Raw genomic sequence first — 55,695 nt, forward strand, 5'->3', positions numbered from 1 at the left:
GCTGTGCGAGTCGCTCTGGCCGCTGTACCACGGTCGCAAGCTCTACCAGGACTGGATCGCCACCCACCGGCTCGGTGTCGAGTCGGCGCACTGGGACAACCAGCCGGACGCCGTGGTCCGGATGCGCAACCAGCTGGCCCGCGCCCACTACGAGCGCAAGGAGTACCCGCTCGCCGCCGAGCAGCTGGCGCTGGCGGCGGAGCAGCTGCCGCTGGTGACCAGGCGTCAGGTGGCGGGGGTGCTGCACGAGACGGACGGCCTGCTCTGTCTGGCCGACGGCCGTCCGGGCCGGGCGGTGGAGCGGTTCGCGCTGGCCCTGGAGGAGAACCGGGGCGACCCGCACGGCGAGATCGTGCAGAGCTACAACGTGGCGCAGGCGCTGATCGCCGACGGCCGCCCGGACGAGGCGCTGACCGTGCTGGCCGGCGCCGCCGCGCAGGCCGGGGCCACCGGGGACGACGACATGCTGATGAAGCTGCCGCTGGTGACCGCCCGGGCCCACCGGGCGCTGGGGCAGCTCTCTCCCGCCGTCGCCCACGCCGAGGACTGCGTCCGGAGGGCGAAGGAGCGGAGCCAGCACGCCAAGGAGGCCCAGGCGCACACCCTGCTGGTCTCCCTCGCCACGGAACTGGACGACCCGGAGCTGGCCGAGCGCAGCCGGGCCCGGCTGCGGGAGCTGGCGGGCTAGGTATCGATGGTGGCTAGGGACCGGTGGTGAAGGAGACCCGGGTGCGGTGTTCGCCGGTGCGGACGGTGAGGCCGTGTTCGGGCAGGCCGGCCGGGTCGCCGCCGTCGGCGAGCCAGCAGGCGAGTGCCGAGCCGAGCAGCAGCGGGTCGAGGCTGGGTTCGGGGCAGCCGAAGCCCCGTTCGGCGCGGGCCTCCAGCAGCAGGCCGCCGTGCAGCCGGAGCAGGTGGCGGGCCGGGCCGAGGGCGGCCACCGTGACGGCGAGGCCGGGCAGTTCGAGGGCGGTGTCGGCGAGCCAGTCGACGGCGGGGCGTTCGGCGTGCGGCTCGGTGCGGGCGAGGACTTCGGCGGTGTAGCGCAGGGCGTCGCCCGGGTGCTCGTCGGTGAGGGCGTGGAAGCCGCGCGGGGTGTGGTCGCCCGGGTCGAAGGGGTAGCGCCGCAGGCTGACCTCGATGCCCTCGGTCGTGCCCTCGACGTCGTACGCGGTGGGCCCGTCGGTGGTGCCGGTGCGGGGGACGGGCTTGGGGTAGGGCAGCAGGAGCGGTTCGCCCTCGGGTTCGTCCAGTTGTTCCAGGAAGGAGTAGAGCAGCGGGCGCAGCAGCTCGGCCGAGCGGCCGCGTCCGCTGAGCGAGCGGTCGGTGAGCGGGCGCAGGGCGGCCGGGTCCTGGTCGCGCAGGGCCAGTTCGAGCTGGGCGGCGAGGTCGCCGTCGGGGTCGAGCACGGGTGCGGCCTGGCCGAAGGCGTAGGTGGGGGAGTGCGGGTCGAGCTCGGCGGCGCCGGTGGCGACGAGCACGGTGGGTCGTTCCAGGGCGGCGCCGTAGACCGAGACCGAGCCGTGGTCGCCGATCAGGCAGTCGGCGGCGACCAGGGCGGCCTGCCAGCCCTGGTGGGGCGGGATCAGGCGCAGGCCCATCCGGCGGGCGCTGTCGAGCAGGGCCTCGGGGTCGTGCCGGCTCCAGATGTTGGGGTGGAGGACGACGGCCACGGTGTACTCGTCGGCGGGCAGTCGGCGGACCAGGCGCCGGGGCAGGTCGGGGCGGCGGCCGAATAACGAGTGCTCGCTCCAGGTGGAGTTGACGACGACGAGCCGCCGCCCGTCGACGGCGCCGAGCGCGGCGCGGTAGGCGTCGCGGGAGCGCAGGCTGCGCAGCATCCGGTCGAAGCACGGGTCGCCGACCACGCGGGCGACGTCCAGGGCTTCGGGGCAGGAGGCCCGGAGCCGGTCCAGCTGCTCGGGGTGGGAGAGGCCGAGGACGTCCACGAACACCCGGCCGCGGTGGGTGAGTTCGTTGCGGGACAGGCCGGCGGAGCTGACCGCGTCGCCGGTGGACTCGGTGACCAGGCGGTTGTAGCCGGCGCCGTGCGGGAGGACGACGAGGCGGGCGTCCAGCCGGTGCATGGAGGCGTGGACGGCGCAGGCGACGGCCAGGTCGAAGCGGTGCCGGACGGCGTCCTCCCAGTCCAGCACGGTGTAGCCGGGCAGGCCGTGGAGGTATTCGTCCAGGGCGCGGTCGGCGAAGGCGGAGCCGGGGTTGACGGTGAAGTAGCGGGCGATGCCGTCGGGGCTCAGCAGGCTGAGGACGTCCAGCACCCGGGTGGCCGAGGTGAGGGTGCGGGCGACCGCCAGCACGCGGGCTCTGACCGGTCGGGTGTTCCAGCGGTCGGCGGGCCAGGCGTGGGGGTGGGACGGCACACCATGATCGTACTCATCCGGGGTGCCGGCCAGGCGGCTGTCGCCCGAGTGTCGGTCAGCCCGCGGCTGTGGTCAGCCCGCCGCGGCGGTGGGCTCGTGGTGCTCGGCGGCGGCGCACTCGTCGAGGAGGGGGCGCATGGCCTCGTCCACGAGCCGGTAGCGCACCACACGTCCGTCCCGGTCGCCGGTGACCACGCCGGCCGTGCGGAGCAGCCGCAGGGCCTGGGAGACGGCGGGGTCGCGCATGCCGGTGGCGACCGCGAGGTCGGTGACGGCGAGCGGGCCGGCCCGGTGGAGGGCGAGCAGCAGGGCGAGCCGTCCGGGGTCGGAGAGCAGCGAGAACCGCTCGGACCAGGACCGGACGTGCGCGGTGTCGCCGATCGCGGCGATGGCCTCGCACACCCGGTGTCCGTCGATGGTGCGGTGGCCCGCGCGGTCGGCCGGTACGAGATGCATGACCGCATTCTTGCAGGCGGGAGGCTGTGATCCTGGACACCTGCGCAGGTGCGCAGCCTTGCACGGGTCGGGGGCGGACCCCTACGGTGTAGCCCGCCGTGGTGCTCGGGAAGACCGGTGACGGACCTTCAGTGGTCCCAGCCCGGAGCGGCCCTCGCCACTGTGATCGGGTGAATTCCTTCGTCCTCGACGGATTTCAGTCCGTGTCCACGAAGCCACTGGGCGCCTCGCGCACCCGGGAAGGCGGACCCGGATGTCCCGTAAGCCAGGAGACCGGCCGCGGCACTTCACGAAGTGATTCCACGAGGTGTTGGAGCGTGATCCGGACATGACCCTGCCCGAAACCGTCGCCGCGGAAGCCAAGGCGGCGCCGTCCGTGCTGCCCAGCTTCAGATGGAAGCGCGAGGACACCGTCCGCACGGCCGGGCTGATGGGGGTGATCCTGGCCATGCACGTGGTGGCCTTCGGGACGCTCATCTTCCTGGTGGCGCCCGAACGGTACGCGGTCGGTACCCAGGTCTTCGGGGTGGGCCTGGGTATCACCGCGTACACCCTCGGCATGCGGCACGCCTTCGACGCCGACCACATCGCGGTGATCGACAACACCACCCGCAAGCTGATGGCGGACGGTAAGCGGCCGGTCTCGGTGGGCTTCTGGTTCGCCCTCGGGCACTCCTCGATGGTGGTCATCATGGCCGCCCTGGTGGCGGGCGGCGCGCAGCTGGCCAACACCCTGATGGACGACGAGTCGACCACCCACAAGTGGCTCGGCGTGGTCGGGACGACCACCTCCGGCGTGTTCCTCTACCTGATCGGCGCGCTCAACCTGGCGGCGCTGCTCGGCATCGTCAAGGTGTTCCGGGCGATGCGGGCCGGGCAGTACGACGAGGCGGAGCTGGAGGCGCACCTGGACTCGCGCGGCTTCATGGCCCGGGTGCTGAACCGGGCGACCCGCTCGATCACCCGGCCCGGGCAGATGTTCCCGGTCGGCATGGTGCTGGGGCTGGGCTTCGACACCGCGACCGAGGTCACCCTGATGGTGATGGCGGGCTCCGGCGCGGCCTCCGGGCTGCCCTGGTACGCGATCGTCTGCCTGCCGCTGCTGTTCGCGGCCGGGATGAGCCTGTTCGACACCCTGGACGGGACCTTCATGAACTTCGCGTACCAGTGGGCGTTCTCGAACCCGGTGCGCAAGGTGTACTACAACCTGACCATCACGGGGCTGTCGATCGCGGTGGCCTTCGTCATCGGCACCATCGAGCTGGTCGGGGTGCTGCACGAGAAGTTCGACCTCACCGACCCGGTGAGCGGCTGGATCGCGGACATCTCGCTGGACAACGTCGGCTACGCGATCGCCGGGCTGTTCGTGGTGGTCTGGGCGCTGGCGATCGGGTACTGGAAGGTCGCCAAGGTCGAGAAGCGCTGGGCGCCGCAGGAGCAGTGAGCCGCGCCGGCCCCCGTCGTCACACGCCGAACGGCGCCTCCCCGGGTGGGGAGGCGCCGTTCGGCGTTCCTCGGGCTCAGTTCCTCGGGCTCAGTGCTGGTCGCCGTAGCGCCGGCGGAAGCGCTCGACCCGGCCCGCGGTGTCCATCACGCGGGACTGGCCGGTGTAGAAGGGGTGGCTCGCCGAGGAGGTCTCGACGTCGATCACCGGGTAGGTGCGGCCGTCCTCCCACTCGACGGTGCGGTCGCTGCCGACCGTCGACCGGGTCAGGAAGGCGAGGCCGCCGACCTTGTCGCGGAAGACGACCGGGCGGTAGGAGGGGTGGATTCCGGGCTTCATGGACGGGCTCCTCTCGGGGGCCTGCGGGGTGCTGGGGTTCTTGTCGGGTGTCGGGTGTCGGGTGTCGGGTGTCGGGTGCGGGCGCCGCCGGTCAGCGCTCCTCGCGGAAGTCGACGTGCCGGCCCGCGACCGGGTCGTACTTGCGCAGGACCATCCGGTCCGGGTCGTTGCGGCGGTTCTTGCGGGTCACGTACGTGAAGCCGGTGCCGGCGGTGGAGCGGAGCTTGATGACGGGGCGCAGTTCGCTGCGGGCCATGGGGCGTCCTCCTGGCGTCTGGGTCCTGGGTCCTGGGTTCCGGGTCGCGGGTCTCGGGGTGCTGGGTCGAAACCGTACACCGAAATGGAAGTCATTTTCATCTGGTGTAACGTGAGCCCGGTCCTGCCCATTCCCGGACGCCAGGGAGCATTCATGTCCGCCCGCTGCCAACTCACCGGCCGCCGGCCCGGCTTCGGCAACGCGATCTCGCACTCGCACCGCCGCACGAGCCGCCGCTTCGACCCCAACATCCAGCGCAAGCGCTACTGGCTGCCCAGTGAGGGCCGGTACGTGCGGCTCGTCCTCAGCGCCAAGGGCATCCGCACCGTCGACACGATCGGCATCGAGGCCGCCGTCGCCCGTATCCGCGCCCGGGGGGAGAAGGTCTGATGGCCAAGCAGAGCAAGATCGCCAAGAACGAGCAGCGGCGCGCCACCGTCGCCCGCTACGCCGAGCGCCGCGCCGAGCTGAAGCGGATCATCGCCCACCCGGGCACCGGCCCCGTCGAACGCGCCGCCGCGCAGGCCGAACTCGCCCGCCAGCCGCGCGACGCCAGCGCCACCCGGATCCGCAACCGCGACGCCGTGGACGGCCGCCCCCGCGGCTACCTGCGCGCCTTCGGCCTCTCCCGGGTCAACCTGCGCGTCCACGCCCACGCCGGCCACCTGCCGGGCGTCCGCAAGGCGAGCTGGTGAGCGCGATGGAGGCCATCCCGGGGCGGATCAAGCTGCCCGTGGTCGTCGTCGCCGGACTGCACGAGGGCGAACGCCGGACCGCCGTCGAGGAACTGGCCGCCGCCGCGGTCGACGCCGTCGTCCTGCGGCACGACCTGCGGGACGCCTCGCTCGGCCTCGTCCACCGGGAACTGTGCGACGCCCGGGGGACGTTCGACGCCGACGACGTGCCGCTGACGAACGACTGCCCGTGCTGCGCCCTGCGCGAGGACCTGCTGCCCCGGCTGCTGGAGATCGCCGACGAAGGCCGGTACGGGCTCGCCGTCGTCGAGCTGTGGGGTGGCAGCGACCCGCACCCGGCCGTCGAGGTGATCGCCGGCGGGGAGTCCGAGGGGCGGCCCCTCGCGGACGCCGTCGAACTCGCGGGTGTCGTCACCGCCGTCGACCCGGACCGGCTGATCGGCGAACTCTCCGTCCCCGACGACCTGGTGGAACACGGCCTGCACACCGCCGAACGGGACGAGCGGACCCGTGCGGAGGCGCTGGCCCACCAGATCGAGTACGCCACCACGATCGCCGTCCCGCGCGCCACGGCGCACGCGCCGGGGCTCGCGCTGCTGCGTCAGCTCCATCCGACCGCCCGGGTCGTCCGGCTCGGCACCGGCACCCTCACCCGGGCCGCGCTCGGCGGCTTCGACGTCGCCGCCGCCCGCGACCGGGTCAACCCGGCCCTCGCGCTGCTGCCCCAGGAACGCGACGAGGCGGGCGTCACCACCCTGGTCTGGGAACGCCGCCGGCCCCTGCACCCGGAGCGGTTCCACGAGGCGCTGCACCAGCTCGTCCCCGCCGCACAGCGCAGCCGCGGGCGGTTCTGGCTGGCCAACCGGCCCGACCTGATCCTCGCCTGGGACGCGGCCGGGGCCAACCTCGCGGTCGAGGAGTGCGGGCCCTGGCTCGCCACCCTGCCCGACGCGGCCTGGGAGCTCTACCCGCCGGCCCGGCGGGCCGCCGCCGCCCTCGACTGGCATCCGCTGCACGGCGACCGGGTCCAGCAGCTCAGCTTCACCGCCGAAGGGCTGGACGCCGAGGGCATCACCGCCCTGCTCGACTCCTGCCTGCTCACCGACGCCGAACTCGCCGCCGGCGAACCCGGCTGGAAGGCACTGCCCGACGCCTTCCGGGACCTGCTCGCCCCCCTCCACTGAAGGAGCCCCGACACCATGCGCAAACGAACCGCCCCGCCGAAGGACCGGCCCAACCCCCTGATCGCGGCGGGCATCGAGTACATCGACTACAAGGACACCGAGCTGCTGCGGCGCTTCGTCTCCGACCGCGGCAAGATCCGCAGCCGCCGGGTCACCCGCCTCACCGTGCAGCAGCAGCGGGCGATGGCCCGGGCGATCAGGAACGCCCGCGAGATGGCCCTCCTCCCGTACACCTCCGGTCCCACCCGATAGGAGCCTCCGATGGCCGTACCCAAGCGCAAGACCTCCCGCAGCAACACCCGGCACCGCCGCGCCCAGTGGAAGGCGACGCCCCCGAAGCTGGTCCCGGTCACGATCGACGGCCGCGAGCTGCTCGTCCCGCAGCGGCTGGTCCCGGCCTACCGGCGGGGGCTGCTCGACCCGGGGGAGGCGTAGCGGCGAGGCGCAGGGCCCGTCTTCGAACCCCAGCGGCGGCCGATGGCGGTCGGGCCCGGGCGGGGTGGCGGGAAACGGCCGGTGGTGCGGGGGCGCGTCGGGGGCTCCGGGGGTGCTCGGCGGGCGGTTCGGGCCGGGGGTTCGTAGGCTCGACGCATGGCGGATGCGTACGCGGGGCGGCGGGAGCGGGTGAGGGAGCACTGCAGCGCGGCCGGGGCCGATGCGGCACTGATCACCCGGGCGGCGAACGTGCGGTATCTGACGGGCTGCGCGCCCTGCGGGGCGACGCTGCTGCTGACCAGGGAGCGGGCGCTGCTGACGCTGCCGGACGACCTGCCGCCGGACGACTCCGGGGAGCACCTGATCGCCCCGGACGTCACCCAGGTGCCGGTGGCGGCCGGGGCGGACACCGCGCTGGCCGCCGCGGCCGCCGCGGCGAGCTTCGGGGTGTCCGGCCTGGCGGTGGAGGAGCACGACCTGACCGTCACCCGGCACCGGTCGGTGGCGGGCCTGGCCGAGGGGGCCCGGCTGATCGACCTGGGCCAGGTGGTCGAGGGGCTGCGGGTGGTCAAGGACGAGCACGAGATAGCCGACCTGCGGATCGCCGCCGAGATCGCCGACCAGGCGCTCGGCGAGCTGCTGGAGTCGATCCTGGTCGGCCGCACCGAGCGGCACCTGGCGATGGAGCTGGAACGCCGGATGATCGACCACGGCGCCGACCGGGCCGCCTTCCCGGTGTCCGTCGGCACCGGCAGCCACTCCGGCCAGGCCGCCCACCAGCCGACCGACCGCCGGGTGGAGGAGGGCGACTTCCTGACCGTGGTGATGGGCGCCCAGTACCGCGGCTACGGCGTCTCGACCGCCCGCACCTTCGTGATCGGCGCCGCTCCGGCGCCCTGGCAGGTGGAGCTGCACCGGCTGGTCTTCCGGGCCCAGCGGGCCGGCCGGGAGGCCCTCGGACCAGGGGTGGAACAGTGCGTGCCCGACCGGGCCGCCCGGCAGGTCCTGGAGGCGGCGGGCCACTCCGAGGCCTCGCCGCACCCGGTGGGCCACGGCATCGGGCTGGAGATGAGGGAGGCGCCGCGCCTCGGTCCGTCGGACATGGGTAAACTGGACAGCCGCGTGCCGGTCACCGTCGGTCCGGGAGTCCACCTCCCGGGCAAGGGCGGCGTCCGGATCGAGGACACGCTCGTCGTGCGCCCCCTCGAGGAGGGCGGGCCCGAGCTGCTCACCATCACCACCAAGGAGCTCCTCGCCCTGTGACCGCGGCCCCGGGCCGTGGCGGCAGGACGCACCCCTTGGTTCCTTGACAGCTATATCCAGGAGTTAGTGCGCCCGTGGCTTCCACGAACGATCTCAAGAACGGCATGGTCCTCAAGCTGGAGGGCGGCAAGCTCTGGTCCGTCGTCGAGTTCCAGCACGTCAAGCCCGGCAAGGGCCCGGCCTTCGTTCGGACCAAGCTGAAGGAGGTCCTGACGGGCAAGGTCGTCGACAAGACCTTCAACGCGGGCACCAAGGTCGAGACCGCCAACGTCGACAAGCGCGGCATGCAGTTCTCGTACAAGGACGGCGAGAACTTCGTGTTCATGGACATGGACACCTACGACCAGCTCACCATCGAGCCGGCCGTCGTGGGCGACGCCGCCAAGTACCTGCTGGAGGGCTTCGAGGCCCTGGTCGCGCAGAACGAGGGCGCGGTGCTGTACATCGAGCTCCCGGCCGCCGTCGAGCTGACCATCGCCGAGACCGAGCCGGGCGTCCAGGGTGACCGCTCGACCGGTGGCACCAAGCCGGCGACCCTGGAGACCGGCGCCGAGATCCAGGTGCCGCTCTTCATCACCAGCGGTGAGAAGGTCAAGGTCGACACCCGCGACGGCAGCTACCTCGGCCGGGTGAAGTAAGTCCGTGTCGGCCGCACGTAGCAAGGCCCGTACCCGGGCCTTCCAGATCCTCTTCGAGGCCGACCACCGCGGGGTCGACCCGCAGCGGGTCCTCGCGGACTGGGTGGCCCGCGCCCGCGAGCCGAAGCCCGACGAGGGCACTCCGCAGGTGGGCGAGTACACCATGGAGCTCATCGAGGGGTACGTCCAGCACGCCCGTCGGATCGACGACCTGATCTCGCAGTACGCGGTCGGCTGGACGCTCGACCGGATGCCGATCGTGGACCGCAACGTCCTGCGGCTCGGCGCGTACGAGCTGATCTGGGAGGACGGCGTCCCGGACGCGGTCGTCCTGGACGAGGCGGTCGAGATCGCCAAGGAGTTCTCCACGGACGACTCCCCGGCCTTCGTCAACGGCATGCTGGCCCGCTTCCTGGAGCTGAAGCCGAGCATCCGCCGGTAGCGGTCACGCCCGTCGGGACGGCCGCCGGACCCGGATTTCCGGGTCCGGCGGCCGTTTCGCGTTTCACCCGGCAGGCGTAATGTGGAGTCCTACTCGCCAGTAACTTGAAGGGCAGGTCTCCCCGCATGACCACCACGATCAGCAGCGAGTTCGACCGGGGCATCGCCCTGACCAGACACGCCGAGGAGTCCGGCCGCTACGAGGCCGAACTCGGCGCCGGCTGGCAGATCGGCGGCGGCGTCAACGGCGGGATGCTGCTCGCCGTGGCCGGACACGCGCTGTCGCTGGAACACGGGACGCACCCGGACCCGGTGTCGATCAGCGGTTACTACCTGTCCGCCTCCACCCCCGGGCCCGCCACCGTCCGCACCGAGGTGCTGCGCTCCGGCCGCGGGCTCTCCACCGGCACCGCCTCGCTCAGCCAGGACGGCGTCGAACGGCTGCGCGTGGTCGCCAGCCACGGTGACCTCGCCACCGCCGACGGCGAGGTGCGCACCAGCGCCCGGCCGCCGCAGCTGCCGCCGCCGGACCAGTGCATCGGCGTGGAGCACGCACCCAAGGAGCTGATCGAGCAGGCCGCCCTGCTGGAGCGCTTCGACCTGCGGCTGGACCCGGCCACCGTCGGCTGGGCGCTCGGACAGCCCTCCGGCAACGGCCGGATCCAGGGCTGGTTCCGGCTGGCCGACGGCCGCGAGCCCGACCCGCTGCTGCTCCTGCTGGTCGCCGACGCGCTGCCGCCGGTCACCTTCGACCTCGGCATGCCGGGCTGGGCGCCGACCGTCGAGCTGACCGTCCACCTGCGCGCCAAGCCCGCCCCCGGCTGGCTGCGGGTCACCCACGCGACCCGCAACCTGGCCGGCGGGTACTTCGAGGAGGACGCCGAGATCTGGGACGAGTCCGGCCGCCTGGTCGCGCAGTCCCGCCAGCTGGCCCGGGTCCCGAGGTAGCGGAGGGTCCTGAGGCGGCTGAGGGTCCCGAGGTGGCCGAGGGCCCCGCGGGTCCTTCGGGGGCCTCGGGGCCGGTGCTATTACCGGTGGTTACATTCCTGTGACACGCCGTACGTGTGCGGCGTGCGAGGGGTGGGGAGGAAGGCGGTCAGCGGCGAGCCCGCCGCCGACCGTCACCGCCGAAGCCAGGAGCCAACGATGAGCCGTAAGGGGCGAGCCCGCCGCAACTCCGACTGCACCTCCGGCGGTCCGCGGCCCGTGGTGCGGGCACCGCACCGGCCGCAGCCGGCCGAGGGCGCCGACCAGGCCTTCGTCATCGGGGTGCTCACCAACGCGGCGGACTTCGCCCGGGCCCGGGCCTGGGGGATCTCGGACGCCCCCGACTTCGAGCGCTACCTGACCGACGCCGCCGAGCTGCTGGCCGACGCGCTGGAGCGGTTCGAGACCGTCCGGGCGCGGATGTTCCACCCCCAGGACTTCGAGGAGTTCTGCCTGCTCAACGGGCTGGACCCGGCCGAGCCCGGCGCCCGGGACCGCTACCTGGTCAACCCGGCGCTGCAGACCCAGCTGCTCGCCTACCAGGGCGAGGAGCTGGCCGGGGACTTCGTGCCGCGCCTGGTCCGGGCCCGGGAGAACGGGCTGACGCTCTGCCACGTCGACCTGCTGCTCGACGGGGGCCTGTACGGGGGCGCGGGCGAACGGGACGAGGATCACACCCGCTGGGTGCGCGCCGCCTACCAGCGCGGGGGCGAGGTCTTCCGCCGGATGCTGGTCGGCGCGGGCGCCGGCGTGTACGAGCTGCGCCTGCGGGTGGACGCGCCGGGCGGCCGGCTGACCGCCGCCGCGCGGGTCCTGCAGTGGGAGGACGGCGTGGTGCGGATCAACGACGAGGACCTGGAGCTGGTCTGCGCGGTGCTGTGCGCCGGGCTGGCCCTGGAGCTGCCGGGGGTCGCGGTGCTGCACGGTTCGCAGGGGTCGGCCGCCTCCTGCGGGGAGTACCTGCCGGCCTCCTGGGCCTGGTCGAGCGGCGGGGCGGACTGGGCGCCGGCGGACCGCCCGGTCAGCCTGGACGGGGTCGCGGCGAAGCCCGGCTACAGCCTGGGCACCGTCTGCTGACACCACTGACAGCTGCTGCCGCCCTTGCTGCCGAGCCGACCGTCGGCACCGGGTACGAGCGCCCGGAGGCGAGGCGGCGACATCAGAGGTGGCAGGTCACGGACGCGCCGCGGCGCGGCGCCCCACTGGGGTGCCGCGCCGTGACGTTTCTGCTTGTCGGCACTGGAGAACCGAGTGCCGGGAACTGCAAGATCCGCTGGCGGGAGCCGGTGCGGTGAGCCTCAGCTCGCGTCCTCCTCGCGCACCGCGCGGCGCGCGTCGGGGTTGAGCACGCCCCAGGAGATCAGCTGCTCGGTGAGGATCGACGGCGACTGGTCGTAGATGACCGCCAGGGTGCGCAGGTCGTCCTGGCGGATCGACAGCACCTTGCCGTTGTAGTCGCCGCGCTGGCTCTGGATGGTGGCCGCGTAGCGCTGCAGCGGGCCGGCCTTCTCGGAGGGGACCTGGGTCAGTCTCTCCAGGTCCAGGACCAGGCGCGGCGGCGGCTCGGCCGCGCCGCCCGGGGTGCCGCCGGGCAGCAGCTCCTGCACCGGGACGCCGTAGAACTCGGCCAGCTCGGCCAGCCGCTGCACGGTGACCGCACGGTCGCCGCGCTCGTACGAGCCGACGACGACTGCCTTCCAGCGCCCCTGGGACTTCTCCTCGACACCGTGCAGGGAGAGACCCTGCTGAGTGCGGATCGCTCGGAGCTTGCCTCCGAGTTGCTTCGCGTAGTCGCTGGACATTGATCTCCCCGGACGAGATTGCTTCGCGTTCAGTGGTGGGTCACGGGCGATTGCCGACGCCGTTACCGGTGGGTTCGACGTCCGTCTCGTAACTCACTGTGAGGTTACGTAGAGTAAGGTAGTTGCGTCAAGCCGAATGGGGCAGTCGTGCGAATGGCCCGCATCGTCGGCGCGTCCGGGGTGTTAACCGGCGGAAGCGGAATGGTGGACTCCTGTTTGCCGTCCGGGGCACTGCTAGGATGACCCGAAGCCCGCGCCGAGTCGGCGGGGGCCGTCCCAGACATCCTTTAAGGCCCGTCCAGTGAGGCGGGGAAGGAGGTCCGCTTCGGCATGACCGCACACCGAGATTCGACGCCGCAGGACCAGGCTCCGAGGCCGCCGCACCAAGTGCTGGACGGTACGGACATCGCCCGGGTCATCACCCGGATAGCGCACGAGATCGTCGAGCGCGCCAAGGGCGCGGAGGACGTCGTGCTGCTCGGCATCCACACCAGGGGCGTCCACCTCGCCCGCCGCCTGCACGGCCGGCTGGCCCAGATCACCGGGCGCGAGATCCCGCTGGGCACCCTGGACATCACCATGTACCGGGACGACCTGCGGCTGAAGCCCGCCCGCGCCCTGGAGCACACCGAGATCCCGCCCGGCGGCATCGACGGCAAGCTCGTCGTCCTCGTCGACGACGTGCTCTTCTCCGGCCGCACCATCCGCGCCGCGCTCGACGCGCTGAACGACATCGGCCGGCCGCGGGCGGTCCAGCTCGCCGTCCTGGTCGACCGGGGCCACCGCGAGCTGCCGATCCGCGCGGACTACGTGGGCAAGAACCTCCCCACCTCGCTGCGCGAGGCCGTGCAGGTGCGCCTCTCCGACTCCGACGGCGTGGACGCCGTCCTGGTCGGGGACCGCGACTTCACCGCGGCGTCGCGCTCCGCGCTCACCGAACAGGGCGCGCAGGCCGCCAAGCCCACCGAACCGCACCTCCCGGAGTAGCCCGCGTGAAGCGCCACCTCGTCTCCGCCGCCGATCTCAGCCGCGACGACGCGCTGCTGATCCTGGACACCGCCGAGGAGCTGGCCCAGCTCTCCGGCCGGGCCGTCAAGAAGCTGCCCACGCTGCGCGGCCGCACCGTCGTCAACCTCTTCTTCGAGGACTCCACCCGGACGAAGACCTCCTTCGAGGTCGCCGAGAAGCGCCTGTCGGCCGACGTCATCAACTTCTCTGCCAAGGGCTCCTCGGTCTCCAAGGGCGAGAGCCTCAAGGACACCGCGCTGACCCTGCAGGCCATGGGCGCCGACGCGGTCGTCATCCGCCACCACGCCTCGGGCGCGCCGGCCCGGCTGGCCCAGTCCGACTGGCTGCACGGCAGTGTGATCAACGCCGGTGACGGCACCCACGAGCACCCCACCCAGGCGCTGCTCGACGCCTTCACCATGCGTCGCCACCTCAACCCGGGCGCCGGCCACGATCTCGCGGGCCGCCGGGTGACGATCGTCGGCGACGTCCTGCACAGCCGGGTCGCCCGCTCCAACGTCCACCTGCTGAACACCCTCGGTGCCCAGGTCACCTTCGTCGCGCCGCCGACGCTGCTGCCGATCGGCATCGAGAACTGGCCCTGCGAGATCAGCTACGACCTGGACCGGGTGCTGCCCAAGACGGACGCGCTGATGATGCTGCGGGTGCAGCGCGAGCGGATGAACGCTGCGTTCTTCCCGACCGAGCGCGAGTACAGCCGCCGCTACGGCATGAACGGCCTCCGGCTGGCCCAGCTGCCCGGGCACGCGATCGTGATGCACCCCGGCCCGATGGTCCGCGGCATGGAGATCACCGCCGAGGTCGCCGACTCGCCGCGCTGCACCGCGGTCGAGCAGGTCGCCAACGGCGTCTCCGTCCGGATGGCCGTGCTCTACCTGCTCCTCGGCGGAGCCACCCTCGCCGACGCCCCCGCCGACGCCCCCCGCACCGAGACCGTGGAGATCGCTCAGTGACCACCTACCTGATCCGCAACGCCCAGATCCTCGGCGGCGCTCCGCAGGACCTCCTCCTCGCCGACGGCGTGATCAAGGAGATCGGCACCGGCCTGACGGCCGTGGCGGACATCGAGATCGACGCCACCGGGCTGGTCGCGCTCCCCGGCCTGGTCGACCTGCACACCCACCTGCGCGAGCCCGGCCGCGAGGACGCCGAGACCGTGCTCACCGGCACCCGGGCCGCCGCGATGGGCGGCTTCACCGCCGTGCACGCGATGGCCAACACCACCCCGGTGGCCGACACCGCCGGCGTGGTCGAGCAGGTCTGGCGGCTCGGCCAGGAGGCCGGCTACTGCGACGTGCAGCCGGTCGGCGCCGTCACCGTCGGCCTGGAGGGCAAGCAGCTCGCCGAGCTCGGCGCGATGCACGAGTCCGCCGCCGGCGTCCGGGTCTTCTCCGACGACGGCAAGTGCGTGGACGACGCGGTGCTGATGCGCCGCGCCCTGGAGTACGTCAAGGCCTTCGACGGCGTCGTCGCCCAGCACGCCCAGGAGCCGCGGCTGACCGAGGGCGCCCAGATGAACGAGGGCCAGGTCTCCGGCGAGCTCGGGCTCGGCGGCTGGCCGGCCGTCGCCGAGGAGTCGATCATCGCCCGCGACGTGCTGCTCGCCGCGCACGTCGGCTCCCGGCTGCACGTCTGCCACGTCTCCACCGCCGGTTCGGTCGAGATCATCCGCTGGGCCAAGGGCAAGGGCTGGGACGTCACCGCCGAGGTGACCCCGCACCACCTGCTGCTCACCGACGAGCTGGTCCGCTCCTACGACCCGGTGTACAAGGTGAACCCGCCGCTGCGCACCGCCGAGGACGTCCAGGCGCTGCGCAAGGCGCTCGCCGACGGCACCATCGACGCCGTCGCCACCGACCACGCCCCGCACCCGGCCGAGGACAAGGACTGCGAGTGGGCCGTGGCCGCGATGGGCATGGTCGGCCTGGAGACCGCGCTGTCGGTCGTCCAGCAGACGATGGTCGAGACCGGCCTGCTGAACTGGGAGGGCGTCGCCGACCGGATGTCGCACCGACCGGCCCGGATCGGGCGTCTCGCCGGGCACGGCCGCCCGATCTCGGTGGGTGAGCCGGCGAACCTGGTGCTGTTCGATCCCGCGTACCGTGGTGCCGTGAACCCGGACAGCTTCGCCACCCGTAGCCGCAACACCCCCTACAAGGGCCTGGACCTGCCCGGACGGGTGCACGCCACCTTCCTGCGCGGCCGCGCCACCGTGCTGGCGGGCGAGCTGTCCGAGCAGGGCGGCGAGCTGTGAGCGCCTACGCCACGCTCGCCAAGGAGCAGGCGAAGGTCACCAACTGGCCCGGGTACATCGGCTGGTCCGTCGGCCTGCTGGTCCTCATCGCCCTCGTCTACTGGCTGATGCGCCAGGGCTGGAACTGGCGGCGCACCCTGCAGTCCGGCATCCCGCCGCTGCCCGCCGTGCCGGACCGGGCCGGACGCACCATCCTGGAGACCAGCGGCCGGTACCACGGCACGACCACCGCCGGGAACTGGCTCGACCGGGTCGTCGCCCACGGCCTGGGCACCCGCAGCCGGGCCGACCTCACCCTCGGCGAGGACGGCCTGCTGGTCCAGCGTCCCGGTGACGTCGACTTCTGGATCCCGGCCGCCCACCTCACCGGTGCCCGGACCGACTCCGGGATCGCCGGCAAGGTCGTCCCGTCCGGGCTGCTCGTCGTCAGCTGGACGCACGAGGGCACCGAGCTGGACTCCGGCTTCCGGGCCGACCACCCCGACGAGCACGCCGCCTGGGTCGAGGCGGTCGCTCACCTTGCCACACGCACGCAGACGAAGATGACGGAAGAGGCCGCGCAATGACCGCACCTGCCCCCACCACGCAGCGCCAACGGCGGGAGCGTCCGGTTTCGAACCGTGCGGCCGCCGTGCTCGTCCTGGAGGACGGCCGGATCTTCCGTGGCCAGGCCTACGGCGCGACCGGCGAGACCTTCGGCGAGGCGGTCTTCAACACCGGCATGTCCGGCTACCAGGAGACCCTGACCGACCCGTCGTACCACCGGCAGGTGGTCGTGATGACCGCCCCGCAGATCGGCAACACCGGCTGGAACGACGAGGACGACGAGTCCAAGCAGATCTGGGTCGCCGGCTACGTCGTGCGCGACCCCTCCCGGGTCGCCTCCAACTGGCGCTCCCGCCGCTCGCTCGACGAGGAACTGGTCAACCAGGGCGTCGTCGGCATCAGCGGCATCGACACCCGCGCGCTCACCCGCCACCTGCGCGAGCGCGGCGCGATGCGCTGCGGCATCTTCTCCGGCGAGACGCTGGCCGACCCGGCCACCCTGCTGGCCCGGGTGCAGCAGTCGCCCGAGATGAAGGGCGCCGACCTGTGCGCCGAGGTCGCCACCACCGAGCCGTACGTCGTCCCGGCCGTCGGTGAGAAGCGCTTCACCGTCGCCGCGCTGGACCTCGGCATCAAGGCGATGACCCCGCAGCGGATGGCCGAGCGCGGCATCGAGGTGCACGTGCTGCCGGCTCACTCCACCCTGGAGGACGTCTACGCGGTCCAGCCGGACGGCGTCTTCTTCTCCAACGGCCCGGGCGACCCGGCCACCGCCGACCACCAGGTCGCCGTCGCGCAGGGCGTGCTGGAGCGCGGGACCCCGTTCTTCGGGATCTGCTTCGGCAACCAGATCCTCGGCCGCGCCCTGGGCTTCGGCACCTACAAGCTCAAGTACGGCCACCGCGGCATCAACCAGCCGGTGCAGGACCGCACCACCGGCAAGGTCGAGGTGACCGCCCACAACCACGGCTTCGCCGTGAACGCCCCGCTGGACAAGGTGAGCGACACCCCCTACGGACGGGTCGAGGTCTCCCACGTCTGCCTGAACGACGACGTGGTCGAGGGCCTGCAGGCGCTCGACGTCCCCGCCTTCAGCGTGCAGTACCACCCCGAAGCTGCTGCCGGCCCGCACGACGCGGCCTACCTCTTCGACCGTTTCGTGAAGCTCATGGAGGGCCAGCGTGCCTAAGCGCACTGACATCAAGTCCGTCCTGGTGATCGGCTCCGGCCCGATCGTGATCGGGCAGGCCGCCGAGTTCGACTACTCGGGCACGCAGGCCTGCCGGGTCCTCAAGGCCGAGGGCCTGCGGGTCGTGCTGGTCAACTCCAACCCGGCCACGATCATGACCGACCCGGAGATCGCCGACGCCACCTACGTCGAGCCGATCACCCCGGAGTTCGTCGAGAAGATCATCGCCAAGGAGCGCCCCGACGCCCTGCTGCCGACCCTCGGCGGCCAGACCGCGCTCAACACCGCGATCTCGCTGGACGCCAACGGCGTGCTCGCCAAGTACAACGTCGAGCTCATCGGCGCCAAGGTCGAGTCGATCCACAAGGGCGAGGACCGCGAGCTCTTCAAGGGCGTCGTCGAGGCCGTCAACGCCAAGATCGGCCACGGCGAGTCCGCCCGCTCGGTCATCTGCCACACCATGGACGAGGTGCTGGCCGGCGTCGACACGCTCGGCGGCTACCCGGTCGTCGTCCGCCCCTCCTTCACCATGGGCGGCGCTGGCTCCGGCTTCGCCCACGACGAGGAGGACCTGCGCCGCATCGCCGGCCAGGGCCTGACCCTCTCGCCGACCACCGAGGTGCTCCTGGAGGAGTCCATCCTCGGCTGGAAGGAGTACGAGCTGGAGCTGATGCGCGACAAGAACGACAACGTCGTGGTCGTCTGCTCCATCGAGAACTTCGACCCGATGGGCGTGCACACCGGTGACTCGATCACCGTCGCCCCGGCGATGACCCTCACCGACCGCGAGTACCAGATCCTGCGCGACGTCGGCATCGCCGTCATCCGCGAGGTCGGCGTCGACACCGGCGGCTGCAACATCCAGTTCGCCGTCAACCCCGACGACGGCCGGGTCATCGTCATCGAGATGAACCCGCGCGTCTCGCGCTCCTCGGCGCTCGCCTCCAAGGCCACCGGCTTCCCGATCGCCAAGATCGCCGCCAAGCTGGCCGTCGGCTACACGCTCGACGAGATCCCCAACGACATCACCGAGCAGACCCCGGCCTCCTTCGAGCCGACCCTCGACTACGTCGTGGTGAAGGTGCCGCGGTTCGCGTTCGAGAAGTTCCCGAGCGCCGACGCCACGCTGACCACCACCATGAAGTCGGTCGGCGAGGCCATGGCCATGGGCCGCAACTTCCCCGAGGCGCTGCAGAAGGCGCTGCGCTCGCTGGAGAAGAAGGGCTCCCAGTTCTCCTGGACCGGCCCGGTGGGCGACAAGGCCGAGCTGCTGACCAAGGCCGCCGTGCCGACCGACGGCCGGATCAACACCGTCATGGAGGCGATCCGGGCCGGCGCCACCCCGGAGGAGGTGTTCGAGTCCACCAAGATCGACCCGTGGTTCGTCGACCAGCTCTTCCTGCTCGACGAGATCGCCGGCGAGCTGGCCGACGCCGCCGAGCTCACCCCCGAGCTGCTGCGCCACGCCAAGCGGCACGGCTTCTCCGACCAGCAGATCGGCGAGATCCGCGGCCTGAAGCCGGACGTGGTCCGTGAGGTGCGCCACGCGCTCGGCATCCGCCCGGTCTTCAAGACCGTCGACACCTGCGCCGCCGAGTTCGCCGCCAAGACCCCGTACTTCTACTCGTCCTACGACGAGGAGAGCGAGGTCGCCCCGCGCACCAAGCCCGCCGTGATCATCCTGGGCTCCGGCCCGAACCGCATCGGCCAGGGCATCGAGTTCGACTACTCCTGCGTGCACGCCTCCTTCGCGCTCTCCGAGGCCGGGTACGAGACCGTCATGGTCAACTGCAACCCGGAGACCGTCTCCACCGACTACGACACCTCCGACCGGCTCTACTTCGAGCCGCTCACCCTGGAGGACGTGCTGGAGATCGTCCACGCCGAGCAGCAGGCCGGCCCGCTCGCCGGTGTGATCGTCCAGCTCGGCGGCCAGACCCCGCTGGGCCTGGCGCAGGCGCTCAAGGACAACGGCGTGCCGATCGTCGGCACCCAGCCCGAGGCGATCGACCTCGCCGAGGAGCGCGGCGCCTTCGGCCGCGTCCTGCGCGACGCCGGCCTGCCCGCGCCCAAGCACGGCACCGCCTTCTCCTTCGAGGAGGCCAAGGCGATCGCGGACGAGATCGGCTACCCGGTCCTCGCCCGTCCGTCCTACGTGCTCGGCGGCCGCGGCATGGAGATCGTCTACGACGAGGCCTCGCTCGCCTCCTACCTGGAGCGGCACGCCGGTCTGATCTCCGAGCACCCGGTGCTCATCGACCGCTTCCTGGACGACGCGGTGGAGATCGACGTCGACGCGCTCTACGACGGCACCGAGCTCTACCTCGGCGGTGTCATGGAGCACATCGAGGAGGCCGGCATCCACTCCGGCGACTCCGCCTGCGCGCTGCCCCCGATCACCCTCGGCGGCCACGACATCAAGCGCCTGCGCGCCTCCACCGAGGCCATCGCGCGCGGCGTCGGGGTGCGCGGTCTGATCAACATCCAGTTCGCCCTCTCCGGCGACATCCTGTACGTCCTGGAGGCCAACCCGCGCGCCTCCCGGACCGTCCCGTTCACCTCCAAGGCGACCGCCGTGCCGCTGGCCAAGGCCGCCGCCCGGGTCTCGCTCGGCGCCACCATCGCCGAGCTGCGCGCCGAGGGCATGCTCCCGGCCGAGGGCGACGGCGGCACGCTGCCCGCCGACGCGCCGATCGCGGTCAAGGAGGCCGTGATGCCGTGGAGCCGCTTCCGCGACGTCCACGGCCGCGGCGTGGACACCGTGCTCGGCCCGGAGATGCGCTCGACCGGTGAGGTCATGGGCATCGACAAGGTCTTCGGCACGGCCTACGCCAAGGCCCAGGCCGGCGCCTACGGCGCGCTGCCGACCAAGGGCAAGGTCTTCGTCTCGGTCGCCAACCGCGACAAGCGCAACCTGGTCTTCCCGGCCCGCGCGCTGGTCAGCCTCGGCTTCGAGGTGCTCGCCACGGCCGGCACCGCCGAGGTGCTGCAGCGCGGCGGCATCCCGTCCACGCTGGTGCGCAAGCACAGCGAGGGCGAGGGCCCGAACGGCGAGAAGACCATCGTCCAGCTGATCCACGACGGTGAGGTCGACCTCATCATCAACACGCCGTACGGCACCGGTGGCCGCCTCGACGGCTACGAGATCCGCACCGCGGCCGTGGCCCGCGCGGTGCCCTGCCTGACCACCGTCCAGGCGATGGGCGCGGCCGTGCAGGGCATCGACCGGCTGCTGCGCGACGAGGTCGGGGTGATGTCGCTCCAGGAGCACGCCGAGCTGATCAACGCCGGCCGCAAGTAGCACCACCGCAGTGGGGGGCACCGGAGCCGGATTGGTGCCCCCCACTTCCATGCCCACGTCCCGTCACCGCTCCGGGAGTTGAACCACCCTTGTACAAGCTTCTGTTCGACCTGGTCTTCAAGAAGATGGACCCCGAGAAGGCCCACCACCTGGCCTTCTTCTGGATCCGGCTGGCCTCCTCGGTGCCCGGCCTGCGCTCGCTGGTGCGGCTGGTGCTCGCCCCGCGCGACCGCGCCCTGCGCACCGGCGCCCTCGGCCTGGACCTGCCCGGCCCGTTCGGCCTCGCGGCCGGCTTCGACAAGAACGGCGTCGGCATCGACGGCCTGTCGATGCTCGGCTTCGACTACGTCGAGATCGGCACCATCACCGGCGAGCCCCAGCCCGGCAACCCGGCGCCGCGGCTGTTCCGCCTGGTCGAGGACCGCGCGCTGATCAACCGGATGGGCTTCAACAACCAGGGCTCCGCCCGGGTCGCCGCCCGGCTGGCCGCCCGTCCGCACACCAGCTCCACCCCGGTGATCGGCGTCAACATCGGCAAGACCAAGGTCGTCGAGGAGGCCGACGCGGTCGCCGACTACGTCAAGTCCACCGAGCGCCTGGCGAAGTACGCCGACTACCTGGTGGTCAACGTCAGCTCGCCGAACACCCCCGGGCTGCGCAACCTGCAGGCCGTGGACCACCTGCGCCCGCTGCTGGCCGCCGTCCGCGAGGCCGCCGACCGCACCACCGCGCACCACGTGCCGCTGCTGGTCAAGATCGCCCCCGACCTGGCCGACGAGGACGTCGACGCGGTCGCCGACCTCGCCCTGGAGCTGGGCCTGGACGGCATCATCGCCACCAACACCACGATCGGCCGCGAGGGCCTGCGCACCGACGCCGGGCGGGTCGAGGAGATCGGCATGGGCGGTCTGTCCGGCGCCCCGCTCAAGGCCCGCGCCCTGGAGGTCCTGCAGCGGCTGCGCGCCCGCACCGGCGGCCGGCTGACCCTGGTCTCGGTCGGCGGCATCGAGACCGCCGAGGACGCCTGGCAGCGGATCGTGCACGGCGCCGACCTGGTCCAGGGCTACAGCGCCTTCATCTACGAGGGCCCGTTCTGGTGCCGCAAGATCCACAAGGGCCTGTCCGCCCGGCTCCGGGCCGCGGGCTTCCGCGACCTGGCCTCGGCCGTCGGCAGCGCCGTCAGCGGCTCCTGAGCGGCCCGACCGCCCCCGGCACGACCTCTACCACCCCCGGACCATCCCCGGACCATTCGGAAAGGACGACATGACCCTCGCCCCGTTCGGCGCCCGGCTGCGCCAGGCCCTCGACACCCGCGGCCAGCTCTGCGTCGGCATCGACCCGCACGCTTCCCTGCTCGCCGCCTGGGGGCTCGGCGACGACCTCGCCGGGCTGGAGACCTTCAGCCGCACCGTGGTCGAGGCGCTGGCCGACCGGGTGGCCGTGCTCAAGCCGCAGGCCGCCTTCTTCGAGCGCTTCGGCAGCAAGGGCGTCGCCGTGCTGGAGAAGACCGTCGAGGAGGCCCGGGCGGCCGGTGCGCTGGTCCTGATGGACGCCAAGCGCGGCGACATCGGCTCCACCATGGCCGCGTACGCCGAGGCCTTCCTGTCGCCCGCGAGCCCGCTGTTCTCGGACGCCGTGACGGTCAGCCCGTACCTGGGCTTCGGCTCGCTGCGCCCGGCCCTGGACCTGGCCCGGGAGCAGGGCTGCGGCGTGTTCGCGCTGGCCCTCACCTCCAACCCGGAGGGCGGCGAGGTGCAGCGCGCGGTGGGCGCGGACGGCGAGTCGGTCGCCGCCTCGGTGCTGCGGCAGCTGGCGGCCGAGAACGAGGGCGCCGCGCCGCTGGGCTCCTTCGGCGCGGTGGTCGGCGCGACGCTCGCCGACGCGGGCGTGGAGCTGGCCATCAACGGCCCGCTGCTGGCCCCGGGGATCGGCGCCCAGGGCGCGACCATGGCGGACCTGCCGCGGGTCTTCGGCGGCTCGGTGATCAACGTGGTGCCGAGCGTCAGCCGGGACGTGCTCAAGCACGGCCCGTCGGTGCCGGCGCTGCGGGAGGCGGCGGAGCGCTTCGCCGGCGAGTTCGCGGACGCCGTCAAGTAGGCGCGGCGGGGGCCGTCGAGGAGCGGAAGGCCTCCTACTGGTAGCCGGTCGGTGACCCTGTGGAGTGTCCGCAGGACGGCGACACCGTCGCGGAGCGGACGTGAGCGCCGTCACATCGAGCCCGTCAAAGTTTCGCAATCGCGGTCATTTTGCCCGGGAAAGTCCTGGTCGGCCTTGGCTGACCAGGACTTTTCGTGTTCTTTTCCTGACGTGGCGCCGCAATCCGGGTAGTGTCCGGCGATAGGTCATCGGCGAGCCGCGAATTGTGCGGGTCCCGCAGGTCAGGGCCCTTGTGGTTCCCCTTGCGGACGGTGTCCTGGGTACCAAACCAGTCATAGCTCAATCCCTTCCATCCACACCTGAGGTGAACGGCGTGGCTCTTCCGCCCCTTACCCCTGAACAGCGCACCGCCGCGCTCGCCAAGGCCGCCGAGGCTCGCCGGGAGCGCGCCGAGGTCAAGAACCGGCTCAAGCACTCCGGCGCCTCCCTGCACGAGGTCATCAAGGCCGGCAAGGCCGACAACGACGTCATCGGCAAGATGAAGGTCTCGGCCCTGCTGGAGTCGCTTCCGGGCGTCGGCAAGGTTCGCGCGAAGCAGATCATGGAGCGCCTCGGCATCAGCGAGAGCCGGCGTGTCCGAGGTCTCGGTACCAACCAGATCGCCTCCCTGGAGCGGGAGTTCGGCGGGGGTGCCGCCTGACCGTGCCCCGGTGGTCCCGTCATCGTCCGCGATCCGGGATAATCGGTGCATGAGTGAGCGTCCGCGGCTGACCGTGCTCTCCGGCCCCTCGGGGGTCGGCAAGAGCACGGTCGTCGCTCATATGAGGAAGATGCACCCCGAGGTCTGGCTCTCGGTGTCGGCCACCACCCGCCACCCGAGGCCCGGCGAGAAGAACGGGGTCCAGTACCACTTCGTCGACAACGACGAGTTCGACAAGCTGATCGCCAACGGTGAGCTGCTGGAGTGGGCCGAGTTCGCCGGGAACCGTTACGGGACCCCGCGCGCGGCCGTGCTGGAGAAGCTGGAGCGCGGCGAGCCCGTGCTGCTGGAGATCGACCTGCAGGGTGCCCGGCAGGTGCGCGAGTCGATGCCCGAGGCACAGCTGGTCTTCCTGGCTCCGCCGAGCTGGGACGAACTGGTCCGCCGACTGACCGGTCGGGGCACCGAGCCGCAGGACGTGATCGAGAAGCGGCTCGACGCCGCCAAGATCGAACTCGCGGCCGAGACCGAGTTCGACACGACCCTTGTCAACACCTCCGTCGAGCAGGTAGCGGCCGAACTGCTAGCCTTGCTCGGTGTAGCCTGACCTGTCTGTCTTTTCCACCCTTTCGGAAGGTTTTCGCGTGTCCTCTTCCATGACCGCGCCCGAGGGCATCATCAACCCGCCGATCGATGAGCTGCTCGAGGCCACCGACTCGAAGTACAGCCTCGTGATCTACGCCGCCAAGCGCGCGCGCCAGATCAACGCGTACTACTCGCAGCTCGGTGAGGGCCTCCTGGAGTACGTCGGCCCGCTGGTCGACACCCACGTGCACGAGAAGCCGCTGTCGATCGCGCTGCGCGAGATCAACGCGGGCATGCTGACCGCCGAGGCGATCGAGGCCGCCTGAGGCGGTCGGTGAAGTTTCCGGGAGGGCCCGGCGGAATGGTTTCCGCCGGGCCCTCCCGCGTACCCGGCCGTCGTTCCCGCTCCGGCGCGGGGTGGGGCGCCGCGCGGGGCGCCGCCGAGGGGCCGTAGGGTGGGCGGGTTCCCGATGCGTAGAGAGGTCGGCCCATGACGACTGCGGACGCCCCCCGCGTGGTCCTCGGTGTGAGCGGCGGGATCGCCGCGTACAAGGCGTGCGAACTGCTGCGCCGGTTCACGGAGTCCGGCCACCAGGTCACCGTGGTGCCCACCGCGGCCGCGCTGCACTTCGTCGGCGAGGCGACCTGGGCCGCGCTGTCCGGCCGCCCGGCCGCCACCGAGACCTGGGAGCGCGTGCACGAGGTGCCGCACGTGCGGATCGGGCAGCAGGCCGACCTCGTCGTCGTCGCCCCGGCCACCGCCGACCTGATCGCCAAGGCCGCCCACGGCCTCGCCGACGACCTGCTCACCAACACCCTGCTCACCGCGCGCTGCCCGGTCGTGGTGGCGCCCGCGATGCACACCGAGATGTGGGAGCACCCGGCCACCCGGGACAACGTCGCCACGCTGCGCCGCCGGGGCGTGATCGTGCTGGAGCCGGCCGTCGGGCGGCTCACCGGCAAGGACACCGGCAAGGGGCGGCTGCCCGAGCCGTCCGCGGTGTTCGAGGCCTGCCGGGCCGTGCTGCGCCGCGGCGGCGCGGTGCCGACCGACCTCGCGGGCCGGCACGTGGTGGTCTCGGCCGGCGGCACCCGGGAGCCGCTGGACCCGGTGCGCTACCTGGGCAACCGCTCCTCCGGCAAGCAGGGCTACGCGCTCGCCGTGACGGCCGCGGCGCGCGGGGCCCGGGTGACGTTGCTCTCGGCCAACGCCGAGCTGCCGGACCCGGCCGGGGTGGACGTGGTGCACGTCTCGACCGCGCTGGAGCTGCGCGAGGCGGCGCTGAAGGCCGTCGCCGACGCGGACGCCGTGGTCATGGCCGCCGCGGTGGCCGACTTCCGGCCCGCCGAGTACGCGACCGGCAAGATCAAGAAGGTCGAGGGCATCGAGCCGGCCCCGGTCGCGCTCGTCCGCAATCCCGACATTCTGGCCGAGCTGTCCGCCCAGCGGCCCCGTTCGGGTCAACTGGTGGTCGGATTCGCGGCGGAGACCGACGACGTGCTCGCCAACGGCCGCGCCAAGCTCGTCCGCAAGGGCTGCGACCTGCTCGTGGTCAACGAGGTGGGCAACGGGAAGGCCTTCGGCACGGACGTCAACGAGGCCGTCGTCCTGGGCTCGGACGGCAGTGAGACGCCCGTTCCGGTGGGCCCGAAGGAAGCGCTCGCGGACGTCATCTGGGACCTGGTCGCAAAGCGGCTGGAATCGGGCGGCAACTGATCGGAATGGGCTGCAGAACGCTCGAGAATTCCTGGAGCGGGTGACGTTCGACGGAACCGGCCCGTTAGACTCCTGGAATCAAGTCTTTCCGGAGTTCCCCGGGCCCACCGGGGACCTTCAGTCAGCAGCCGCTGCAACCCCAGGGAGCGCTGTGTCTCGCCGCCTGTTCACCTCGGAGTCCGTCACCGAGGGACACCCCGACAAGATCGCTGACCAGATCAGCGACACCATCCTTGACGCTCTCCTGCGTGAGGACCCGACGTCCCGGGTCGCCGTGGAGACGCTCATCACCACCGGCCAGGTGCACGTGGCCGGCGAGGTGACGACCAAGGCGTACGCGCCGATCGCCCAGCTCGTCCGGGACAAGATCCTGGAGATCGGCTACGACAGCTCCAAGAAGGGCTTCGACGGCGCCTCCTGCGGCGTGTCGGTGTCCATCGGTGCCCAGTCGCCCGACATCGCGCAGGGCGTCGACACCGCGTACGAGGCCCGGGTCGAGGGCGACGAGGACGACCTGGACAAGCAGGGTGCCGGCGACCAGGGCCTGATGTTCGGCTACGCGTCCGACGAGACGCCCGAGCTCATGCCGCTGCCGATCACCCTGGCCCACCGCCTCTCGCGTCGGCTGACCGAGGTCCGCAAGAACGGGACCATCCCGTACCTGCGCCCCGACGGCAAGACCCAGGTCACCATCGAGTACGACGGTGACAAGGCCGTCCGCCTCGACACCGTGGTCGTCTCCACCCAGCACGCCAGCGACATCGACCTGGAGTCGCTGCTCACTCCGGACATCCGCGAGTTCGTGGTCGAGCCGGAGCTGAAGGCGCTGGCCGAGCAGGGCATCAAGCTGACCACCGAGGGCTACCGCCTGCTGGTCAACCCGACCGGCCGCTTCGAGATCGGCGGCCCGATGGGCGACGCCGGCCTCACCGGCCGCAAGATCATCATCGACACCTACGGCGGCATGGCCCGCCACGGTGGCGGCGCCTTCTCCGGCAAGGACCCGTCCAAGGTGGACCGCTCGGCCGCGTACGCGATGCGCTGGGTGGCCAAGAACATCGTCGCCGCCGGCCTCGCCCGCCGCGCCGAGGTCCAGGTCGCGTACGCGATCGGCAAGGCCGAGCCGGTCGGCCTGTTCGTGGAGACCTTCGGCACCGAGACCGTGCCGGTCCTCGCGATCCAGAAGGCCGTCTCCGAGGTCTTCGACCTGCGTCCGGCCGCGATCATCCGCGACCTGGACCTGCTGCGCCCGATCTACTCCCAGACCGCCGCGTACGGCCACTTCGGCCGTGAGCTGCCGGACTTCACCTGGGAGCGCACCGACCGGGTGGAGCAGCTGAAGGCCGCCGTCCAGGACTGACGCCCGCAGCGCTCGAAGCGGCGCCCGCCCCTTTCCGGGGGCGGGCGCCGCTTTTTTCGTCGGGGGGGGGGAGCCCTCGCGGCGGCCGCCGGTCCGTGCGCGTTGTCGGTGTGACCTGGTAGTACTTGGTCGCGATGAGCAACACAGGGGAGAACGGGGCCGCCGAGCCGGAGCAGCTGGCGTTCATCCGGGAGACGGTCAAGCGCGCCAAGCCGCGCAGCTGGCGCGGGGCCAAGCGGGCCGAGCACCTGCCGGTGGCCCGGGTCGTGGTGGACAAGGGCGTGCTCACCATCGACAAGTTCTTCGACTACGAAGTGCCGGCCGCCATGGCCGAGGAGGCCCAGCCGGGCGTCCGGGTGCGGGTGCGCTTCGGGGCCCGGGTGGTGAAGGGGCAGCGCGAGGGCGGGGAGCTGCACGACGGGTTCATCGTGGCCCGGCTGGAGAAGAGCGACTTCCCCGGGCCGCTCGCCCCGCTGGCGCAGGTGCTCTCGCCCGAGCCCGTGCTCACCCCGCAGCTGCTGCGGCTGTGCCGGACCGTCGCCGACCGGTACGCCGGCACGCTCGCCGACGTGCTGCAGCTGGCCGTCCCGCCCCGGCACGCCAAGGCCGAGGCCGAGCCCTCGCCGGAGCCGCTGCCGCGCCCGGACGCCCCCGCCCCCGGCGGCTGGCAGCGCTACCCGGCCGGGCCCGACTTCCTCACCGCGCTGGCCTCCGGCGGCGCGCCGCGCGCGGTCTGGGCGGCCCTGCCCGGGCCCGGCTGGCCGTACGAGATCGCGCGGGCGGTGGCGGCGACGCTCGCGGGCGGGCGCGGAGCGCTGGTCGTCCTGCCGGACGGGCGCTCGGTGTCCCGGGTCGACCAGGCGCTGACCGAGTTGCTCGGCCCCGGGATGCACGTGGCCCTGGAGGCCGACCTGGGCCCGCGCGAACGGTACAAACGCTGGCTCGCGGTGAGCCGGGGCTCGGTGCACGCCGTCATCGGCACCCGCGCGACCATGTTCGCGCCGGTGCGCGACCTCGGCCTGGTCGTCGTCTGGTCGGACGGCGACAGCAGCCACAGCGACCCGCGCGCCCCGCACCCGCACGTCCGCGAGGTGGCCCTGCTGCGGGCCGCCGAGGAGGGCGCGGCGGTGCTGCTCGGCGGGCACGCGGTGACCGTGGAGGGCGCGCAACTGGTCAGCACCGGCTGGGCGCGTCCACTGGTCGCCGACCGGGAGACGGTGCGGCAGGTCGCGCCCCGGGTACGCACCGTCACCGACCAGGACCAGCACCGCGACGCGGCCGCCCAGGCCGCCCGGCTGCCCTCGGTCGGCTGGGAGGCAGCCCGGGAGGCGCTGGCCGCCGGTCACCCGGTGCTCATCCAGGTGCCCCGGCGCGGCTACGTGCCCCGGCTGGCCTGCGGACGCTGCCGCACCCCCGCGCGGTGCCGGAAGTGCGAGGGGCCGCTGGAGGCACCCTCGGCGGACGCCGCGCTGCACTGCGCATGGTGCGGGGAGCCGGAGAACGACTGGCACTGCCCCGAGTGCGGCTCGTTCCGGCTGCGGGCCCAGGTGATCGGCGCCCGGCGGACGGCGGAGGAACTGGGCAAGGCCTTCCCGCGGATCCCGGTACGGACCTCGGGGCGGGACGCCGTGCTGGCCACCGTGCCGGACGAGCCCTCGCTGGTGATCTCCACCCCCGGCGCGGAGCCGGTGGTCGAGGGCGGCACCGGGTACGGGGCGGCGCTGCTGCTGGACGGCTGGGCGCTGCTCAGCCGACCCGACCTGCGGGCCGGCGAGGAGACGCTGCGGCTCTGGCTGGCGGCCGCGGCGCTGGTGCGGCCGTCCACGGAGGGCGGCGCCGTCGTCGTGGTCGCGGAGCCCTCGGCCCGGCCGGTGCAGGCGCTGGTGCGCTGGGACCCGCTCGGGCACGCCGGGCTGGAACGGGACGAGCGGGCGCAGCTGCACTTCCCGCCGGTGTCCCGGATGGCCTCGGTCAGCGGCACCCCGGCGGCGGTCGCCGACCTGCTCGGGCTGATCCGGCTGCCGGAGGGCGCGGACGTGCTCGGGCCGGTGCCGGTGCCCGCGCTGCGGGGGGAGGAACAGGAGCGCGCGCTGCTGCGGGTGCCGCCCGGGCAGGGGGCGGCGCTGGCGGCGGCGCTCAAGGCAGCGCAGATCGCGCGGATCGCGCTGCGGACGCCGGAGCCGGTGCGGGTGCGGGTGGATCCGCTGGACATCGGCTGAGGCCGGGAGCCGCGGGGCCGGGGTCGGGGGTGCGGGCTCGGGGGCTTGCTCGGCGGTGGGGCGGGGTGAGTGGGCCACCCCGCCCCGGAGTGGCCGGTCGTCGGTGCGGCGGTGCGGTGCTGCCGTGCTGCTTGTGGTGCGGTGCTGCTGTGGTGCTCGCGGTGCGGTCAGCCGCGCAGGGGGATACCGGTGCGGTCGACGGGGGTGCCGCGGTCGATCGCGGTGCGCTCGATGGGGGTGCGGTCGATGGGCGCGCGCTCGGGCTGGGGGCGGTCGACGGGGGTGCGGTCGATCGGGGCGCGGTCCAGGCTGCTGCGGTCCAGGCCGCCCTGGCGGGCCGCCGGGACGGTCGCGGCCAGGCCGCCGGTGGGGGCGGCGGGCAGCTCCTCGGAGCGGTCCGGGCGGCTCGGGCCCGGGACGGCCCCGCTGGCGGCGAGGAGTTCGCTGGTCGGGCGGCGCATGCCGTAGCGGCGGTGCACGGCCTGCTTGGTGACCCCGAGGGCGGAGCCCACCGAGTCCCAGGAGAAGCCCAGCGCGCGGTCGAACTCGACCGCGGCCGCCACCAGGGTCTCCACGCTCTCCCGCAGCTCCTGCGCCAGGCGCACGGTCGGCGCCGGCGCCCTCCCGTACACCACGAAGCCGGCCGAGGTGCTGGGGCGGCGCGGACGGTAGACGTTGCCCAGTTGGGCGGTGAGCGTCCGCAGCGCGTCGACCTGGCGCCTCACCCGCTCGATGTCCCGCACCAGCAGGTGCAGGCTCGCCCGCGCCCGGGCGTCGTGGTTGATCTGCTCGGCCATGGCCTACGTGCCACCTTCCGTACGGTTCAGCTCGGCCGGGGCGCGGTGTCCCGTGCGCCCGGCCCCGGTCAATCTCTCTTGACCAACGCCGAAGCGGGGGCCGGGGTAACGCCGCTCGGCAGAGTCGGGATATGCCAGTGCCCTCCGGGCGGGCCCCGAGGGCATGGGGGCCGGCGTCCGGGGGTTGCATAGACTTGGCGGGCACAGCCGTTGCCCGCAGTCCCTCCCCGACGCCCGACACCTCGACGGACAGGAGCCCGCACCCCGTGGCGATCCAGCCGATCCGTCTCTTCGGAGACCCCGTCCTGCGCGCCACCGCCAAGCCGGTGACCGTGTTCGACAAGGAACTGCGCACCCTGGTCCGGGACCTCACCGAGACCATGCTGGACGCTCCCGGCGCCGGTCTGGCCGCACCCCAACTCGGCGTCTCCCTGCGGGTGTTCACGTACCACGTGGACGGCGTCACCGGGCACCTGATCAACCCGGACCTGTCGCTGAGCGAGGACGAGCAGGAGGGTCCCGAGGGCTGCCTGTCGCTGCCCGGCCTGCGCTACGACACCAAGCGCGCGTACGGCGTGGTGGCCAAGGGCTTCAACATGTACGGCGATCCGGTCACCCTGGAGGGCACCCAGCTGCTCGCCCGGTGCATCCAGCACGAGACCGACCACCTGGACGGCATCATCTTCATCGACCGGCTCGACCGCGAGCAGCGCAAGGCCGCGCTCAAGGCGATCCGGGACACCGACTGGGGCGGCGGGCCGGCGCCGGTCGTCAAGGCCTCGCCGCACAGCACCTTCGGCGCGGCGCGCTGAGCCGCTCGGCTCGCTGGGCCGCTCGCCACGCTCCCCGGTCGGCTTCCTGAACTCCCCACTGCAGAAAGGCACTTGATGCGTCTCGTCTTCGCCGGCACCCCCGAGGTCGCCGTTCCCGCCCTGGACGCCCTGCTCGCCTCCGACCGGCACGAGGTCGTCGCGGTGGTCACCCGCCCCGACGCCCCCGCCGGCCGCGGCCGCAAGCTGGTCGCCAGCCCCGTCGCCCAGCGCGCCGAGGAGGCCGGGATCGAGGTCCTCAAGCCGGCGAAGCCCAGCGACCCGGAGTTCGTCGCCCGGCTCACCGAACTCGCCCCCGACTGCTGCCCGGTGGTCGCCTACGGCGCGCTGCTGCGCCCCGGCACCCTGGAGATCCCCAAGCACGGCTGGGTCAACCTGCACTTCTCGCTGCTGCCCGCCTGGCGCGGCGCGGCCCCGGTCCAGCACGCGGTGCTGGCCGGCGACGAGGTCACCGGCGCGTCCACCTTCCTGATCGAACAGGGCCTGGACTCCGGCCCGGTCTACGGCGTGATCACCGAGGAGATCCGCCCGAGCGACACCAGCGGCGAACTGCTCACCCGGCTGTCCGTCTCCGGCGCGCGGCTGCTCGCCGCCACCATGGACGGCATCGAGGACGGCTCCCTGCACGCCGTGCCGCAGCCGGCCGAGGGCGTCACGCTCGCGCCGAAGATCAGCGTCGAGGACGCCCGGATCGACTGGAACCACCCCGCGCTGCGGGTCGACCGGGTCGTGCGCGGCTGCGCGCCGGCGCCCGGGGCGTGGACCGAGTTCCGCGGCGAGCGGCTGAAGGTCACCGGGCCGGTGAAGCTGCTGCCCGGGTCGGCCGAGCTGACGCCCGGTGAGGTGGCGATGGTCGGCAAGAACAGCGTCCGGGTCGGAACCGGCAGCCACGACATCGAGCTGGGCGAGGTCCGCCCGCAGGGCAAGAAGGAGATGCGGGCCGCCGACTGGGCGCGCGGGGCGCGGCTGGAAGCGGGCGAGCGGTTCGGCGCGGGCGCCGAGGGCTGAGCGTTCGGGGGCGGTCCGGCTCGCCGCGCGGGCCGTTGCGGGTGGGCCTACCTTGGTCCGAGTGGGGGATTCCTCACCAGGAAGGCTGATCCCAATGGCCCGACTCACCTGGACGAGCCCGCGCACCTGGACCGCCGTGGCCGGCGCGCTGCTGGTGACCGCGACCTTCGGGCTGGCGACGGCTCCACCGGCCGGCGCCGTGACCACCACGGTGGTCCGCGGCACACCGGCCGCCTCGGGCACGGTCTCCTCCGCCACCTGCACGGGGGACAGCGTCCTGATCGCGGGAGGCTTCGACCTGGGGACCGTCGCGGTGGATCCGTCCACCGGTGCGGCGCCCGCCGTGCTGGTGACGCTGAACGGCCCCTCGACCGACCGGAGCAACACCTGGGAGGCCGCCGCGGTCGGCGTGAACGGGGCCCAGGCGCTCGCCCTCTGCCAGACGGGCTGACCGGCCGTCACGGAGCCCCCTCGCGCGAGGGGGCTCCACCCCCGGGGCCGCGGGGCGGCGCAGGCTTCGGGCGGCACCTCCCGCAGGGGATATCGTTGAGGCCGATAACCACCGCAGCACTTTGAGGCACACAGGCATGAGCACCCCCGGCAGCACCTCCGGCGCCCCGCGCGCACCCCGCCCGCACCGCCGTCCGAAGAAGGACCCGGCCCGGATCGTCGCGTTCCGCGCGCTGCGCGCCGTCGACGAGCGGGACGCGTACGCCAATCTGATCCTGCCCTCGCTGCTCCGCGAGGCGGAGCAGAAGGGCATGGACCGGCGCGACGCCGCCCTGGCCACCGAGCTGGTCTACGGCACCCTGCGCCTGCAGGGCACCTACGACGCGATCATCGCGGCCTGCATCGACCGGCCGCTGAGCAAGGTGGACCCGCCGGTCCTGGACGTGCTCTCGCTCGGCGCCCACCAGCTGCTCACCACCCGCATCCCCAGCCACGCGGCCGTCTCGGCGACCGTCGAACTCGCCCGGGTGGTGCTCGGCGACGGCAAGGCGAAGTTCGTCAACGCCGTGCTGCGCCGGATCAGCGCCCGTGACCTGGACGCCTGGATCGAGCAGGTCGCCCCGCCGTACGAGAAGGACGCCGAGGACCACCTGGCGGTCGTGCACTCGCACCCGCGCTGGGTGGTCTCCGCGCTCTGGGACTCGCTCGGCCGCTGGCAGCCGGACGCCTCCGGGCGCGGCGCCATGGAGGAACTGCTGCGGGCCGACAACGAGCGGCCCGAGGTGACCCTGGTCGCCCGCCCCGGCCGGGCCACCGTCGGCGAACTGGCCGACGCGCTGCCCGAGGCCGTGCCGGGCCGCTGGTCGCCGTTCGCCCTGCGGCTCGCCGAGGGCGGCGACCCGGGCTCGGTCGAGGCGGTCAAGGACAACCGGGCGGGCGTGCAGGACGAGGGCAGCCAGTTGGTCGCGCTGGCGCTGGCCGCCGCCCCGCTGGACGGCCCGGACCGGCTCTGGCTGGACGGCTGCGCCGGCCCCGGCGGCAAGGCGGCGCTGCTCGGCGCGCTGGCCGCCGAACGCGGCGCGGCGCTGGTCGCGAGCGAGAAGCAGCCGCACCGGGCCCGGCTGGTGGCACGGGCGCTGGAGGGCAACCCCGGCCCGTACACGGTGATCGCGGCGGACGGGACGCGCCCGGCCTGGCGGTCCGGCGGCTTCGACCGGGTGCTGGTCGACGTGCCCTGCTCCGGCCTGGGTGCGCTGCGCCGCCGCCCGGAGGCCCGCTGGCGGCGCCGGCCCGCCGACGTGGCGGCCTTCGGCCCGCTCCAGCGGGACCTGCTGCGCTCGGCGGTCGAGGCCACCCGGATCGGCGGCGTGGTCGGCTACGCGACCTGCTCGCCGCACCTGGCGGAGACCAGGGCGGTCGTGGACGACGTGCTGCGGTCCGAGGGCGGCCGGGTCGAGTGGATCGACGCGCGCCCGCTGCTGCCCGGCGTCCCGGCGCTCGGCGACGGGCCGGACGTCCAGCTGTGGCCGCACCTGCACGGGACGGACGCGATGTACCTGGCGCTGCTGCGGCGCACCGCCTGAGGAAGCCCGTGGGCTAGCCGGCGCCTGCCGCCTGCCGCCGCGCGTCCGGATCGCGTCCGTACGTCGAGGGAGCCCGGGGTCGAACACCCGGGGCGGTCCGGCGTGCCCGGACGCGAATTCCGGTGCCGTATCGCGGACCCGCCCGGGGCGATGGGCGGAACGCGTGGAGACCGGGCCGTGCGGCTCATGGAAATGCCACCGGTCACCCTGTCGTGGGGTGTGCGGGAAAAGCGCCGGCGTCTCGCCTGAGCGCGAGCCCGGCGTGGCCGTCGACAACCCGTGCGGCCCGGCCGACGCCCGTGCCGCGCCTGGACCGAGGGCACGGCGGACCCCTCGGACGAGGAGCGGATCGCGGTACCCGTCGAGAAACCGCTGAAATCCCCCGGGCCCTCCGAACGTACCCGCCGCGACGCCCTCCGGATCGTCCCGGGGCCGGCCCGGTACACGGAACGGGCCGACGGGGCACCGGAATTCGACGACGTATTCCGAAAACCTTCTCCGGCACCCCCGGGAAGACCGTGGATCCACCGGATCCGCCGTCTCCCGCGAGGCGGCGCCGGCCGTGCCGGGAGTACCGCCCGCCGATGAGCCGGCCGGCCGCCGCACGAGGGCGCCGCGGGTCGCCGGGGTCCGTCGGGGTCCGTCGGGGTCCGTCGGGTTTCGTCGGCCGGGCCGGGCGTCGGCGGGGCGGGGTGACCGGTGTCGTCCGGAACATCCGGAACGTGTCCGGACGGTGCTTTAACTGCGGTTCATGCGGATGGTGCGGTGGAAACGTGTACGCCGCGGTGGTGGGGGAATTGCGCTCGATCGGCTCGATGAGTAGGGTTTCGCCGAATTCCCGGCCTGCGCACCCTCCATCCGTTCTGCGCCTCCTGGGCCGGGCCCGAGTGCGCTTCATTCGTCGGGGTCGAGTCCTGGGCCGAACCCTGCGGCGACAAGGAATGCAGATGTATCTGGTGCACGTCTCGCTGGCTGCTCCGGCTGTTCCGTACGACCCGGTCGATCCGGTGGGGATACGCGGCGCGGTGCTGCGGACGGTGCCGGCGGCCGCGCATGTGACGGCCCGGCTGGACCGGGAGCCGCCGAGCCTGGTGGTGTTCCTGGTGGGGACCGACGCGGGGCAGGCCGAGGCGGCCACCGCCCGTGGCTGTCTCCGGTTGACGATGCCGGGGGAAGTGCTTGACGGATGGTCAATTCTCAACAGTGAGGCGCTGGTCGTGCGGCAGTACTTCGATCGGCTGCTGGACTGATCCGGTTCCTGGCCGATTGCTGCCGTTGCACGGTCCTGCAGGCCGGAACGGGTGACTGGGGGCGGTCCGGCGCGGAAACATGGCCGGGAGAGAACCGCGGAGCACCGTCCGCGGGTTGCCCGAGACACCTGGGAATCCATGGACCGCAGTCGCAGCACAGGCCCGTATGACCTGCTCGTGGTGGGGGGAGGCCCGAAAGCCGCAAGTCTGGCGGCGAAAGCGCACTGTCTGAATCGGCTGGGAATCGCCGAGGTGCGCATTGTGGTGGTCGAATCGGCGGAGATCGCCGCTTCCTGGAGCGGCCGCCACGGAAATACCACCGGTAGTGAATTCCTCGGCACCCGGCCGGAGAAAGACGTCGGATTTCCGTACCGCAGTTCCCGGCTTTTCGAGGCCGGTGGTGCGGAACTGGACGCCATGATGGCCGGTACCTTCTCCTGGCAGCGCTTCCTGGTGTCCAGGGGGGAGTTCAGCCGCTGGGTCGACTCCGGCGGGCCGGCCCCCACCCACCGGGTGTTCGCCGAGTACCTGGCGTGGGTGTTCGACCAGGCCACCGAGGGTGTCGAGGTGGTCCGCGGCCGGGTGACCGGTCTGCACCGGGGGCCGGAGCGGTGGACCGTCGACCACCTGGACGCGGAGGGCCGGCCGCGGTCGGTCGAGGCGTACGGCGTGGTGCTCACCGGGCCGGGCGAGTCGCGTCCGCTGCCCTGCGACGAGGGCGCCGCGGACCGGGTCGTCCCCGCCTCGGTGGACCGTTCCACCGTCCGTCCGCTGCTCGGCGGCAGCCGTGAGGTGCTGCTGGTCGGCGCGGGGGAGAGCGCGGCGAGCTTCGCGACCTACCTGCTCGGCACGCTGGGTGACGCCGTGTCGACGGTCACCATCGCCTCGCCGACCCCGCCGTACAGTCGGGCCGAGTCCTACCTGGAGAACGGGGTCTACTCGGAGCCCGAGGCCGCCGGCTGGCAGGAGCTGCCGGAGCCGCTGCGCGAGGAGTTCATCCGGCGCACCGACCGGGGAGTGCTCTCGCCCGGCGTCCTGGCCGGCCTGGCCGGCGACCCGCGGCTGCGCTTCGAGACCGGCCGGGTGGAGTACATCGGCTCCGGGGCGAACGGCCGGCTCGGAGCCGAGCTGGACGGACCGTCCGGCCGCCGCAGGATCGACTGCGACCTGGTGGTGAACTGCATCGGCAGCTCGCCGCTGGCCCAGCTGCGCCTGCTGCTCTCCCCGTCCACCGCGCGGGAGTTGGCGGCCGACGCCGGGGTCGACCTCGGCGACCAGCGCTCCGTGATGCGCGCCGTGGCCGCCGACCTGGCCGTGGAGGCCCCCGGGCCCCGGCTGCACGTCCCCGCCCTGGCCGGGCTCGCCCAGGGCCCCGGCTTCGCCAACCTCAGCTGCCTCGGCGCGCTCTCCGACCGCATCCTGCACAGCTACGCACCCGGCGGCCGCCGGGCGGACGGCGAGCAGCGGACGGCGACCGGCGCGGACGGCGCGAACGCCGCGAGCGACCGGTCCCCCGCGGAGCTCGGCGTCCCCGCCTGAGCCGACCGGTGGTTTCGATCCCGGCTCCCACGCGCCCGGTGCCCGGCGGCTCCGCGCCCCGGGCCCGCTGACTCACGTACGACCATTCGAGGAGAACCATGCCCACCGCCGACCCGTCGGCCACCGTCCTGTTCGCACCGAGCAACCCCACCCCTAACGGAGACCTGCACGTCGGTCACCTGGCCGGCCCGTTCGTGGCGGCCGACGTGGCCCGCCGCTCCCTCGAGTTCCACGGCGGGCAGGGCCGGCTGCTGCTCGGCACCGCCTGGATGAACACCCATGTGATGTTCGCCGCCGAGCAGGCCGGCGTGCCGTACCTGGAGTACGCGGACCTGCTCGGCGAGCGGATCTGGGAGACCTTCAGGTCGGCCGCCGTCGAGCCGGACGTGGCGCTGCGGACCGCCCAGGCGGACCGGATCGGCACGGTGGTGCTGGAGATGCTGCGGCGGGCCACGGAGTCCGGCGCGGTACGGCCGCGCACCCGGCCCGCGCACTACTGCACGGCCTGCGCGGACTGGCGCTTCCAGGGCTATGTGAGCGGGAGCTGCCCGCACTGCGGCACCGCGGGCGCGGCCGGGATCGACTGCGAGGCCTGCGCGCTGCACCACGACGACTCCGAACTGATCGGCGGCACCTGCACGGTGTGCGGCGGCGAGACCGAACTGCGGCCGCTGCGGCGGCTCTACCTGCTGCTGGAGCCCCTGCGCGAGGAGCTGACCGGCTGGCTCGCCGGGGCGCACCTGTCGCCGGCCGCCCGCCGGTACGCCGACCTGGTGCTGGCCCGGGAGCTGCCCGAGGTGCCGGTCAGCTATGTGTCGGCGCTGGGCATCCCGCTCCCGGAGCTGCCGGTCGATCTGACGGACGGTCAGAGCGTCTACCCCTGCTTCGAGTTGGCCGGGCGCTACCAGGTGATGGTGGAGCTGGCCCGGGAGTCCGGGGTCGCCCCGGAGGGCTCGCCCTCGGCGATGTTCTTCGGCTTCGACAACGCCTTCGAGCGGCTGTTCATCCTGCCGGCCGTGCTGCTGGCCGCCGGTACGGGCGTCGCGCCGCTGCCGAGCTACCTGGACATGTCGTACTTCTACCGGCTGGACGGCGCCAAGTTCTCCACCTCCCGCAACCACCTGGTGTGGGCCCGGGACCTGGTGGCCCGCAGCTGCGCCGACGAGGCCCGGCTGTACACCTCGCTGACCCGCCCGGAGACCGGCGAGACCGACTTCACCATGGCGGAGTTCCTCGCCTCGCCCGCCCACGGGCTGGCCGGACGGCTGCTGGCCTGGGCCGAGGAGCTCGGCGCCACGGCACCGGAAACCGACGCCGTGGCAGGGCAGTTCAGCCAGGGGCCGGCCGCGCTGGCGGCGAGCTGCGCCACCTGGGCGCAGGACCTGTGGCGGGCCTACCGGCTGGAGTCCTTCTCCTGCCGCTCGGCGGCCCACGCGCTGCTGCGGCTGGTCCAGGACGGGCGGTCGGCGCTGACCCTGGCCGCCGCCGCGCCGGAGCGGGAGGCCGGCGAGTACCGGGTCCTGGCGCTCCAGGTGCTGCGGACGGTCGCGGTGGCCGGCCTGCCCTTCCTGCCGGAGACCTGCGCGGCGCTCCGGCAGCGGCTCGGCCTGGCGGCGGAGGGCGTGCGCTGGGACGGCACGCTGCTGACCGGCGTCCGGACCGGAGCCACCGTGCCCGGCGACAGCCGGACGGACGGCCCCGGCACGGCCCGGACGGCGGTCGCCGTATGAGGTACGCGGTGGTCGGCTGCGGGCCGATGGGGGCCGCGGCCGCCCTGCGGCTCGCCGCGACCGACCCGGACGCCGAACTGGTCCTGGCCGACCGCGACCCGGAGCGGGTCGAGGAGGTGGCGGCCCGGCTGCGGGCCGGCGCCGGGGTCTCGGTCCGGACGCTGGTCGGTGACACCGGCGACGCGGAGTTCCAGCGGACGGTGGGCGGCGCGGACGCCGTGGCGGTCGCCCTGCCCTGGGTCGCCGCCCGTCCGCTGCTGGACCGGCTGGTGGCCTCCGGGACCGCCGCCACCGGTATCGGCCGTCCGCCGGACGACGGGCTCACCGGGCTCGACGAGGCGGCCCGCCGGGGCCGGACCCGGCTGATCCTGCCGGTCGGCCTGGAGCCCGGCCTGACCGAGATCCTGGCCCGCCGCGCCGCGGCCAGGCTCCGCGCCTGCGAGCAGCTGCGGATCTGGTGCGGCGGCATCCCGCTCAACCCCCGTCCGCCCCTCAACCACCTGGCCCTGTACGGGGACCGGCTGACCATCACGCCCCGGGCGACCTGGAGCGTGCGCGGCGGCGCGCTGGTGCGGGTGCCGCGGTTCGGCGGCCTGGAGTCGGTGCGGGTGGCCGGCCTCGGCACCCTGGAGGCCTACGACGACGGGATGCTGCCGAGCCTGGTCGACGACCCGGTGCTGGGACGCGTCCCCGAGGTGAGCCAGAAGACGCTGCGCTGGCCCGGCTACGCGCAGAAGGTCCGGGCCTTCGCCGAGTGCGGACTGCTCGACGAGCAGCCGCGCACCGTGGACGACTCGCGGGTGGCGCCGCGCGCGGTCCTCGACGACGTGCTCGCCGAGCACGTCCGCCGCCGGGACGGCGACGTGGACGTGACGCTGCTGCACATCCGCGCCACCGGCGGCGGCGACGAGGACTTCGAGACGGCCACCACCACCGTGGTGGACCGGCTGGACACCGACGGCCTCACCTCGATGGCCCGGCTCACCGGCTTCACCCTGGCCGCCTGCGTCCGGCTGCTCGCCGCCGGACTGCCCACCGAGTACGGCCTGCACACCCCGCAGGAGGTGTTCGCCGGCCGGCACGGCGACGAGCTGCTGGCGGAGCTGCGGGCCGCCGGCGTGCGGGTCACCGAGCGGGTCACCGCCGGCCGCCGGCCGGCCGAGGAGTCCCTGCACCACTTCGCCCTGAACCACCCCGATCCGAACCACCCCGACCCGAACCACCCCGATCCGAACCACCCCGACCCGAACCACCCCGACCCGAACCACCCCGAACTGATGGAGACCAACGCATGAGCGTGACCGAGGAGTTCACCGCCCTGCTGCCCGAGGCGGAGTTCAAGCTGCGCCCCTCGGGCGCCCACCTCGCGGTGCTGGACCTGCCCGACAGCCCGGAGCCGGTGGCACCGTTCACCTTCGCGCACATCCACGTCCCGCCGGGCGTGACCACGGCCGCGGACTGCCACCCGGAGCGGGAGGTCTGGTTCGTGCGCAGCGGCTCCGGCGTGCTGTCGGTGGACGGCGTTCCCCGCCGGGTGTCGGCCGGTGAGCACTTCTTCTACGACAGCGGTCACACCCACCAGCTGCACAACGACGGCGAGGAGCCGATCGAGGTCGTCTCGGTGTGGTGGCTGCCCTGATCAGGCTGCCCTGATCCGGGTGGTCTGCGCCGCGGGGTGACGCGGCCGGCGGGCGGCATGGTGTTGCCAGGGCAGCACTATGCCGCCCGTTCGTGCAGACAGCGGGGTGCCCGAGCGGCCAGGCTGGTGAACACAGCCCGGGGCGCGGTGAACGGCCGGCCCGGGCGCACACTCTCCGGTTCCGTCACTCGCAGGAGTCCACCATGCAGAAGACCGCCCGCCCGGCCCTCGTCGTCCTCCTCGCCGTCGTGTGCTCGCTGCTGGGCGCCTCCGTCGTGACCGCCGCCGACGCCGCCGGGCCGGCGCGGGCGGCGGCCGCCGTGACGAACACCGTCACCCCGCAGCCCGGCGACAGCATGGGCTGGGAGTGACCTCCGGCAGTACGGATCACGAAGAAGCGGTGGGACGGCCCCGATCGGGACCGTCCCACCGCTTCTCCGTCGTACGGAGCCGGCGTCAGGAGGCGTCGAGGCCCAGTGCGGCGACCCGGGCCCGGGCGCTGCGGTCCTGGATGGCCAGCAGCTCGGCACAGGGGTCGGCGGCCTCCTCCGGCAGGGTGAAGTAGGCGCGGCGCGGCACCAGTTCGCAGCCCCGGACGTGCTTGGCCTCGGTGGTGCCCAGCCCGTAGTGGATGCGGCGGATGCCGTTGCGGGCGGCCCACTCCAGGGTGTCGTAGTAGACCAGGTTGAAGTAGCAGTACGTGCCGTCCACGGCCGCGTAGTCGAAGCCGGCCGAGCGGGTGTAGAGCACGTCGCCGGCCCGGAAGGCGAGCAGGTAGCCCACCACCCGGCCGTCCCGGACGCTGCTGAGGACGGTGAGGCGCTCCCCGAGGGTGTCGCGCAGCGCGGCGAACTCGCGGCGGGCCCAGCTCTCCCCGGCGGCGTGGCCGTACTTGGCCCGCAGGGCGACGCGCAGCGCGAGGTGCTGCTCGCCGAGCGCGTCGGGGCCCTCGGCGGCCGTGGTGTGCAGGCCGGCCGCCCGGTACGCCTGCATCTCCTTGCGGAGCTTGCTGCGGCGGGCGCTGGGGAAGCGCGCCAGGTAGCCGTCGAGTCCGTTCTCGGGCACGTCGAGGACCGCCTCCGCGCCGAACAGCGCCCGGACGGCACCGGTCGCGGCGGCGTGGTCGCGGCCGGCGGCGTCCTCGGCCGGGTCCAGGTAGAGCAGGGAGTGTCCGGCGCAGCCGAGTTCGGCGGCGGTGGCGCGGGCCAGCCGGTCCAGGGCGGGCACCAGGGGCGCGGTGTCCGCCGGGCTCGCGGCGTCGAAGGGCCGCAGGCCCAGCGAGGAGCCGAAGACGCCGACGGTCAGCCAGGGGTACAGCGTGCCGCGGACCTCGGCGACCCGCGGTGCGAGGTGTCCGGCGCGGGCGGTGTCCTGCTCGGTGGCGGCCGGCGGGTGGCCGATCGCGGAGAAGTCGCCGATGATCCGGGGCCCGTTGTAGAAGAGCAGCTGTTCGGGGCCCCGGATGAGCAGGGAGGGGGCGACGGCGAGCGGCCGGCCGGTGTCGGCCCGGTTGATCAGGAGGTAGAGGATCTCGTGGTCGTCGTCGGCCTCGACGAACCGCCACCAGTCGGCGCTGGCCCAGACCGGTTCGCCGGGCAGGTCGGTCAGCCCGGCCCGGCGCAGATCGGCGACCGAGCCGACGACGGTGCCGGTCAGGCCGTCGCCGAGCGGGCAGGACCAGCCGGTCAGGCCGTCGACGGGTGCGTGCATGGTTGTTCTCCCAACAGAACGGCGACGGTGGCCCCGTGGGTCGCGGGGCCACCGTCGGAGGCGGGTGCCGAGGGGGACGTACGGCGGTGGGTGGGGCCTGCTCAGGCGGTGGTGATCCGGGGGCGGGACAGGTCGACCGCGCGGGCGGCGACGTCCCGGGCGTCCTGGTAGTCCACCGAGCGGGTGATGGCGTAGCCGAGCACGGCGCTGAGCGTCTCGCCCGGGGGGAGCACGATCTTGCCGCCGAGCTCGCGCTCGTAGACGAAGTGCTCCAGGCCGAACAGCTCCAGCACGTCGTACAGGCCGTCGAAGCCGTGGAACTGGCCCTCGACCGGGCTGAGCACGCCCCGGCTGGCCGCGAACAGCTCGGAGCGCTTCTCCATGTCCGGGGCCTGGCCGGTGGCGACCCGGACCAGGTTGGCCGGGAACGGGATGCCGGTGCTGAGCGGGATCAGGTGGGAGGTGATGTAGCCGCCGCCGGGGCGGGCGGCGATCTCCAGCAGCTTGGCGCTGCCGTCGGGCAGCACCCGGCACTCCAGGTGGAAGGAGCACCAGTCCAGGCCGATGGCCTTGGTGACGCTCTCCGCGAGGCGGCGCACGCTCTCCTGCGCCTGCTCGCTCAGCGCGGTCGGGTGGACCTGCTCGTACTCGACGTAGAACGGCTCGGTGACCCACTTGTCGGTGATGCCGGCGATCATCGTGCGGCCGTCGTGGACGAAGCCCTCCACGCTGTGCTCGCTGCCGCCGAGGCGCTCCTCGTAGACGAACTGGCCCTCGTAGTCGCCGAAGACCGGGGAGAGCTCGCGGGTCGCCAGCAGGGTCGCCTGGCGGAAGGTGGCGGCCAGGTCGGTCTCGGCGTCGATCTGGAAGATCGACCGGCTGCCGGAGCCGCCGGCCGGCTTGAGCACGGCGGGGGTGCCGATCTCGGCGGCCGCCGCCTCCAGGTCCGCCAGGTCGTCGACCTTGCGGAAGCGCGGGATCAGGTCCGGGTGGTCCAGCAGGGCCGAGCGCATCGAGTGCTTGTTGCGGGCCTTGTGCGCGGCCTCCAGCGGCACGCCCGGCCAGCCGCAGCGCTGGGCCAGCGCCGCGGCCAGCTCGACCCCGGTGTCGGTCCAGGTGACCACGCCGGAGGCCTTGGTCCGCTGGGCCAGCGTCAGGCCGGCCTTGAGCGCGGCCGGCCGGTCGAAGATGTCGACCTGCTCGAAGTCGCTGATCGCCTCACGGCAGAAGGCGGGCGGGGTGGGGCCGAGCAGCGCGACCTTGTACCCGGCGGCGTGCGCGCCGAGGACGGCCGCGTTGACCTCCAACGGGGTTCGCCGGGTACCGATGAATATGATGGTCGGCTTCGACATGGTGTCTCCTCGGAGCGAGATTCATAGGGGTTCGTTGATGACTGGAACGGCCGTGGTCTGCCTGCCCCCCTCGGGAGCGGGGCGGTCCTTCTACCGCGGCTGGCCGCGCCGGATCGACGAGGCCGCGGTCCGTCCGATGTCGCTGGCGGGCCACGAGGAGCGGATGCGCGACGTGCTGCCCGGTTCGGTGGGGGAGGCCGCCTCGGACATCGCGGACCGGGTGCTCGCGCTGGACGCGGCCCGGGTGGTGCTGTTCGGCCACAGCCTGGGTGCGGCGGTCGCCTACGAGACGGCGGCGCTGCTCGCCGCCCGGCCGGACGCGCCGCGGCTGGCCGTGGTGCTGTCGGCCCGTCAGGCCCCGGGCGGGCCGAGCCCGGTCCTGGCGGCGCTCGACGGTGACGACCGGGCGCTGCTGGACACGGTGTCCGCCTGGGGCGGGATGCCGCCCGGCGGTGCGGACGGTGAGCTGGCGGCGCTGCTGGCCCCCGTCCTGCGGGCGGACCTGGCGATGAGCGCCGGGTACACCGAGCCGGGCGGCCCGCTGCGGGTGCCGGTCACCGTGGTCGGGTACCGGGAGGACACCGTGGTGCCGCTCGCCGAGGTCGGGCGCTGGTCCGCGCTGTGCGAGGGCCCGTACCGCAACGAGACGCTGGCCGGGGGGCACTTCGCGGCGAAGGACGCGCCCGAGGAGCTGATCGGCCTGGTCCGCGAGGTGCTGGAGCGGACGGCGGACTGACCGGCGGTCACGCCTGTCACGCCCGTCACGTCGGTCACATCGCTCACGCCGTCGCGACGCCGGTGAGGCGGCGGCCCAGGTGGACCAGCGGGTCGCGGTCCGGGCCCGGCTCGGCTTCGAGCACTTCGAGGACGGCCAGCTCGTGGTCGCCGGACTCCACCCAGGCCACCGGACGCGCGGTGATCGCGGCGCAGCCCCCGGCGAGGACCAGCCCGCCGGCCGCGCCGCGGGTCACCGTCCGGCCGCGCAGCAGCTCCTCGCCGTCCGGCCGGGCCGGGTCGGCGAACCAGCGAGCCACCTCGGCCTGGTCCGCCGCGAGGACCGTGATGCCGACCGGGCCGCCGCCCTTCAGCGCCCGCAGCAGCCGGGAGGAGCGCTGGAGGGAGACGGTGGCCAGCGGCGGTTCGAGCGAGGCGCAGACCAGGGTGCTGACGGTCGCGCCGACCGTGCCGCCCGGCGTGTCGCACAGCAGCACCGCCACCCCGGCGGGCAGCCGGGCGAAGGCGGAGCGCAGCTGCGCGGGACCGACCGCGGCGGGTGACGGAGCGAGGGTCGTGCCGCTCACCCGGCCACCTCCGCGAGCGGGCGGTCGACGGCCGCGTCGCGGGCGTCGGTGCCGGTGCTGGTGCCGCTGCCGGTGCCGGTGCCGGCGAGCGTCCGGTCGGTGTCCGCGGGCGTCCGGTCGGTGCCGGGGTAGCGGGTGTCGGCGAGCAGTTCCAGGCTGTCCAGGACCCGTTCCAGCGGCAGGCCGAAGTCGACCAGGCAGGCGATCTCGTCCACGCCGGCCGCCCCGACCCGCTCCAGCATCCGCAGGCACTTCTCGGGCGTGCCGATCAGGCTGGCCTCGCGGTGGAAGCGGCGGGCCCGCTCCTCCAGCAGTTCGTCGATCACGGCCTCCGGCAGGGCCGGGATGCTGACCTCGCGGCCGCCGCTGACCGCGCCGCCGCCGGCCGAGGCGCGCAGCTCCAGCTCCAGGGCGGTGCGCAGGTAGCCGCGCAGCGGGGTCCTGGCGGCCTTCCAGCCGTTGTCGGCGTCCCGGGTGGCGTAGGTGTGCAGCATCAGGGTGACCGTGCCGGGGCCCTGGTGGCCGGCCTCGGCCCGGGCCGCGCGGTAGCGGTCGATGCGTTCGCGCAGGGTGTCGAGGTCCTGGCCGAGCAGGTGGGTGAGCAGGTTGGTGCCGAGCCGGCCGGCCGCCTCGAAGGTGGCCGGGTTCCCGGAGGCGGTGAGCCAGAGCGGGAGTTCGGGGGAGAGCGGTGTGGGCTGGACGGCGACCTGGACGGTCCGGCCGGAGCCGTTGCGGCGCTCGACCGGCCGGCCGGCCCACAGCTCGCGCAGTTCGGTCACCGCGTCCTGGACGCGCCGGGCGCGGTCGGCGTAGCGGTCGGGGGCGAGCACGAAGTCGTTGGCGTTCCACCCGGAGCCGAGCGAGATGCCGACCCGGCCGCCGCCGCTGAGGTTGTCCAGCACCGACCAGTCCTCGGCGATGCGCAGGGTGTCGTGCAGCGGGGCGACCACGCTGCCCGCGCGGATCTGGCACCTGGAGGTGCCGGCCGCGAGGGCGGCGCCCAGGACGGCGGGGCTGGGGAACAGCCCGCCGAAGGCGTCGAAGTGGCGCTCGGGCGTCCACACGGCGGTGTAGCCGAGGCGGTCGGCGGCGGCGGCCGCGCCGCGGACCAGCGCGTAGCGGTCCTCGGACCGGTCGGCCTCGGTCGCGCCGAAGAACATCACGCCGAGTGCGGGCAGCGGGCCCGACGGCAGGGAGGGCAACTCGGTTCTCCTCGGTGGGGTGGTCATCGCGCGGCCAGCAGCAGGTCGCTGTCGGTCGGCCCGGTTTCGGTCTGCGCCTCGGTCTGCGCGTCGGTCCGCGCGTCGGTCTGCGCCTCGGACGGCGATCCGGTCTGCGCCTCGGAGGTCGATCCGGACGGCGTCTCGGACGGCGTCCCTGCGTTCTCCTCCCACGGGAAGCAGGGGGCGAAGGCCGGCTCCAGGTGGTTGATCCAGGAGGCGGTCGGGGACCAGTGGGCGAAGAACGACCGCCCGACCAGCGCGGGGTCGCGGGCCTGCAGCATCCGCAGGACGAACACCCGCTGCCCGGCGATGGTCGCCTCGCCGTCGACCGCGATCTTGCCGGGGGTCGCCGACATCACCGGTCCGCGGGCCGAGCGGGCCAGGCCGGAGACGGTGCGCTGGGCGTCCTGGACGATCTGCAGGGCGGTGGCCAGCGGCACTTCGAAGTAGCGGCGGGCACCGGTGTCGCGCTCGACGAAGGCGTAGTACGGGTGGATGCCCAGGTTGACCATCTCGGCCCACATCTCGGCCCAGGTCTCCGCCCGGTCGTTGACGTGGCGGATGATCGGGGCCTGGGCGCGCAGCACCGCGCCGGCGGCGAGGAGTCGGCGGACCGCCGTCCGGGCCTCGGTGGTGGCGAGCTCGCGCGGGTGGGACACGTGCAGCATGACGGCGACCTGCCGGCCGGAGTCGACGATCTCGCCGATCAGCCGCATCAGGTCGTCGGCGTCGGCGTCGGTGGTGAACCGGTGCGGCCAGTACGCCAGCGCCTTGGTGCCGAAGCGGATGGTGCGGATGTGCTCCATGCCCTCGCCCAGCAGCGGGGCGACCCAGCGCCGCAGCACCGCCGTCGACATGATCATCGGGTCACCGCCGGTGAACAGCACGTCCGTCACCTCGTGGTGGCGGCGCAGGTAGGCGGTGGAGGGGTCGAGTTCGGCGCTCAGCCGCAGCTCCGGCATGCCGACGAACTGCGCCCAGCGGAAGCAGTAGCCGCAGTACGCGTGGCAGGTCTGTCCCTGCGAGGGGAAGAGCAGCGCGGTCTCGCGGTACTTGTGCTGGAGGCCCTCGACCACCATGCCGTCCTCGACCGGCACGTTCTGCGCCAGCTGGCCGGAGGGGTGCGGGTTGAGCTCCAGCCGGATGCGCCGGGCGGCCGCCGTGACGGTGGCCCGGTCGGCGCCGCTCAGCAGCAGGTCCGACATCTCGGCGAAGGCGGCCGGTGGCAGCATCTCCCGGTCCGGGAAGGTCAGCCGGTAGATCGGGTCGTCCGGGGCGGCCGTCCAGTCGATCAGCTCGTCCACCACGTAGTTGTTCACCTTGAACGGCAGGACGGCGGCGACGGTCTGGATTTCATGACGGGTTTCCGGGTCCATTGCGCGAACCTGTGGAATGTCCGTGAGGCGCGCCCCGGAAATGCTTCTCAACTTCACTGCTGGAATTCTCCCACGGCTCAACGGAGTGGACTCGTGAACGATCGTGCCACAGCTTCGGCGGCTTGGGGCGGCAGGAAGCTGTCAGGGCAACTTGCTGCTGACAAGGCCTGCTCCCGGCCAGCTCGGAGGGCGGTAGCTTCCTTCTGGAACGGTATTTCACGACCGTAGCAAATAACATTTCGCCGGAATCTGGAGTTTCTGCTGTGGATGCGTTGAAGGTAGCCGAGATCTGGGGTGACCTGGTCGGCCGAGACACCGTGGACATCGACGACGACTTCTTCTTCGATCTCGACGGGAACTCCCTGATGGCGGCCGCCGTGGTCGCCCGGACGAGCGAACTCTCCGGCGTTCCGCTGGAACTGCGCGACCTTTATCTGGCGACCACCCCGCGTGAGCTCGCCGAGCACCTCGCGGCGATCGGCGCGCGGCTCGCCGAGCTCTCGGAGACCGCGCCCGCCACCGGGGCGCTGCCCGCCGTCGCGGCCGCCCTGGCCGAACTCAGCGCCGCGGCCGCCGAGCGGCTGCTGCCGCCGGACACGGTCGTCCGCACCGTCGATCCCGAGGCGGAGGAGGCCGCCGGGGGCCGTCGGATCGCCCTGCTGCGCGAGTACCGGGGCGCGGGCCGCTGCGAGGTGGAGAGCGCGGACGCCGAGGAGGCGGTGCTGCGGCGCGGCGACGGCCCCGCCTTCCGGCTGCGGCTGGCCGGCCCGGTCCTGGAGGTCGGCACCGTCGAGGTAGCCAGGCATGGCTGAGCCGAGCGAGAGCCTGGCCGGGCTCGTCGAGGCCGCCCTCGCCACCGCCGACCCCGCCCGGCCCGCCGTGACCGAACCGGCCGGCACCTGGACGTACGGCGAACTCGACCGTGCCAGCGCCGAGTTGGCCGCCGCACTGGCGGCCGCCCCGGGCCGGGAGCCGGCCGTGGACGGTGCCGGGCCCGCCCCGGTGGCGGTCCTGCTGCCCCGGGGCGCGGCGGCGGTGGCGGCGATGCTGGCCTGCGTCCGCGCCGGGCGGCCGTTCCTGCCGCTCCCGCCGGACACCTCCTCGGCCGCGCTGCCCGACCTGCTGGGCGTCCGCGACCTGGTCACCGCAGGCCCGCCGCCCGCCTGGTGGACCGGCCCGGCGTCCCGGGTGCACCGGGTGCGGCGGGAGGGTCCCCCGGCGGCCCGACCTGCTGTTCAGGCCGTCGCGGGTGACGGGACCGGGTACTTCCTCGCCACCTCCGGCACCACCGGTACGCCCAAGGTGGTGCGGGGTTCGGCCGCCGGGCTGGCGCACTACCTGCGCTGGCAGCGCGAGGAGCTGGCGCTCGGACCGGGCGACGTGCTGTCCAACTCCGCCGACCCCTGGTTCGACTTCTCCTTCAAGGAGACGCTCGCCGCCGTGGTGTCGGGCGCGACCGTGGCCGTCCTCACGGACCGCGAACTGCTCGGCGGGGCCCACCTGTTGAGCTGGGCCGCCGACCACCGGCCGACCATGGTGTGCCTGCTGCCCTCGCGGCTGGCCGCCCTGCTCGGCGCGGCCGAGCGGGCCCCGGCGGAACTGCTGGACGCGGCGTTCGGCCGGCTGCGCCTGCTGCTGGTCTCCGGCGAGGTGTTCCCCACGCCGCTGCTGGCACGCTGGCGGGCGGTCTGTCCGCACGCCACCGTGCTCAACCTGTACGGCCCGACCGAGTCGACCGTCATCAAGCTGAGGCACACCGTGCCGCCCGGCGCGACGGTCGACACCCCGACGGTGCCGGTCGGGACGCCGATCCCCGGCACCGAGGCCCTGCTGGACGCCGGGGAGGCGGCCGAACTCACCCTGGTGTCCGATCAGTTGGCGCTCGGCTACGCCTCCGGCGGGCAGGGCTCCGCCACCCGCTTCGGCACCCACCCGGACGGCCGGCCGCTGCTGCACACCGGCGACCTGGCCCGCCGGACCCCGGACGGCGCGATCGAGATCGTCGGGCGCGCCGACCACGTGGTGAAGCGCCACGGCGTCAAGGTCTCACTGCCGGACCTGGAGGCACAGGCCCGTACCTGCTCCTCGGTCGGCTCGGCGGTCGCCCTGCTGCTGCCCGGGGAACGCGAGCGGATCGTGCTCTGCTGCACCCCGTACGGCGCCGCGGCCGACGGCCCGGCGCTGCGCCGCCTGCTGCGCGAGCACCTGCTCGGCCGGGTGCCGGCGGCCGCCATGCCGGACGCGGTCCGGGTGCTGCCCGAACTGCCGCTCGACCCGCGCGGCAAGGTCGACCGCCGCGCGCTGGCCGCGCTGTTCGAGCCCCGGCCCGAGCCGGTGGCCGCTCATGGCTGAGCCGGTGCCGGGCAGCGCGGCCGTGCGCCGCCGGCTGGCCTTCGGCGCGGCGGTGGACTCCTTCGGCACCGGTCTGCTGCTGTCGACCTCGGCGGTGTACTTCGTCGCCGTGATCGGCTTCGGGGTGGGCGAGGTCGGTGTGGTGATGTCGGTGGCCGGTGTGGCGGGCCTGCTCGGGCCGGTCCCGGTGGGCCGGCTGGCGGACCGGCTGGGCCTGCGCCGGGTGTACTGCGGCGCGCTGCTGCTGCGCGGGGCCGGCTACCTCGGCTACGCGTTCGTCACCGACTTCCGGGTGTTCGTGGTGGCCACCTGCCTGCTGCGGATGCTCGACCAGTCCACGCCGCCCTTGCAGCAGTCACTGGTCGGCGCGCTGGCCGAGGGCGGCGAGCGGGTGCGGACCATGGCGCTGGTGCGCGGTGTCCGCAACACCGCGCTGAGCGCCGGGTTCCTGGTGGCGGGGCTGGCGCTGGCGGCGCACACCAGGCCCGCCATGATGGCGATGCTGATCGGCAACGGGCTGAGCTTCTTCGTCCTGGCCGCGGTGATCGCCTCGCTGCCGATCCCGGCCCCGGCGTCCGCCGCCCCGGCGTCCACCGCTCCGGACGGCGTCGCCGGGCCCGAGGCGGGACCGGACGTGGAGCGCTCCGGTCCGCCGCTGCGCCACCGCCGCTTCGTACTGCTCACGGTCAGCAACGGCCTGCTGCTGCTGCACGACTCGGTGCTGTTCGTGCTGCTGCCGGTCTGGATCGTGACCAGGACCTCGCTGCCCGCCGCGACCGTGGCGGGGCTGCTCGCGGTCAACACGGTGCTGACGGTGCTGCTGCAGCTGCTGTTCAGCCGGACCGAGCGGCTCACCCACCGGCCGGGCGCGGTGCTGCTCGCCGCGGCGGGCTTCCTGGTGGCCGCCTGCGCGGTGTTCCCGGCGGCCGCGCGGCTGTCCGGCGGCTGGGCGGTGGCGGGCTGCGCCGCGGCGGTGGCGCTGCTCACGGTCGGCGAGAACCTGCACGCCGTGGCCGGCTGGCAGCTGTCCTTCGACCTCGCGCCGGCCGACCGGCGCACCGAGTACATGGCCGTCTTCAACCTCGGCCTCGGGCTGCAGAACGTCGTCGGTCCGGCCCTGATGACCTCGGTCGTGCTGGGTGCGGGCCCGGGGGGCTGGCTGCTGCTCGCCACCCTGTTCGCGGGCTCCGCCCTGGCCTGCCGCGCGGCGGGCACGGTGCGGGCCCCGCTACCGGTCTCCCAAGGAGGAATCTGTCATGGCTGAACACGTCCTGGTGCTCGGCGGCGGGATGGACATGCCCGCCATGCTGCGCGAGCAGGGTCTCGACGTACGCACCACGGTGGCCTGCCAGCTCGCGGTGCTGCCGAAGATCCGCCGCTCGGCGGAGCACAGCCGGGTGCTCGGGCTGCGGGCCGACGCCCCGGCGGCCGAGTGGGCCGCGGTGGTCCGGGCCGTCCACGGGCTGGACCCGTTCACCAGGGTCGCCGCCTTCGCGGAGCGCGACCAGGACCGGGCGGCGGCGCTGGCCGAGGAGCTGGGCCTGCCGATGCACAGCCCGCGCACCGTCCACCTGGTGCACCACAAGCCCAGCATGCGCGCCCGGCTGGCCGAGGCGGGCGTGGACGACACCCCGTTCGCGGTGGCGGCCGACGTGGCCGAACTGCGCGCGTTCCTGGCCCGCCACGGCGGGCCGTGCATCGTGAAGCCGGCGATCGGCGCGGGCAGCGTCGGGGTGCGCCGGCTGGACGGCGAGGCGGACCTCGACTCCGCCTTCGCCCGGGCCGACCTGGACAGCGAGTGGGCACGCGGCGGCGTGCTGGTCGAACGGCTGCACGCCGGACCGCAGTTCAGCGTGGAGGCGTTCTCCGAGGACGGCGAGCACCAGGTGGTGTGCGTCACCCGGAAGTACTCCGACCCGGACACCTTCGTGGAGCTCGGCCATGTCGCGCCGGCCCCGCTGCCGGAGGCGGACCGCGCGGCGATCGCCCGGCACGTCGCGGCCGTCCTGGACGCCCTGGACATCCGCTTCGGCCCGACCCACACCGAGGTGGTGCTGACCGCCGACGGCCCGCGCACCATCGAGACCCACATCCGGCTGGCCGGCGACGAGATCCCCGCCCTGGTGCACGCGGCGCTCGGCGTGGACCTGGAGCGGCACACCGTCCGCCAGGTGCTCGGCCTGCCGGTGCTCGCCGAACTGCGGGCCGAGCTCGCCGCGGCGGAGGCGGCCGAGCCCCGGCACGAGGCGGTGTGGTTCGCCCGGCCGACCGCCCTCGGCGTCCTGGACGCCGTGGACGGCCTGGCGCGGGCGCGCGCCGGGGAGGGCGTGTCGGAGGTCCGGCCGCTGGCCGAACCGGGGGCCGAGCTGGCCCCGCTCGACTCCTCCGGCGCCCGGCTCGCCCTCACCCGGGCCCACGGCCCGGACGCCCGGACCGCGGTGGCCCGGGCCCGCGCGGCCACGGCCGAGCTCAGGTTCCGGGTGACCCTGGAGTCGGGCGAGGACCGGCCGCTGGTCTGACCGCGCCCCGGCCCGGCCCCGTCGCGTCACCCACGCCCGGGCCGGGCCGCGTCGGGGGTCAGCCCTGCGGGGCCGCCGCCGCGAGCACCTCGCGGACGCAGACCGCGAGTGCCCGCAGCGCGGTCTCCAGGTCGGCCGGCTCCGGGTAGCTCGGGGCGATCCGGATGGTCCGGTCGGCCGGGTCGTCACCGTACGGGTGGGTGGCACCGGCCGGGGTCAGCGCGACCCCGGCCGCTCCGGCCAGCCGGACCACCTCGCGGGCGCAGCCCTCGGGCACCTCCAGCGACACGAAGTAGCCGCCCTTGGGCTGCGACCAGCGGACCCCCGGCTGGTCGCCGAACTCCTCCCGCAGGATGCGCTCGACCAGTTCGAACTTGGGCTGCAGCAGCTCGCGGTGGCGGCGCATGTGGGCGCGCACCCCGTCCGCGTCGCGCAGGAAGGCGACGTGCCGCAGCTGGTTGATCTTGTCGGGGCCGATGGTGCGCTTGCCGGTGTGGCCGAGCAGCCAGGACACGTTGGCGGGGGAGGAGCCGAAGAAGGCCACGCCGCTGCCGGCCAGGGTGACCTTCGAGGTGGAGGCGAAGACGAACGCCCGGTCCGGGTGGCCGCCGTCGGCGCAGGCCGCCAGCACGTCGGCGAGCTCCACCTCCTCGTCGGTCAGGTGGTGGACCGCGTAGGCGTTGTCCCAGAAGATCCGGAAGTCCGGCGCGGCGGTCGGCATCCCGGCCAGCCGGCGCACGGTCTCGGCGCTGTAGCAGGCGCCGTCCGGGTTGCTGTACTTGGGAACGCACCAGATGCCCTTGATCCGGGCGTCGCCGGCCACCAGCTCCTCGACCACGTCGAGGTCCGGGCCCTCGGGCGTCATCGGCACCGGGATCATCCGGATGCCGAAGCGCTCGCACAGCGCGAAGTGCCGGTCGTACCCGGGGACCGGGCAGAGGAACGCGATCTCCGGCTCCTCCGCCCAGCGCCGCTCCGAGCCGGGCACCCCGCTCAGCATCGCGTGGACCAGGCTGTCGTGCATCAGGGCCAGGCTGGAGTTGTCCAGCGCCACCAGCTGCGCGACGGGCACCTGGACCAGCTCGGCGAAGATCTCCCGGAGCTCGGGCAGGCCCTGCAGACCGCCGTAGTTGCGGCAGTCGGTGCCGTCGGCCGAGGTGTGCCCGACGGGCTTCGACAGCAGGTCCTGCGACAGGTCGAGCTGGCGGGGCGAGGGCTTGCCCCGGGTCAGGTCCAGGGACAGGCCCTGTTCCAGCAGCTTCTGGTACTCCCCGACGGATCGCGACTGCACGGGTGTCACGGACTTCCTCCCTTGGACCGGGCCTTGTGCCGGACAGCCTATCGAGGCCTTAAGCTGCGCTTTTAACGGCACTACGATCGTGGACACGCCATCGACAGGATGGCGTCCGAATGTCACCCGGGGGGGAACATGCTGACGAGTCTTGGGCTGGACACCTTCTCCGAGCAGGTGTACCGACAGATGCTGGCCTACCCGGAGCTCGGCCTTCCGGAGCTCGCGGAGCGGCTGGGCAGCTCCGTCGAGGAGATCCAGGAGGCCTGGGACCGGCTCGCCGACCTGTCCCTGCTGCGGCCGACCCGCAGCGGATCGAGCGGCCTGCACGTGGTCAGCCCCGAAGTCGGACTGGAGATGCTGCTCGCCCGCGAGCAGGCCGAGCTGCTGGAACGGCAGCAGCAGATCGAGCGCAGCCGGGTGGCCGCCGCCGCGCTGATCGCCGACCACGCCGACCTGCGCCGGGAGTCCCCGGTCGCGTACGTGGAGCAGCTGCCGGGCGTCGAGGCGGTGCGCGACCGGCTGCGCAAGCTCACCGGTGAGGTCGAGCACGAGCTGCTGGCCTTCGCCCCGGGCGGCCCGCAGAGTCCGGAGAACCTGGCCGCCGCCCGCCCGCTCGACGAGGAACTGCTCAACCGCGGGGTGCGCATCCGCACCCTGTACGTGGACAGCATCCGCAAGGACCGGGCCACCGCCGAGTACGCGAGCTGGCTGGGATCGGCGGGCGGCCAGACCCGTACGGTGCCGAGCTTGCCGCTGCGGATGCTGATCATCGACCGGAAGATCGCCGTCGTCCCGGTCAACCCGGAGCGCTCCGACCAGGGCGCCGTGGTGCTGCACGGGCCGGGGACGGTCACCGGGATGTACGCGCTCTTCGACCAGTTCTGGGCCCGTGGCGTCCCGCTGGACCAGGAGCCGGGGGACGGCGCCTTCGAGGAGCTCAACGGGCAGGAGCGGGAGATCCTGGCGCTGCTCGCCGACGGCATGACCGACGAGGTGCTCTGCCGCCGGCTGGGCGTCTCGGTCCGCACCGCGCGGCGGATCATCGCCAAGCTGATGGACCAGCTGGGCGCGCGCAGCCGCTTCCAGGCCGGCGCGGAGGCCGTCCGGCGCGACTGGATCTGACTCCTGGCTCCCAGCTCTCAGGGCGTGTCCGACGAGCCCCGGGGGCGGGGGCGCGTGGGGTCGGGGAACCCGGCGAGGAAGGCGTGGGCCTGGGCGCGGAGGTCGTCGACCGGCGGGTCGTCGCAGACCACCTCCAGGCCGAGCGCGGTCGTCTGCCCCCAGTGGAAGTAGGACTGGTAGGCGAGGTAGGGCCGGTGGCCGTCGCTGGGGTCGAGCCCGACGGCGAAGGTCGCGGAGCAGGTGCGTTCCCGCTTCGTCCGGGCGAACTCCGTACGGGAGAGCTCCCATTCGAACTCGTACGGCTCGGGCCCGGCGGGCAGGTCCAGCAGGGCCTGGGCGAGTTGGCGGACCTCGTCCGGGTCCGCGAAGGGCAGCGACTCGGAGCCGATGGGCGCGGCGGCGAACAGCTCCCACTCCCGGCCGTTGTGGCTGACGGTCAAGGCCCACGGGCCGTCCTCGTCGCGCCAGTGGCAGTGCAGGCTCAGGTCCTCCATGACGGTCAACCTCCCTGTGGTGCTGGGCTGTTCGTAGACCTCCATGGTGGCACAGCGGGTGGCGGAGGGAAGTCGGGTGTGAGCCGTTCTCGGGCCCGTCGCCAGGCGTCCCGCAGCGCGTCCCAACCGAGGACGGTGACGCCGTGCTCGGCGAGCAGACGGCGGGCCTCCGGGGAGACCAGGAACTCGTGGTCGGTGTGGCGCACCAGCCAACCGTCCTGCGGGGCACGGGGGTTCGGCCCGGCCAGGCTGGGGTGCAGCGCCCATTCGGTCAGGCCCGGCGGCAGGTCGGCCAGCAGCCGGGCGTAGTGGGCGGGCTTGTCCTCCGGCGGTACGGAGAAGCTGTCGAGGAAGCCGTGGTCGACGACGGGCAGGCCGCGTGCGCGCGACCGGTCCAGGGCGGGCGGCAGCCAGACCCGGACCGCCAGGCCGTACTCGGCGCCGAGGGCGAGCGTGAGGTCGAGCACGTCCTCGCGGCCGCCGTCGGCGAGGCAGTGGAAGTCGAGGTGGGTCGGGGCCCGGCCGGCCGCCGCCACCGCGTCGATCTGGGCGCGGAACTCCCGCTCCACGTGGTCGAGTCGGGCACGGGCGAGCAGTGCGGCCCGCCCGGCCGGGGTGGGGGCGAAGAACTCCCCGTCGTCGTCGAGCAGGGACGGCACCCGGTCGCGCGGCGACAGCGGGCCCCAGCGCAGGTGCGGCGACTCGCAGACCAGGGTGAGGTGCACGCCGAACGGCACCTCCGGGTGCCGGCGCAGCAGCCGGAGCGCGTGCGGGGCGCCGGCGCAGGGCGTCATCAGGCTGCAGGAGGCGG

The 55,695-nt window shown here is 73.6% G+C and carries 56 protein-coding genes and 1 riboswitch (2 of these 57 cut by a window edge); of the genes, 42 read left to right on the forward strand and 14 right to left on the reverse strand.

The features are described from left to right. On the forward strand, positions 1-688 hold the 3' end of the coding sequence (locus IE332_RS16475) for an AAA family ATPase (protein WP_189916690.1). It extends 1,319 nt beyond the left edge of the window; the window shows 688 of its 2,007 coding nt (coding positions 1,320-2,007); the start codon falls outside the window, past its left edge; the stop codon is at positions 686-688. A 13-nt stretch (positions 689-701) separates the two neighbouring features. Here the strand turns inward: IE332_RS16475 and IE332_RS16480 are convergent, their stop codons facing one another. Both IE332_RS16480 and IE332_RS16485 read right to left on the reverse strand, forming a co-directional pair. After that, positions 702-2,378, reverse strand: coding sequence for a CDP-glycerol glycerophosphotransferase family protein (locus IE332_RS16480; RefSeq protein WP_229928648.1), 1,677 nt, complete (start codon positions 2,376-2,378; stop codon positions 702-704). A gap of 72 nt (positions 2,379-2,450) precedes the next feature. Continuing rightward, a complete protein-coding gene (locus tag IE332_RS16485; protein ID WP_189916692.1) occupies positions 2,451-2,834 on the reverse strand; it encodes an ArsR/SmtB family transcription factor in 384 nt (127 codons plus the stop codon). 82 nt (positions 2,835-2,916) lie between these two features. Next, a riboswitch (cobalamin riboswitch) is annotated at positions 2,917-3,130 on the forward strand. 32 nt (positions 3,131-3,162) lie between these two features. Here IE332_RS16485 and nicT point away from each other — a divergent pair. Further along, complete coding sequence (gene nicT, locus IE332_RS16490) at positions 3,163-4,278, forward strand: Nickel transporter NicT (protein WP_189916694.1); 1,116 nt, start codon at positions 3,163-3,165, stop codon at positions 4,276-4,278. 90 nt (positions 4,279-4,368) lie between these two features. On the opposite strand, the gene IE332_RS16495 is transcribed toward nicT, so the two are convergent. Continuing rightward, positions 4,369-4,617 (reverse strand): type B 50S ribosomal protein L31, encoded by a 249-nt coding sequence (locus tag IE332_RS16495; RefSeq protein ID WP_189916703.1) that lies wholly within the window; start codon positions 4,615-4,617, stop codon positions 4,369-4,371. Between the two features lie 91 nt (positions 4,618-4,708). Continuing rightward, positions 4,709-4,873 (reverse strand): 50S ribosomal protein L33, encoded by a 165-nt coding sequence (rpmG, locus tag IE332_RS16500; RefSeq protein ID WP_097238718.1) that lies wholly within the window; start codon positions 4,871-4,873, stop codon positions 4,709-4,711. 153 nt (positions 4,874-5,026) lie between these two features. Here rpmG and rpmB point away from each other — a divergent pair, with 153 nt between their 5' ends. From rpmB to IE332_RS16550, 10 genes are all read left to right on the forward strand, one after another. After that, positions 5,027-5,263 carry a 50S ribosomal protein L28 gene (gene rpmB / locus IE332_RS16505; protein WP_189916705.1) on the forward strand — a complete coding sequence of 79 codons (237 nt, stop codon included), beginning with the start codon at positions 5,027-5,029 and terminating at the stop codon, positions 5,261-5,263. Next, complete coding sequence (rpsN, locus tag IE332_RS16510; RefSeq protein WP_189916718.1) at positions 5,263-5,568, forward strand: 30S ribosomal protein S14; 306 nt, start codon at positions 5,263-5,265, stop codon at positions 5,566-5,568. Before rpmB ends, rpsN begins: the two co-directional genes overlap by 1 nt. A 5-nt stretch (positions 5,569-5,573) precedes the next feature. After that, on the forward strand, positions 5,574-6,752 hold the full coding sequence (locus tag IE332_RS16515; protein ID WP_189917282.1) for a CobW family GTP-binding protein: 1,179 nt from the start codon (positions 5,574-5,576) through the stop codon (positions 6,750-6,752). Between the two features lie 15 nt (positions 6,753-6,767). Then, positions 6,768-7,004, forward strand: a complete 237-nt coding sequence (gene rpsR, locus IE332_RS16520) for a 30S ribosomal protein S18 (protein ID WP_189916726.1) — start codon at positions 6,768-6,770, stop codon at positions 7,002-7,004. A 9-nt stretch (positions 7,005-7,013) separates the two neighbouring features. Then, positions 7,014-7,187: a 50S ribosomal protein L32 gene (rpmF, locus tag IE332_RS16525; RefSeq protein ID WP_189916728.1), complete on the forward strand. Its 174-nt coding sequence runs from the start codon at positions 7,014-7,016 to the stop codon at positions 7,185-7,187. A 156-nt stretch (positions 7,188-7,343) separates the two neighbouring features. After that, the gene (locus IE332_RS16530; RefSeq protein WP_189916730.1) at positions 7,344-8,450 is read left to right on the forward strand and encodes a M24 family metallopeptidase; all 1,107 of its coding nucleotides are present in this window, start codon (positions 7,344-7,346) and stop codon (positions 8,448-8,450) included. A gap of 74 nt (positions 8,451-8,524) precedes the next feature. Next, complete coding sequence (efp, locus tag IE332_RS16535) at positions 8,525-9,088, forward strand: elongation factor P (RefSeq protein ID WP_189916732.1); 564 nt, start codon at positions 8,525-8,527, stop codon at positions 9,086-9,088. A gap of 4 nt (positions 9,089-9,092) precedes the next feature. Next, complete coding sequence (nusB, locus tag IE332_RS16540) at positions 9,093-9,530, forward strand: transcription antitermination factor NusB (protein ID WP_189916734.1); 438 nt, start codon at positions 9,093-9,095, stop codon at positions 9,528-9,530. A 125-nt stretch (positions 9,531-9,655) separates the two neighbouring features. Next, the gene (locus tag IE332_RS16545) at positions 9,656-10,477 is read left to right on the forward strand and encodes a thioesterase family protein (protein ID WP_189916736.1); all 822 of its coding nucleotides are present in this window, start codon (positions 9,656-9,658) and stop codon (positions 10,475-10,477) included. A gap of 198 nt (positions 10,478-10,675) precedes the next feature. Further along, on the forward strand, positions 10,676-11,593 hold the full coding sequence (locus tag IE332_RS16550; protein ID WP_189916737.1) for a DUF8829 domain-containing protein: 918 nt from the start codon (positions 10,676-10,678) through the stop codon (positions 11,591-11,593). A 221-nt stretch (positions 11,594-11,814) separates the two neighbouring features. Here the strand turns inward: IE332_RS16550 and bldD are convergent, their stop codons facing one another. Next, positions 11,815-12,318, reverse strand: a complete 504-nt coding sequence (bldD, locus tag IE332_RS16555) for a transcriptional regulator BldD (protein ID WP_030056198.1) — start codon at positions 12,316-12,318, stop codon at positions 11,815-11,817. 330 nt (positions 12,319-12,648) lie between these two features. Here bldD and pyrR point away from each other — a divergent pair, with 330 nt between their 5' ends. The 14 genes from pyrR to IE332_RS16625 all read left to right on the forward strand — a co-directional run bounded on the left by pyrR (position 12,649) and on the right by IE332_RS16625 (position 29,315). Continuing rightward, positions 12,649-13,305 (forward strand): bifunctional pyr operon transcriptional regulator/uracil phosphoribosyltransferase PyrR, encoded by a 657-nt coding sequence (pyrR, locus tag IE332_RS16560; protein ID WP_229928649.1) that lies wholly within the window; start codon positions 12,649-12,651, stop codon positions 13,303-13,305. 5 nt (positions 13,306-13,310) lie between these two features. After that, entirely contained in the window at positions 13,311-14,300 is a 990-nt protein-coding gene (locus IE332_RS16565; RefSeq protein WP_189916738.1) for an aspartate carbamoyltransferase catalytic subunit, read from the forward strand. Continuing rightward, entirely contained in the window at positions 14,297-15,601 is a 1,305-nt protein-coding gene (locus tag IE332_RS16570) for a dihydroorotase (RefSeq protein ID WP_189916739.1), read from the forward strand. The genes IE332_RS16565 and IE332_RS16570 overlap by 4 nt, the downstream gene beginning before the upstream one ends. Further along, positions 15,598-16,167, forward strand: a complete 570-nt coding sequence (locus tag IE332_RS16575) for a PH-like domain-containing protein (RefSeq protein WP_189916740.1) — start codon at positions 15,598-15,600, stop codon at positions 16,165-16,167. Before IE332_RS16570 ends, IE332_RS16575 begins: the two co-directional genes overlap by 4 nt. Next, positions 16,164-17,336: a glutamine-hydrolyzing carbamoyl-phosphate synthase small subunit gene (gene carA / locus IE332_RS16580; RefSeq protein ID WP_229928650.1), complete on the forward strand. Its 1,173-nt coding sequence runs from the start codon at positions 16,164-16,166 to the stop codon at positions 17,334-17,336. The genes IE332_RS16575 and carA overlap by 4 nt, the downstream gene beginning before the upstream one ends. Then, a complete protein-coding gene (carB, locus tag IE332_RS16585; protein WP_189916744.1) occupies positions 17,329-20,637 on the forward strand; it encodes a carbamoyl-phosphate synthase large subunit in 3,309 nt (1,102 codons plus the stop codon). Before carA ends, carB begins: the two co-directional genes overlap by 8 nt. Before the next feature lie 89 nt (positions 20,638-20,726). Beyond that, a complete protein-coding gene (locus IE332_RS16590) occupies positions 20,727-21,830 on the forward strand; it encodes a quinone-dependent dihydroorotate dehydrogenase (RefSeq protein WP_189916746.1) in 1,104 nt (367 codons plus the stop codon). 70 nt (positions 21,831-21,900) lie between these two features. Then, complete coding sequence (gene pyrF / locus IE332_RS16595) at positions 21,901-22,734, forward strand: orotidine-5'-phosphate decarboxylase (protein WP_189916748.1); 834 nt, start codon at positions 21,901-21,903, stop codon at positions 22,732-22,734. A 373-nt stretch (positions 22,735-23,107) separates the two neighbouring features. Further along, on the forward strand, positions 23,108-23,434 hold the full coding sequence (gene mihF / locus IE332_RS16600; protein ID WP_030056187.1) for an integration host factor, actinobacterial type: 327 nt from the start codon (positions 23,108-23,110) through the stop codon (positions 23,432-23,434). Between the two features lie 49 nt (positions 23,435-23,483). Then, a complete protein-coding gene (gene gmk, locus IE332_RS16605) occupies positions 23,484-24,041 on the forward strand; it encodes a guanylate kinase (protein ID WP_189916750.1) in 558 nt (185 codons plus the stop codon). A 37-nt stretch (positions 24,042-24,078) separates the two neighbouring features. Next, positions 24,079-24,345 (forward strand): DNA-directed RNA polymerase subunit omega, encoded by a 267-nt coding sequence (rpoZ, locus tag IE332_RS16610; RefSeq protein WP_030240625.1) that lies wholly within the window; start codon positions 24,079-24,081, stop codon positions 24,343-24,345. A gap of 164 nt (positions 24,346-24,509) precedes the next feature. Beyond that, the gene (gene coaBC, locus IE332_RS16615) at positions 24,510-25,736 is read left to right on the forward strand and encodes a bifunctional phosphopantothenoylcysteine decarboxylase/phosphopantothenate--cysteine ligase CoaBC (RefSeq protein ID WP_189916752.1); all 1,227 of its coding nucleotides are present in this window, start codon (positions 24,510-24,512) and stop codon (positions 25,734-25,736) included. Between the two features lie 151 nt (positions 25,737-25,887). Next, a complete protein-coding gene (gene metK / locus IE332_RS16620; RefSeq protein WP_189916754.1) occupies positions 25,888-27,096 on the forward strand; it encodes a methionine adenosyltransferase in 1,209 nt (402 codons plus the stop codon). Positions 27,097-27,230: 134 nt separating this feature from the next. Further along, on the forward strand, positions 27,231-29,315 hold the full coding sequence (locus IE332_RS16625; protein WP_189916756.1) for a primosomal protein N': 2,085 nt from the start codon (positions 27,231-27,233) through the stop codon (positions 29,313-29,315). A gap of 167 nt (positions 29,316-29,482) precedes the next feature. Here IE332_RS16625 and IE332_RS42385 read toward each other — a convergent pair whose 3' ends face one another. Beyond that, positions 29,483-30,112, reverse strand: coding sequence for a hypothetical protein (locus tag IE332_RS42385; RefSeq protein WP_373313746.1), 630 nt, complete (start codon positions 30,110-30,112; stop codon positions 29,483-29,485). Between the two features lie 266 nt (positions 30,113-30,378). Here IE332_RS42385 and def point away from each other — a divergent pair, with 266 nt between their 5' ends. The 10 genes from def to IE332_RS16680 all read left to right on the forward strand — a co-directional run bounded on the left by def (position 30,379) and on the right by IE332_RS16680 (position 40,512). Continuing rightward, positions 30,379-30,924 (forward strand): peptide deformylase, encoded by a 546-nt coding sequence (gene def, locus IE332_RS16635; protein ID WP_189916758.1) that lies wholly within the window; start codon positions 30,379-30,381, stop codon positions 30,922-30,924. Between the two features lie 75 nt (positions 30,925-30,999). Further along, entirely contained in the window at positions 31,000-31,950 is a 951-nt protein-coding gene (gene fmt, locus IE332_RS16640; RefSeq protein ID WP_189916760.1) for a methionyl-tRNA formyltransferase, read from the forward strand. 94 nt (positions 31,951-32,044) lie between these two features. Further along, on the forward strand, positions 32,045-32,401 hold the full coding sequence (locus tag IE332_RS16645; protein WP_189916762.1) for a hypothetical protein: 357 nt from the start codon (positions 32,045-32,047) through the stop codon (positions 32,399-32,401). Between the two features lie 136 nt (positions 32,402-32,537). Further along, on the forward strand, positions 32,538-33,983 hold the full coding sequence (locus IE332_RS16650; RefSeq protein WP_189916764.1) for an RsmB/NOP family class I SAM-dependent RNA methyltransferase: 1,446 nt from the start codon (positions 32,538-32,540) through the stop codon (positions 33,981-33,983). A 947-nt stretch (positions 33,984-34,930) separates the two neighbouring features. After that, positions 34,931-35,233, forward strand: coding sequence for a hypothetical protein (locus IE332_RS16655; protein ID WP_189916766.1), 303 nt, complete (start codon positions 34,931-34,933; stop codon positions 35,231-35,233). Between the two features lie 138 nt (positions 35,234-35,371). Then, a complete protein-coding gene (locus tag IE332_RS16660; protein WP_229928651.1) occupies positions 35,372-36,772 on the forward strand; it encodes a SidA/IucD/PvdA family monooxygenase in 1,401 nt (466 codons plus the stop codon). A 98-nt stretch (positions 36,773-36,870) separates the two neighbouring features. After that, positions 36,871-38,502 carry a class I tRNA ligase family protein gene (locus tag IE332_RS16665; RefSeq protein WP_189916774.1) on the forward strand — a complete coding sequence of 544 codons (1,632 nt, stop codon included), beginning with the start codon at positions 36,871-36,873 and terminating at the stop codon, positions 38,500-38,502. Next, a complete protein-coding gene (locus tag IE332_RS16670) occupies positions 38,499-39,797 on the forward strand; it encodes a saccharopine dehydrogenase family protein (protein ID WP_189916776.1) in 1,299 nt (432 codons plus the stop codon). The genes IE332_RS16665 and IE332_RS16670 overlap by 4 nt, the downstream gene beginning before the upstream one ends. Then, complete coding sequence (locus IE332_RS16675; RefSeq protein ID WP_189916778.1) at positions 39,794-40,141, forward strand: cupin domain-containing protein; 348 nt, start codon at positions 39,794-39,796, stop codon at positions 40,139-40,141. The genes IE332_RS16670 and IE332_RS16675 overlap by 4 nt, the downstream gene beginning before the upstream one ends. Before the next feature lie 203 nt (positions 40,142-40,344). Further along, positions 40,345-40,512, forward strand: coding sequence for a hypothetical protein (locus IE332_RS16680; protein WP_189916780.1), 168 nt, complete (start codon positions 40,345-40,347; stop codon positions 40,510-40,512). Between the two features lie 85 nt (positions 40,513-40,597). On the opposite strand, the gene IE332_RS16685 is transcribed toward IE332_RS16680, so the two are convergent. Continuing rightward, positions 40,598-41,851 carry a GNAT family N-acetyltransferase gene (locus tag IE332_RS16685; RefSeq protein WP_189916782.1) on the reverse strand — a complete coding sequence of 418 codons (1,254 nt, stop codon included), beginning with the start codon at positions 41,849-41,851 and terminating at the stop codon, positions 40,598-40,600. Between the two features lie 101 nt (positions 41,852-41,952). Further along, positions 41,953-43,203 (reverse strand): ATP-grasp domain-containing protein, encoded by a 1,251-nt coding sequence (locus tag IE332_RS16690; protein ID WP_189916784.1) that lies wholly within the window; start codon positions 43,201-43,203, stop codon positions 41,953-41,955. A gap of 37 nt (positions 43,204-43,240) precedes the next feature. On the opposite strand from IE332_RS16690, the gene IE332_RS16695 reads away from it, so the two are divergent. Continuing rightward, entirely contained in the window at positions 43,241-43,939 is a 699-nt protein-coding gene (locus IE332_RS16695) for a thioesterase II family protein (protein WP_189916785.1), read from the forward strand. Positions 43,940-43,982: 43 nt separating this feature from the next. On the opposite strand, the gene IE332_RS16700 is transcribed toward IE332_RS16695, so the two are convergent. Genes IE332_RS16700 through IE332_RS16710 form a run of 3 tightly spaced genes read right to left on the reverse strand, consistent with a single transcriptional unit; the run spans position 43,983 to position 47,103 of the window. Next, positions 43,983-44,504, reverse strand: a complete 522-nt coding sequence (locus tag IE332_RS16700) for a flavin reductase family protein (RefSeq protein WP_189916787.1) — start codon at positions 44,502-44,504, stop codon at positions 43,983-43,985. Beyond that, the gene (locus IE332_RS16705) at positions 44,501-45,706 is read right to left on the reverse strand and encodes a MupA/Atu3671 family FMN-dependent luciferase-like monooxygenase (RefSeq protein ID WP_229928652.1); all 1,206 of its coding nucleotides are present in this window, start codon (positions 45,704-45,706) and stop codon (positions 44,501-44,503) included. The genes IE332_RS16700 and IE332_RS16705 overlap by 4 nt, the downstream gene beginning before the upstream one ends. A 23-nt stretch (positions 45,707-45,729) precedes the next feature. Beyond that, positions 45,730-47,103, reverse strand: a complete 1,374-nt coding sequence (locus tag IE332_RS16710; RefSeq protein ID WP_229928653.1) for a KamA family radical SAM protein — start codon at positions 47,101-47,103, stop codon at positions 45,730-45,732. A 263-nt stretch (positions 47,104-47,366) separates the two neighbouring features. On the opposite strand from IE332_RS16710, the gene IE332_RS16715 reads away from it, so the two are divergent. Genes IE332_RS16715 through IE332_RS16730 form a run of 4 tightly spaced genes read left to right on the forward strand, consistent with a single transcriptional unit; the run spans position 47,367 to position 51,974 of the window. Next, complete coding sequence (locus IE332_RS16715) at positions 47,367-47,915, forward strand: phosphopantetheine-binding protein (protein WP_189916789.1); 549 nt, start codon at positions 47,367-47,369, stop codon at positions 47,913-47,915. Beyond that, positions 47,908-49,455, forward strand: a complete 1,548-nt coding sequence (locus IE332_RS16720) for an AMP-binding protein (RefSeq protein ID WP_189916791.1) — start codon at positions 47,908-47,910, stop codon at positions 49,453-49,455. Before IE332_RS16715 ends, IE332_RS16720 begins: the two co-directional genes overlap by 8 nt. Then, positions 49,448-50,719, forward strand: coding sequence for an MFS transporter (locus IE332_RS16725; RefSeq protein WP_189916793.1), 1,272 nt, complete (start codon positions 49,448-49,450; stop codon positions 50,717-50,719). Before IE332_RS16720 ends, IE332_RS16725 begins: the two co-directional genes overlap by 8 nt. Next, a complete protein-coding gene (locus IE332_RS16730; RefSeq protein ID WP_189916795.1) occupies positions 50,712-51,974 on the forward strand; it encodes an ATP-grasp domain-containing protein in 1,263 nt (420 codons plus the stop codon). Before IE332_RS16725 ends, IE332_RS16730 begins: the two co-directional genes overlap by 8 nt. 58 nt (positions 51,975-52,032) lie before the next feature. Here the strand turns inward: IE332_RS16730 and IE332_RS16735 are convergent, their stop codons facing one another. Then, complete coding sequence (locus IE332_RS16735; RefSeq protein ID WP_189916802.1) at positions 52,033-53,274, reverse strand: aspartate aminotransferase type Ic; 1,242 nt, start codon at positions 53,272-53,274, stop codon at positions 52,033-52,035. Between the two features lie 129 nt (positions 53,275-53,403). Here IE332_RS16735 and IE332_RS16740 point away from each other — a divergent pair, with 129 nt between their 5' ends. Then, entirely contained in the window at positions 53,404-54,390 is a 987-nt protein-coding gene (locus IE332_RS16740) for a helix-turn-helix domain-containing protein (protein ID WP_189916804.1), read from the forward strand. Between the two features lie 17 nt (positions 54,391-54,407). On the opposite strand, the gene IE332_RS16745 is transcribed toward IE332_RS16740, so the two are convergent. Together IE332_RS16745 and IE332_RS16750 are read right to left on the reverse strand one after the other, a co-directional pair. Then, entirely contained in the window at positions 54,408-54,884 is a 477-nt protein-coding gene (locus tag IE332_RS16745; protein WP_189916806.1) for a hypothetical protein, read from the reverse strand. A gap of 5 nt (positions 54,885-54,889) precedes the next feature. Further along, positions 54,890-55,695, reverse strand: partial view of a polysaccharide deacetylase family protein gene (locus tag IE332_RS16750; protein WP_229928654.1) — the 3' portion only. It continues 133 nt past the right edge of the window; 806 of the gene's 939 nt are visible here — the last part of the coding sequence; its start codon lies beyond the right edge, outside the window — the gene reads right to left on this strand; it ends in the stop codon at positions 54,890-54,892.

The organism is Kitasatospora xanthocidica (genome assembly GCF_014656195.1).
GTDB lineage: Bacteria > Actinomycetota > Actinomycetes > Streptomycetales > Streptomycetaceae > Kitasatospora > Kitasatospora xanthocidica.

Bases quoted from the DNA above. Each gene is read 5' to 3' on its own strand.
- rpmG (WP_097238718.1), bottom strand. From the start codon at position 4,873: ATGGCCCGCAGCGAACTGCGCCCCGTCATCAAGCTCCGCTCCACCGCC.
- IE332_RS42385 (WP_373313746.1), bottom strand. From the start codon at position 30,112: ATGGCCGAGCAGATCAACCACGACGCCCGGGCGCGGGCGAGCCTGCAC.
- carA (WP_229928650.1), top strand. From the start codon at position 16,164: ATGACCGCACCTGCCCCCACCACGCAGCGCCAACGGCGGGAGCGTCCG.
- pyrR (WP_229928649.1), top strand. From the start codon at position 12,649: ATGACCGCACACCGAGATTCGACGCCGCAGGACCAGGCTCCGAGGCCG.
- coaBC (WP_189916752.1), top strand. From the start codon at position 24,510: ATGACGACTGCGGACGCCCCCCGCGTGGTCCTCGGTGTGAGCGGCGGG.
- IE332_RS16625 (WP_189916756.1), top strand. From the start codon at position 27,231: ATGAGCAACACAGGGGAGAACGGGGCCGCCGAGCCGGAGCAGCTGGCG.
- IE332_RS16665 (WP_189916774.1), top strand. From the start codon at position 36,871: ATGCCCACCGCCGACCCGTCGGCCACCGTCCTGTTCGCACCGAGCAAC.
- IE332_RS16670 (WP_189916776.1), top strand. From the start codon at position 38,499: ATGAGGTACGCGGTGGTCGGCTGCGGGCCGATGGGGGCCGCGGCCGCC.
- IE332_RS16740 (WP_189916804.1), top strand. From the start codon at position 53,404: ATGCTGACGAGTCTTGGGCTGGACACCTTCTCCGAGCAGGTGTACCGA.
- IE332_RS16710 (WP_229928653.1), bottom strand. From the start codon at position 47,103: ATGGACCCGGAAACCCGTCATGAAATCCAGACCGTCGCCGCCGTCCTG.
- IE332_RS16485 (WP_189916692.1), bottom strand. From the start codon at position 2,834: ATGCATCTCGTACCGGCCGACCGCGCGGGCCACCGCACCATCGACGGA.
- IE332_RS16730 (WP_189916795.1), top strand. From the start codon at position 50,712: ATGGCTGAACACGTCCTGGTGCTCGGCGGCGGGATGGACATGCCCGCC.
- IE332_RS16550 (WP_189916737.1), top strand. From the start codon at position 10,676: ATGAGCCGTAAGGGGCGAGCCCGCCGCAACTCCGACTGCACCTCCGGC.
- IE332_RS16545 (WP_189916736.1), top strand. From the start codon at position 9,656: ATGACCACCACGATCAGCAGCGAGTTCGACCGGGGCATCGCCCTGACC.
- IE332_RS16645 (WP_189916762.1), top strand. From the start codon at position 32,045: ATGGCCCGACTCACCTGGACGAGCCCGCGCACCTGGACCGCCGTGGCC.
- IE332_RS16530 (WP_189916730.1), top strand. From the start codon at position 7,344: ATGGCGGATGCGTACGCGGGGCGGCGGGAGCGGGTGAGGGAGCACTGC.
- IE332_RS16495 (WP_189916703.1), bottom strand. From the start codon at position 4,617: ATGAAGCCCGGAATCCACCCCTCCTACCGCCCGGTCGTCTTCCGCGAC.
- rpmF (WP_189916728.1), top strand. From the start codon at position 7,014: ATGGCCGTACCCAAGCGCAAGACCTCCCGCAGCAACACCCGGCACCGC.
- IE332_RS16695 (WP_189916785.1), top strand. From the start codon at position 43,241: ATGACTGGAACGGCCGTGGTCTGCCTGCCCCCCTCGGGAGCGGGGCGG.
- IE332_RS16720 (WP_189916791.1), top strand. From the start codon at position 47,908: ATGGCTGAGCCGAGCGAGAGCCTGGCCGGGCTCGTCGAGGCCGCCCTC.
- IE332_RS16655 (WP_189916766.1), top strand. From the start codon at position 34,931: ATGTATCTGGTGCACGTCTCGCTGGCTGCTCCGGCTGTTCCGTACGAC.
- IE332_RS16690 (WP_189916784.1), bottom strand. From the start codon at position 43,203: ATGTCGAAGCCGACCATCATATTCATCGGTACCCGGCGAACCCCGTTG.
- fmt (WP_189916760.1), top strand. From the start codon at position 31,000: ATGCGTCTCGTCTTCGCCGGCACCCCCGAGGTCGCCGTTCCCGCCCTG.
- pyrF (WP_189916748.1), top strand. From the start codon at position 21,901: ATGACCCTCGCCCCGTTCGGCGCCCGGCTGCGCCAGGCCCTCGACACC.
- IE332_RS16515 (WP_189917282.1), top strand. From the start codon at position 5,574: ATGGAGGCCATCCCGGGGCGGATCAAGCTGCCCGTGGTCGTCGTCGCC.
- IE332_RS16650 (WP_189916764.1), top strand. From the start codon at position 32,538: ATGAGCACCCCCGGCAGCACCTCCGGCGCCCCGCGCGCACCCCGCCCG.
- IE332_RS16685 (WP_189916782.1), bottom strand. From the start codon at position 41,851: ATGCACGCACCCGTCGACGGCCTGACCGGCTGGTCCTGCCCGCTCGGC.
- rpmB (WP_189916705.1), top strand. From the start codon at position 5,027: ATGTCCGCCCGCTGCCAACTCACCGGCCGCCGGCCCGGCTTCGGCAAC.
- IE332_RS16660 (WP_229928651.1), top strand. From the start codon at position 35,372: ATGGACCGCAGTCGCAGCACAGGCCCGTATGACCTGCTCGTGGTGGGG.
- nicT (WP_189916694.1), top strand. From the start codon at position 3,163: ATGACCCTGCCCGAAACCGTCGCCGCGGAAGCCAAGGCGGCGCCGTCC.
- rpsN (WP_189916718.1), top strand. From the start codon at position 5,263: ATGGCCAAGCAGAGCAAGATCGCCAAGAACGAGCAGCGGCGCGCCACC.
- IE332_RS16680 (WP_189916780.1), top strand. From the start codon at position 40,345: ATGCAGAAGACCGCCCGCCCGGCCCTCGTCGTCCTCCTCGCCGTCGTG.
- rpsR (WP_189916726.1), top strand. From the start codon at position 6,768: ATGCGCAAACGAACCGCCCCGCCGAAGGACCGGCCCAACCCCCTGATC.
- IE332_RS16725 (WP_189916793.1), top strand. From the start codon at position 49,448: ATGGCTGAGCCGGTGCCGGGCAGCGCGGCCGTGCGCCGCCGGCTGGCC.
- gmk (WP_189916750.1), top strand. From the start codon at position 23,484: ATGAGTGAGCGTCCGCGGCTGACCGTGCTCTCCGGCCCCTCGGGGGTC.
- IE332_RS16675 (WP_189916778.1), top strand. From the start codon at position 39,794: ATGAGCGTGACCGAGGAGTTCACCGCCCTGCTGCCCGAGGCGGAGTTC.
- IE332_RS16745 (WP_189916806.1), bottom strand. From the start codon at position 54,884: ATGGAGGACCTGAGCCTGCACTGCCACTGGCGCGACGAGGACGGCCCG.
- bldD (WP_030056198.1), bottom strand. From the start codon at position 12,318: ATGTCCAGCGACTACGCGAAGCAACTCGGAGGCAAGCTCCGAGCGATC.